Genomic DNA, 57,671 nt, shown 5'->3' on the forward strand with positions numbered 1-57,671 from the left:
TCAAATGGCGATTCAGCGTTTAATTGGTTTTGGGAAAAAAGAAGAGTTTAAGGAAATTCTGGCAATTTTAAGAAGGCAGATGCCTGATAGGATAAGAGTTCTGTGAAATTTGTCGTGTACAGAGAAATTGTTGCATACTTCTGGGTAATTTTGATTATGATGACCCTATGTTTTAACAAGGTCATAAAAATGCAACTCAAAGCAGGGATTTATCAACACTACAAAGGCAAGTTATATCAGGTTTTTCATGTAGCTACCCATAGTGAAACAGCTGATAAATTGGTGGTATATCAATGTTTGTATGGCGATTATTCAATGTGGGTACGTCCCCTGGAAATGTTTCAGGAAATGGTCATACTCGATAATGGTACAGTTGTTCCACGATTTAAATTAATTCAAGCAACTTCATGAACTAGATTAACGACATTGATAAACGCTAGACTCAACAGAATAACAAGACAGGAATAGCTGTGATGAGCATGAGTGAAACATTCCAAAAGCGAATGCAAGAGTTGCATCAAAGTTTTATTAAATTTGATGCCTTACAAAAAGACCGTATTCAGCGTTATCGAAATATAGAACCGGATTCTGCATTATTTTTAGCCATGCAAGTGCGCATCCAACAATCTAAAAATATTTTGGAGATTGGCACTTCAACAGGTTATTCGACTTTATGGCTGGCGAATGCGGCACAGACTTCACAAGGTCATGTCACTACTTTGGAAATTGATCCGGCACGTAGCCAGCAAGCTCAGCAATATGCCAATGAACTACAATTGAGTGAAGTGATTGATTTCTGGGTAGGGGATGCACAAAGTTTTCTTGAAAAGGCCGAACAGCAATATGACTTTATTTTGTTGGATGCTGAACGGGATGCCTATATGGATTACTGGCAGTATTTGCCGCATATGCTGCATCCTAAAAATGGCGTCATGTTTGTCGACAACGTCATATCACATGCAGCAGAAGTTCAGCAATTTATTGCACTGGTGAAAAGTGATGAACGTTTTATGAGTATGACTTTATCGATTGGCTCAGGTCTGTTGATGCTTTGCTATAAATAAATTTGTATGAATAAAAATATCTGTGAATCAGGGCAGAGCCCTGATCATTCAAGTCATGGAAATGCGAGTAAAATGTAAGTCATATTCTAAATATTTATGTACAAAAGCGGCCTTGTCATGACATCGGAGCATGTTGTTATAAATAAATTCCGGAACTGGATGGTACAGTTCTGCTGAACCATTGTTATAAAAAATTTTAAGATAACGTGATGAAGAACTGTAAGTATAGGAAGTTACAGTAAGTATTGATCCCATAAGCACTCCTTTTTTATATTATGTTTCACAGATTTTGTCTGTCATTTGACGTTAAGCTATAGAGGTTATGCGCTGTAGAGCAGCCTTGTAAAACATTCGTCACAAACCTGTATAAGACTTACATTACAATAAAAATTGACAAAATATAATAGAAATAAATATATTAAATTGATGAATTATAGATAGATACATTTTGTATTGAAAAATAGAGTTGTATACGCTATTCAGCTTTTTATTATTGAAGTAAAAAATATAAATTCTGTTATGTTGACAATATAGGACATACCAAAAGTTAAAGGTATTTGAAAACAGTGTTTTATTCAAAATGTAAAAAACCACGCAAAAGAGCGTGGTTTTTACATCAGTTCAATCTAAATAGAGATTAGATTTTACCTACTAGGTCGATTGAAGGAGCTAGAGTAGCGTCGCCTTCTTTCCATTTAGCTGGGCAAACTTCACCTGGGTGAGCATGAACGTATTGAGCTGCTTTAACTTTACGAAGAAGTTCTTGAGCATCACGGCCAACACCACCAGCGTTGATTTCAACGATCTGGATTTTGCCTTCAGGATCGATAACGAAAGTACCACGGTCAGCAAGACCAGCAGCTTCGATTAATACGTCAAAGTTTTTAGCTAGAGTCCAAGTTGGATCGCCAACCATTACATATTCAATTTTTTTGATTTCTTCTGAAGAATCATGCCAAGCTTTGTGCGTGAAGTGAGTGTCAGTAGAAACTGAATAGATTTCAACGCCTAATTTTTTGAATTCAGCGTAGTTGTCAGCAAGGTCACCCAATTCAGTTGGGCAAACGAAAGTAAAGTCAGCTGGGTAGAAGAATACAACAGACCATTTGCCTTTAAGATCAGCTTCAGTCACTTCAATAAATTGACCGTTTTGGAATGCAGTTGCTTTAAATGGTTTAACTTCAGTATTAATTAAGCTCATCATTGTCTCCATGATTGAGGTTTGTATTTGATTTCCAAAAGGATAGCGAATTTTTTCTTATTGCTGAAACAGTATTTTTACATTATTGAAATCGGAAAAACCGAATTAACTAATATAAAGTCTACAATTCCACCAAATCTGATTTTTTATCTATTCAATCATTTAAAGATGATTATTGAATGACAAAATATCAGTTTTTCAGCTTGCCTAACAACATGAAGGCTTGAGACCTAAAATTCAAGGGTAAATTTTTTTAAATTAAATTTATTTTTGACGCTCGAATCATTTTTAGGCTGAGTAATGGTGATCAGAAGAGGTGTGTGAACATCATTAAAGATGGTGAATAGTGTAACTCTTGTTATATGTGGCGGATTTTAGCGTGGTTGATGATCTATTTTCCATGCTTTTGAATATTCTTTACCTCAAATGCCATGAATAAATATTTGCCTGTCTTTCTCTCTGCGGCGTTACAGCGTAAAATATTCAGTTCAATTTTTTGTTTTGGGATAAATTATCTGTGTTAAGTCATTTAAATGTAGATCAATGGGTCATGGCACGTGACCGTCATCGTTTAAATCGACTACGCAAAGGTAAAGATGCCAACGAAAAACAATATCAAGAATTATTAGAAAAATCGAATCATAAAGTGCGTGAGCGCCTGTCCCGTGTTCCGAACATCAAACTCAATCAAGACCTGCCTGTTACCCAATATAAAGACAAGTTGATTGAAGCGATTCAACAACACCAGGTGATTATTGTGGCAGGGGAAACCGGTTCAGGTAAAACCACGCAATTACCACAAATTGCCATGTTGGCCGGTCGCGGTTTAACCGGAATGATTGGTCATACCCAACCGCGTCGACTGGCTGCGCGTAGCGTATCGCAGCGTATTGCCGAAGAAGTGGGTGAGAAGCTGGGTGAATCCATCGGTTTTAAAATTCGTTTTAACGAACAGGGTTCGCAAGACTCGATAGTTCGTTTGATGACGGACGGTATTTTACTGGCTGAACTGGCCAATGACCGTTACCTCACGAAATACGACACCATTATTATTGATGAAGCGCATGAACGTTCATTGAACATCGACTTCATCATGGGCTATTTAAAGCAGCTTCTACCACGCCGTAAAGATTTAAAAGTCATCATTACTTCCGCAACCTTAGATGTAAACCGTTTTAGTAACTACTTTAACGGAGCACCTGTTTTTGAAGTGGAAGGGCGCAGTTATCCGGTAGAAGTGCGTTATCGTCCAATTTCAGAAATGAGTATTGGCGGTAGTGATGACGACGAGTTTGATGACTTTGAAGAAAACTTGCCGCGTGCAGTGGTACAAGCGGTAGAAGAATGTTTTGCCGATGCACAGCAAAAAGGCCATCCTGAACATGCCGATATTCTGATTTTTGCCAGTACCGAACAGGAAATTCGTGAATTGCAGGAAACCCTGCAAAAGCATGGTCCACGGCATACCGAAATTTTGCCTTTATATGCGCGTTTAGCTATTGCAGAGCAGCAAAAGATTTTCAATCCTGGCGGTGGTGGACGACGTATTATTATCGCCACCAACGTGGCTGAAACGGCCTTAACTGTACCCAATATCCGTTATGTAATCGACAGCGGTTTTGCCCGTATTTCACGTTATAGCTACCGTTCACGGGTGCAGCGTTTACCGATTGAGGCAGTATCACAGGCGGCTGCCAACCAGCGTAAAGGCCGCTGTGGCCGTATTGCGCCTGGTGTTTGTATCCGGCTGTATAGTGAGGAAGATTTCCAAAGCCGTCCTGAATTTACCGAACCAGAGATTAAACGAACCAACCTGGCATCGGTTATTTTACAGATGCAGAGTTTAAATCTGGGTGATCTGGAAAGTTTTGACTTTATTGAGCCACCAGATCATCGCTTGGTTAATGATGGCCGTAAGTTGTTGATTGAACTGGGTGCTTTAAACGAGAAGAAATCAGAACTGACAAAAATCGGTCAGCAAATGGCAAAAATGCCAATCGACCCGCGTCTGGCACGGATGATTTTAGGCGGTGCGCATTTTGGTGTGCTCAATGAAGTCCTGGTTATTGTCGCAGCTTTGGCTGTACAGGATCCACGAGAACGTCCGGCCGATAAACAGATGCAAGCTGACCAGAAGCATGCCTTGTTTAAAGAAGGTGACTCTGACTTTTTGTTCTACATCAAGTTATGGGAAACCTTGCAAGCTAACCGTGCCTCGATGAATGAGAACAAGCGTCGTAATTTTGCACGGCAGCATTTTTTAAGCTGGTTACGTTTACGCGAATGGAAGAAAACCCATGAACAGTTGACGGAATTGGCGCAAGGCTTAAAGCTTTCCTTTAATGATAAAAAAGCCAGTTATGAAAACTTGCACCGTGCCTTATTGACCGGTTTGCTTTCGTTTATTGCCAATAAGACCGATGAACGCAATGTGTTTATGGCCGTTCGTCAGCAAAAAGCCCGTATTTTCCCGGCATCGACTTTGCATAAAACCAATACGCCGTGGGTGATGGCTTTTGAGATGGTGGAAACCTCTCAGGTGTATTTGCGGACTTTGGCCAAGATTGAACCGGAATGGATTCTGCTGGCTGCGCGTGACTTACTGAAACATCATTATTTTGAGCCGCACTGGTCGAAAAAAGCCGGTATCGTCAATGCGTATGACCAGATTTCCCTGTTTGGCCTGATTATTGAGCCAAAGCGTTTGATGAACTATGAGAAAGTCGATCAGGCTGCGGCACACGAAATCTTCCTGCGTGATGCCTTGACTACCGGTAATCTTGGTATTACACCGCCATTCTTAAAGCATAATTTACTTAAGCTGGAAGAAGTGGAACGGGTGGAAGATAAGCTACGTCGTCGTGATCTGGTGGTGGATGAAGAAACCATCTATCAGTTTTATGCCGAGAAAGTACCGCCAGAAGTGGCGAGCCGCCGTAGTTTTGAAGACTGGCGTGCGACGGTTGAGCCGCAAAATCCGCGCTATTTATTTGTCGAAGATGATGTGCTGTGGATGAATGACCGTCCGACTACCCAGCAATTTCCGGATTATTTGCATAATGGTGCTTTGCGTCTGGCAACGAGCTACCGTTTTGATCCCAGCCATGATGAAGATGGAGCGACGGTTAAAATCCCGCTACAGGCCTTGCCACAGGTCGATGAAGGTATCTGGTCATGGGGCATACCCGGCTGGCGTGAGGACTTGATTGAAGCCTTATTGAAATCCTTGCCTAAAGACAAGCGCCGCAATCTGGTGCCGATTCCGGATACTGCACGCAAACTGATGAAAGCAATAGATGCAGTCAATTTGCGTGAACATATTTTCAAGTTTTTGGCCTTTCAACTACGCGGCGAACAAATTAGCGAAAAAGACTTTTCCTTTGAACGGATCGAGCAGTATTTGCTGCCGTTGATTAAAGTGATTGATGAAAAAGGTCGGGTGATTGAAAAAGGTCGTGATCTGCCCGAACTGAAAGCACGTTGCCGTACCGAAACACATAGTCCGGTCAAGCAGCTCAAAGGCGAATTTAAAGTTTTCCCGGAAAATTTCACTTTTGAAGCTTCACAAAAGGTGACCGGTGTTGTCGTAAAGCAATATCAGGCGCTGGTACCGACCAAAGCATTTGCAGAACTAGATGCCAAAGATGAATCTGGTGTGGTGATTCAGACCTTTAATGATCAGGCTGAAGCGATTAAACAGCACCGGGAAGGGATCATTCGTCTGGTCTATATGCAGCTCGGCGATCTGGTACGCCAGCTGAAAAAACAGATTTCCAAACCGCTGGCTTTGGCTTATTCACCTTTGGGCGATAAGGCTCAGCTGGAGCAAATGTTGGTTTATGCCACCCTTCAGATGACAATAAATGAGCTTCCTGTCAATGCTGAAGAGTTTCAAAACTTGCTTTTAAATGTAAAAAAATCTTTCCTAACGCATGGTCAAGTGGCATTATCTATACTGAGCGATATTTATATTCAATGGCAGGATATTCGTCGAAAATTGTTGGTTTTAGACGATTCTATCTTTGGAAAAAATATTGATGATCTTGAGGATCAGCTTGATTTAATGAGTCTTTCCAACTGTGTGTATGTCAAATCTTTTGATATATGGCAGGAGTTTCCACGCTATTTAAAGGCTTTGGTCTTGCGTTTAGAACGCTTGCCAAATAACCTGCAAAGGGATAATTCTGCCATTGAGCAAGTTGACCCATGGATGGAAAAATTGTTTAAGTTTAAAAATGACGCTCGCCTGAAAGATTTGTACTTTATGGTCGAAGAATTTCGTATTTCCCTGTTTTCACAACCAATGAAAACAAAAATGCCGGTTTCTCCAACCCGCCTGCAAAAAGTATGGAATCAATTGGGCATTAATTAACAGAGCGCAAAATTAACGGGAGTTTTACATGGGCATTCGTATTACCGGTACCGGTCTTTATCATCCAGAAGAATCCATTAGCAATGATGAATTGGTTGCAAGTTTAAATGCTTATGTGGAACAGTTTAACCACGACAACGCGGACAAAATTGCAGCGGGTGAGATTGAAGCGCGTCGCGGTTCAGATGCAGAATTTATTGAAAAAGCATCCGGTGTTAAAAGTCGCTATGTTGCTGAAAAGTCAGGTATCCTTGATCCGAAGCGTCTATATCCGCGTTTACGTGAACGTAGCAATGATGAACTTTCCATTCAAGCCGAATGGGGTGTGATTGCTGCTAAACAGGCGATGGAAAATGCCGGGGTTACAGCTGAAGATATCGACGTTGTGATTCTTTCATGTTCAAACATCCAGCGTGCTTATCCGGCTGTTTCAATTGAAATCCAAACCGCTTTGGGCATTCAAGGCTATGCCTATGACATGAACGTTGCCTGTTCTGCTGCAACCTTTGGTTTAAAACAGGCTGCGGATGCAATCAGAAGCGGTGCACGTCGTGTATTATTGGTCAATGTAGAAATTACGTCTGGTCATACTGATTTCCGTTCACGTGACTGCCACTTTATTTTTGGTGATGTAGCGACAGCATCGATTATTGAAGATACGACTACTAAAACTGGTTTTGACATTTTAGATACGCATTTGTTTACGCAATTTTCTAACAATATCCGTAACAACTTCGGTTATTTAAATCGTAGTGAAGATGCAGTTGTAGATGACAAACTGTTCCGTCAGGACGGTCGTAAAGTGTTTAAAGAAGTGTGTCCGCTGGTTGCAAAAATCATTACCAAACAGCTGGAGAAAAATAACATTGCACCAAGCAATGTGAAACGTTTCTGGTTACACCAAGCCAATGCCAGCATGAATGACTTGATCTTGAAATATGTAGTCGGTAAAGATGCTGACCGTGCGCTAGTACCTATTATTCTGGATGAATTTGCCAATACCTCTTCTGCAGGTGTGATCATTGCATTACACCGTACTGCACATGAAGTGAATGATGGTGAATATGGTCTGCTTTGTTCATTCGGTGCGGGTTATTCTGTTGGCTCGGTTCTGGTGCAAAAACACGTTGTAGCATAAGGAATCATCTATTGCAGGTTAAGCATGATGCCAGATGGATTAAATGCCTCAGTGCGTTGTCCAAACTGTATTTCACCCCAACCTTTTTAGGGGCTGAACAGATTGATGCTGCCAAACCTGCAATGTATGTCGGGAATCACACCCTATATGGGATATTTGATTCCCCGATTCTGATTGATTATTTATATAATCATCATCAAGTGGCTGTGGTCAGTGTTGCTGATCATGGCCATTTTTATTTGCCTGGCTGGCGTACCCTGTTTAAGAAATTCGGTGCTGTCGATGGTGAAAAAGCCTATATTCGTGCAGCGATGCAGCAAGGTTATTCGATTCTGGTCTTTCCCGGAGGCGGGCGGGAAGTTTTAAAAAGAAAGGGCGAAGCTTATCAACTGATCTGGAAACAGCGTTATGGTTTTCTAAAACTCGCGCAAGAATTTAACTATGATATTGTCCCTTTTGCGGCTTTAGGCGGCGATGAAGTTTTTGAGCTGGGATTCGATGCCAATCGGATTATTGAAAGCGCGTGGTTTCAAAAATTGTTAAAGTTGCCGCAACTGGATAAATTGTTGCGTCATGGTGATGTCATTCCATCCTTGCCTAAAAGTATCATTCCGAAGCGTCTGCCTTTTTATTTTCAATTTATGCCGCGACAAAGCTTGATGCATATCAAAAATACGGAACAATTAAAAGATTTTCGTGATCAGATTCAGCAGCAAATTTATGCAGGTTTAGACGATTTAAAACGACAACGTGACCACAGAAAAGTTTGACTAGGTTTGGCCTGTATTTCATTTCCACAAGTATAAATGGATGAAGCAGTGATTGGGTTTTAGCAATTGATCAGGCAAATTTGCTTAAATTTTGAACTCAGCATACAGTATCTTTACTAGATTACTATATGATTAACATGATTAAATTCATCTTAGGATGATTATTCAATTTGAGGCGAGTATGGAACAGGATCGTTTAGTACCGCAATATCAAGGGATTGCGAAACAGTTACTCAGAATTTCTAAAAGTCTAAATGACATTCTTCAACATCAGCTCAATATTGTCGGTGGGCTGAATGCACAAAATATGTTTCGTATTGATCAGGAATGGCATACGGTACAAGTGGCCAATGGTCTGTTTCAGTTACAATTTTATGCCCCTGACTCTGCGCAGAAAAGCATTTTGCATGGTGATTTTACTTATCTTGGACAAAAAGCTGAACTACTGGAAGAGTTTATCCTTCATGATCTGTACTTTCTCACCAATGATTTAAAGCCGCAACATTCTTTGTATCTGCGTCAAAAAGCCCAGCAGCTGCGACAGCTCTTGCTTGATCAGCTGTATCTGTGGGTGCATGGTGCGGAACGGGTGCGAGCCTATCTGAAAAATCTTTCATTGCTTGAAGCTGAAATTATTGATCAGCTGATGATTAAAGCCAATATCTATTCTTTTGCTGTTTTGACAGATTATGTGATGAATAAAACCGCATTGCCTGAAACGCTCATCCAGTTTTTACAAGAGATGTGTTCTATTCAAAAGGTGTATGGAGATGAATTTTTACCCTTGCAGCCTTTAATGGAAGCGCTGGATGAGTTTTGTTTTAGCGCTGCGCAGTTTTTACCTGTGGCCATGTACCGCATTATGGCACTTTCATTTGAAGAGCGTTTTAACTTGCATGAGTTAATGGAACATCAGGATGATATCCATTTGCTCTATCGGCATGCCCAGGAACAACCTGCCTTGCTTGGCTTTGTGCGTTTAATGCGGCGTGAACTCTGGCAGCGTGATAATTTACTCTCAAAACATAATTTTCTGCATGGCTCGACTGTGGTCTGGCAAAAGAAAGTTGCAAAATTGCCGTTATTTGATTATCCGCGAGTGGTAAACTGGCTGTTTAAACAGTCTGCCGAGGTTCTGGACTGGCTGAGCCGTAATATTCAGCACAGCAGTGTCCGGGTAGCAGTCACGGCATTCAGTTTTATCGATAGCAGTCAGGTTCACCCCCAGGTCATTCTGGCAACTTTACAGTACTTTCAGCATTGTTCAGCACGCATGTTTATTCATAGCTGTCATTATTTTGCCCTGCAGGAAGCCTGGTTTGAGCATGAATATAATCAGAGTATGATGCTTAAAGGACAGAGCCAGTCTCTGGAAGACCATCGCATTGCTATCAGTCCTTCCATTTTGTATCTGGATGAATGGATGGACTTAATGCGCAATGTCACACAAGGCAATGAGCAAACAGTCAAGAAAATCTATGTGCGTTTAAGTCGAGTGATGCAGGCCTATATGTTATACCTGCACAAAATAACCTGGGGTTTCGGCAATGATTTAATGGCTTATATCCGACCTGAAACCCATCAGAATCGCGAATTTTATAGCGTATTGCAGCACTACAAAATGCGGCAGGATGAGTTCCGGCAGATTTTTTATCTGCGTGGTCGAAATATCCGGGTGTCGGTGTTCGACTCCTATGTGCGAGATTATCTGGTTGAATTTTTTAAGGATAATAAGCCTGTAGCGAAAAATACCAGCTGGATCTGGTTTTATCATCAGGCCACGGATTGGCATAATCACATCCAGAAGCGGGAAATTATCAGCCAGCTCAGGAAAAATCATGCGGTGTCGGTCTGGCAAGCTGTGATGCCGGAAAAATTCATGCACTTTTCCAGCTGGAGCTTTGAAGAATTGACAGATCTGGACCGTCTTATTGAAGAGTCGCAGAGATGTCAGAATTGTCTGGCGGCAAGCTATGCACAGCGGATTATGGAAAGAGAGTATGTGGCTTTTCATATGGTTTCGCAAACCGGCAAGCTGCATATGACCTTAGGCTGCTACCTGCGCGAAGGTCAGCTGATCTATGACCAGCTGGAATATCCGCATAATAAAAAAACCGAATATCTTTTTGTCAATATCGCGCTGCAATTTATCTCCTGGTTAAACCAGCAGTTTGCGCCGTTTAAGTGACAGTGGCTGTCGCTAAACTTTTTTCTGGGCTTAACTTTTAGGGAAAAAATCGGTAGGCTATAGCCGTTAATTTACGGTTATAGGTCTTATGAAACAAGAAACTGCACTCAAGCTTTTGAAAGCGGGCGAAAATGTCTTTTTAACAGGTTCGGCTGGTGCAGGGAAAACCTATACACTCAATCAGTACATCAATTATTTAAAAGCCCGTAAGGTACCTGTGGCGATTACGGCATCAACTGGAATTGCTGCAACGCATATGAATGGCATGACCATTCATACTTGGGCGGGAATCGGCATCAAGGATTTTTTATCCGATGCTGACCTGAAAAACATGAAAGAGCGCAAGTACCTTAAAGAGCATTTAGAAAATGCCCAGGTACTGATTATTGATGAAATTTCCATGCTGCATGCCAAGCAGCTGAATCTGGTCAATCAGGTTTTAAAATATTTTAAAGAAAGCGATGAAGCCTTTGGCGGGATTCAGGTCATCGTTGCTGGCGATTTTTTCCAGTTGCCACCGGTAGGTAAGAATGAAGAACGTAACCGGGATAAATTCTGTTTTATGTCGGATGCATGGGTGGAAGCCAAATTTCGGGTCTGTTATCTGACCGAGCAGCACCGTCAGGGTAATGACTATTTAAATGATATTTTAAATGCCATTCGCAACCAGAGTATAAGTGCCGAACATCTTCAGGCTTTGGAGCAGACCCGCCAGCAGAATGTGGGAGAAACCTTTACCCGTTTATATACCCACAATATGGATGTGGATAGCATCAACTTTAAGCATCTCAATGCTATTGATGCCGAAAGCAAGCAGTTTGACGCCATCTGTGATGGCAATGACAAGCTGATTGAAACTTTAAAATCTTCCGTTCGTGCACCGGAAAATTTGACCTTAAAGAAAAATGCCAAAGTCATGTTTGTCAAAAACAACTTTGATATGGGCTATATCAACGGTAGTCTGGGTGAGGTCATTGGCTTTGAAGAAGATGATGAATATGGCATTTTGCCAAAAGTAAAATTAACCGATGGTACGGTACTGCTGGTGGAACCTGAAACCTGGTCAGTCGATAACGATGCCGGTAAAACTATTGCCAGTTTTCAGCAGATTCCATTACGTCTGGCTTGGGCCATTACTATTCATAAGTCACAAGGCATGACGCTGGAAGCAGCCGAGATTAATCTGGCCCATACCTTTGAGAAAGGTCAGGGTTATGTGGCGTTGTCGCGTTTAAAAGCATTAAGTGGCTTAAAGCTGCTGGGTATGAATGAACAGGCTTTGGAATTGGACAGTCTGGCCATCAAGGCTGATCGCCGTTTTCAGGAGCTGTCGGAAGAAGCGGAAAATCACTTCCAACTGATTGATTTAACACCGCAGCATAAAGCGTTTATCCGTCACTGCGGTGGCACCTTGAATGAAGCTGAAATTCAGCGTAACGAGAAGAAAATTGCCAAAAGTGGCGGCAAAACCAATTATGCGACAGCCACGCTGGATGAAACTCGTGAATTGTTTGAAGAGGGTTATGAAATTCAGGATATTGCCGTTGAGCGTGGCTTGACTCCTGCGACCATTATCAATCATTTGGCGAAATTACATAAAGAGCAGGGCTTGGACATTTCCGTGGCTCATCCGGGGGATGAAGTGGTGGAACAGGTGCGTAAAATTTATAAACGCTTGATGAAACGTCAAAGTCCTGAAAACTTTAGTGAGGATGGTGCAATTAAGCTGCGTCCGATTGTAGAAGCGACCAGTCCACGTATGGGCTATGACCAAGTACGTTTAGCTTTGCTTTTTGTTGAATAAATTGAAGTAAAGTAAAATGAATGCGTGATGAGGGCTTCTTGGCTTGTCACGCATTACATCTTTTCCAACTTGGGTTAAACTACAGCCTTTAAATTACAATATGTACGGCTATGGCATTTAGCACGTGGTATACACTAAGAAGATTCGTTTATAACAACTTACATAATGAAGACTACGAAACCAGGTTTAGTCGGACGATTAACTATTTTTTAATTTTACTGATCCTGGGCAATGCGGCAGCCATATTATTGGAGTCGGTAAATTATGTGTATCAATCCTATGCGGCATTTTTCGATTTTTTCGAATATTTTTCTATCTCCATTTTTTCGCTTGAATATTTACTCCGTTTTTGGTCAGTTGCCGAAGAAAATCCATTTTACAGTGCCTGGAAGAATCGCCTGAACTGGGTCAAAAGTGGTGCAGCAATCATTGATTTATTTGCCATCTTGCCGGCTTATATTAATTTCTGGGTGCCGATTGATTTACGCTTCCTGAGAATTTTACGGCTCATGCGACTGTTAAAATTGACACGTTATTTTGTCTCCCTACAAATTCTATTGCGCGTGATTGAACGTGAAAAAGGGTCTTTTCAGGCGGTTCTCTTTATTTTAAGCATCATGATTGTGATGGCTGCCGCCTGTATTTACGTGGTCGAAAGTAAAGCTCAACCTGAGGTGTTTACTTCAATTCCAGCATCGATGTGGTGGGCGGTAGTAACGCTGACCACTGTGGGTTATGGAGATGTGACGCCGATTACTCCTTTGGGGCGTTTTTTGGGCGCAATTATTACCATTTTGGGTGTAGGGCTGGCCGCTTTACCGGCAGGTATCTTGGCAACTGGCCTGACCTATGAACTGGAGCAGCGTAAGCAGAATCTGGAATTAAAATTTAGAGAGTTATTGCAAAGTTCTGAAATTGATCTATTCAATGATCAGGAAAAAATAGAAAGTATGCGTAAAGAGGTGGGACTCACTTCAGAGCAAACGCGCAATATTATTTTCCAGTTGCTGCGTGAACAGCGGGAAGAAGCATTGAAGCAAGAACGCGAGCAATATGCCTATTGCCCACATTGCGGAAAAAAATTACCAGATTAAGCATATAACCATGCCTAAACTTTTCCATGAAATTGAAAATGAAGCTTGGGTGAATGATGAGTGATTTATTGGGGTAGGTTGCAGGTTTCAGGTGTCTATGCCAGATTTAAAGGTGGATGTTAAGCGTAGCAGTTCATGGAGTTGACTAAAAGGGAGCTTCGCAAAAAATCATCACTTTGAGTTAGAAAAATAATTTGTTATGTTATTTGTGAATAACAATAATCTGTATCAGTTTTAAAGTTGAAAAAATAGGATGATTTTTTGACTGACGAAAAAGAATAAAAATGAAAAGGGAAAATATATGCGACAGTATCAGCGAGCGGCTTTGGCTTTGGTGGTGGCCAAGCTGGAATTCGGCAATCATAAGTTAAATATTTATGACTATGAACTCAGCAGCTATCCTCAAATCAGCGGTAATGTAAATACGCATGAAGCTAAACTTTATGATTATCAGCGATCAGCCGTTTTTGAGGGGCGAAACACCGGCCGGGAATTTAACCTGTATGATTATGGACATAGTGAATTTATCAGTTTAAAAAAGAAAGGCATAAAAAAATACGAAGGTTATCATTATGGCAACTCAAGTTACTACGAAATTACCATTTCTGGCTCGACCATAACGCTGTATGATTTTAGTACAGGACAATATTATAATTTTAGTTAGTTCATCCTGAATTGGATGCTAAAAATAGCTCCGATAAAAGAGCTATTTTTATTGTGCGATCTGGATTATGCGGCTTGCAGCTCTTTACGTACTTCTTTGGCCATTTTCACTAGCGTTGCCAGTGCTATTTTCGTCTCAGCCCAACCACGTGTTTTTAAGCCGCAGTCCGGATTGACCCATAAACGTTCAGCAGGGATGGTTTTTAATGCACCATCAATCACGGTACGCATGTTGTCACTGGTAGGGGTACGTGGACTGTGAATGTCATACACACCTGGACCAACTGCATTGGGATAACCTTGCTCGTGGAACACGTCTAACAGCTGTAAACCTGAACGGGAAGTTTCAATCGTGATGACATCTGCATCCATCGCTGTGATTTGTGGCAGGCAGTCTTTAAAGTCTGAATAACACATGTGGGTATGAATTTGCGTATCCACACGTGCGCTGCTTGAACAGTGTTTGAACGATTTTACCGCCCAATCCCAGTATTCAGCCTGATCGGCTTTACGCAGGGGTAAACCTTCACGGAATGCCGCTTCATCAATCTGGATAATTTCGACACCAGCATCTTGCAGATCAGAGACTTCCTGACGGATTGCTTCAGCCAGCTGTAAACATACTTCACGACGAGTCCGATGCGCAGGAGGGAATGACCAGTTTAGAATAGTAACCGGGCCGGTCAACATGCCTTTGACAATCTTGTCAGATAAGGTATTGGCATACTCAATCCATTTCACTGTCATGGCATTTGGACGAGTGATATCCCCCACGATGATTGGCGGGCGAACACAGCGACTACCGTAAGACTGAACCCAACCAAACTTGGATAACCAGAAGCCGTCCAGCAGACCTGCAAAGTATTCAACCATGTCGGTACGTTCGGCTTCACCATGTACCAGAACATCTAGACCAAGTTCTTCTTGCTGTTGAATCGCATATGCGATTTCTTTTTTCATTGCTGCTTCATAGGCATCGTTGGTCAAATTTCCGTTATTCCAGGCTGCACGTGCTGCACGAATTTCAGCAGTTTGTGGGAATGAACCGATGGTCGTGGTCGGGATCAAAGGCAACTTCAGCTTTTCTTGTTGGGCCTTGAAACGAATTTCAAACGGTGCTTGGCGAGATTGGGCCACTAAATCAAATGGTGCATCCACAGCTTTAGAAAGTTTTTCATTTGCATAAATGTGACCGTTTGCTAAGGCGACAAGCTCCTCTAGTTTTTGGCGGGCAAAAGCAAGTTTGCCGTCTACTTCAGCAGGAATAGTTTCAGAACGCAGATCAACCGGCACGTGCAGCAATGAACAGCCCGTAGCAAGCCATAAACGCTCACCTAAAGATTTTTGTGCTGTTTGAACAATATCATTCAGGGCCACTAGGTCACTTGCCCAAACACTACGACCGTTGATTAAGCCCAAAGACAAGATTTTGTGTGTGGGTAATTGGTCAATGACTTTTTTCCAGAAAAACTCACCCACTTTTTCACGGGTAATGTCAATGTGTAAGCCTGCAACTGGAAGATTGACAGCAAGATTTAAATTGGTACCTAGAGTTTCAAAATAACTTGCCACAATCAATTTTAAACAATCATGACGTTGTAACAGATGATAAACCTGTTCAAATGCAGCTTGCCATTCTGGTGCAAGATCAAGTACTAAAGCCGGTTCATCGACCTGTACATATTCTACGCCGCGTGCTTCGAGTTCATCGAATAATGCTGCGTAAATTGGCAGCAATGCATCTACAAATTTTAAATTTGCCTGATCTGCGCTTATGTCAGCATGATCATTTCCACATTCACAGGCATGTTTTTCAGCTTCTGCTGTATTTGCATCGACAATACGGGATAAATACAGAAAGCTGACTAAACCAGGGAGTACCACTTTAAGCGGTTGATTCAATGCCTTGGCGCGATCGACTTGCGCCAGTAAATCAGAAAAATCAGCTTTAAACTGTTGTGCTGAATTTAATTCAGGTACTAAGTAGTGGTAGTTGGTGTCAAACCATTTGGTCATTTCTAGTGCAGCAACATCGGTGCAGTGGGGTGCACGACCCCGTGCCAAATAGAACTGTTGATCAACTTGATTTAGCTTTTCAGCTTCTTTAAAGCGGGCTGGAATTATCCCTAAACGCACGGCATGGGTTAAAATACTGTCATAAAATACAAAGTCACCCACAGTCACCAAAGATAAGCCGGCATCTATTTGTGCTTGCCAGTTACTTGCTTCTAGCGCTTGGGCTTTTGCTAAAAATTCTGCTTGAGTTATTTCACCTTTCCAATAGCTTTCTTCTGCAAATTTAAGTTGACGTTTTGCACCAATGCGTGGGTAGCCCAAAATATGTGTAGTTAAAGTCATGATATTTCCAGGGAGATAGATGATCTCATTTTGTTGCAAATATCATCGAACAAAAATAAAGATGAATAAAACTAATTATTTTCATGTTAAAATTATTTTTATTCATTATATGGTTTTTTGCTTTTGGGCTTCACGTACAAGGCCTCAAAAATTATGCTCTGTTGGAATGACTATTAATATGCTAGAAATTCGCCATTTAAAAACACTGACTGCTCTGCGTGAACATGGTTCACTGGTGGCTGCTGCCAATGACCTGTGTTTAACACCGTCGGCCATTTCACATCAGTTAAAAGAACTTGATCACTGGTATGGGGTAGAGGTAGTCAATCGCCGCAGCCGACCGGTCACTTTCTCTAATGTAGGGCAGCGTTTGCTCAAACTGGCAGATGATGTACTGCCACAAATCCAGATTACCCAGACAGATATTACCCGTATTGTGCATGGCCAGACTGGGCGTATTATTTTCTCCTCTGAATGTCATAGCTGTTTTGACTGGTTAATGCCACTGCTCAACCAGTATCGCCACTTATATCCAGATGTAGATCTGGATTTTGCTTCTGGCTTTGAAGCCAATCCGCATGAACTGCTGCAAAATGCCGAATTTGACCTGTTAATTACGGCAGATCCGATTGCCTTAAAAGGCATCGAATATTTTCCGATTTTTGAATATGAATCACGTCTGGTCTTGTCGAACACTCATCCACTGGTTCGTGCAGAACGTATTACCGTGCAGGAATTGGCAGAGGAAACCCTGATTACTTATCCGGTAGATAAGCACCGTCTGGATATCATGGCGAAACTGTTTATTCCTGCCAATATTCAACCCAAACAGATCCGGACCACGGATTTAACCCAAATGCTGATTCAACTGGTGGCCAGTGGACGAGGTATTGCTGCACTTCCAGACTGGGTGGTGAATGAATATGAACAAAAGGGATGGGTGACTTCGCGCCGTTTGGATTGCGTTTCTGCGAGTGGTTTGCGCCGGACCTTGTATGCGGGTTATCGAACTGAAGAAAAAGAAAAAAGCTATTTTGAAGGTTTTTTAAAGCAACTGGCTAAATTTTCGCAAAAGCGTAATCCGTATTATTCTGCTTAAAAAATCGTGCTTGAATCCTATATAGAATCAAAGCTTTATAGGGAATTTTTTCATGATCCGAGTCAATGCTAGATTGATTGTTGCAAGCTCTTAGCTTATTCAAATCAACGATAAATAATCGTTTTTATTCTTGCTAGTCTAACGCTGGAATTGCCGAAGGAGAAGGTTGTGAGTGCCGTGCGTTGGCTCAGCAGAGATTTATGGATTATTGCAGCAGGATTTGTCGCTGCCATGCATGTAGGCAAGTTGCCACCCGCGGTTCCTGTACTTCAAGCCGAGTTAGGCATCAGCTTGGTGCAAGCCGGTTTTTTATTGTCTCTGGTACAGGTTGCCGGTATGTGCATGGCACTCGTGCTGGGTAGTTATACCGCTAAAATTGGCTTAAAACGCTGTGTACTATTGGGCTTGAGTTTACTCGCATTCGCCAGTTTTACTGGTGGTTTTGTGCAGGAATTCCCGGCATTGCTGGCACTGCGTGTGGTTGAAGGTTTCGGATTTTTACTGATTACCTTAAGTGGGCCTGCTTTTATCCGCCAACTGGTTCCGCTCGAGCAGTTACAAGCCAAGATGGGGCTATGGAGCGCCTATATGGGAGGCGGAATGGGAATAGGCTTACTGTGTACGCCATTCCTGATCAATAGTATGGGCTGGCAAGGGGTTTGGATATGTTTCGGGATATTATCACTGGCTTTTGCAGCTGTGATTTACAGGGTTATTCCCGCAGTGCAGACCCATACCCAGTCGGTTGCAATATTTGATTTAATTAAACTGACTTTAAAACATCCTCCAGCCTGGATTCTGGCCGCTATTTTTGGTGTATATGCCGGACAATGGTTGAGTCTGGTGGGATTTTTGCCCAGCATTTATCAGCAATATCATATTCCTTTAGCCGTGGCAGGAGCCTTAACGGCAATCGTGGCGATTGCCAATGCTGTTGGCACCTTTGTGTGTGGCTTACTGTTACAGCGTGGTTTGCGGCCTCAAACTTTAGTCCAAACTGGTTTTGCCACCTTAATGGTCTGTGCCCTGAGTTTTTATCTGTTACGCGAATTCTTGCCCTTTATTCTGCAATTTATATTGGTTTTGAGCTTTTCATTATTTGGCGGTTTGGTCGCAGCGGTCGTGTTTTCTCAAGTATTAAATTTTTCCGCAAAGCCGATTGCCATTACCACTACAATAGGATTAGTCTTGCAATTTTCCGCCACATCACAATTTCTGTTGCCGCCTTTGATTGCCTCAATTGTACTGGCCACAGGTGGATGGTTTTGGGTGGGAATTTTAATGGCAAGCATGTCCCTGATTGGCATGCTTTTAACCAGAATTTTATTTCGAAAAGCTGCATAAATTGTGCAGATCAAGCCTGTCAAACATCCGTTGTCAGGCTTAAGAATAAAAAATCAAGAATGGCCAATAAACAGGGTTAATATCCCTGCTGCAATTAAAGGGCCGACAGGAACGCCGCGCAATACTGCCACACCTGCGACCGTACCAATCAGCAAGCCTGCAACCACGTCAGGCTGATTGCTCATCAGTTTGACTCCGCGTCCACCCAGCCATGCGACCAGTACGCCAATGGCGATGGCAAGTAATGATTTAAAGCTTAAAAAGGATTTTAAAATAGCATCGCCGGGAATTTTGCCGCTGGCAATCGGCGCAAGCACGCCAATAGTTAAAATAATGATGCCAATATTTAAACCATGTTGTTGCAGATAAGGAAAATATTCACTCAGCGGGGTAATGCGAAAAACAATCAATACACCTGCAGCAATCGTCACGGCACTATTATGGCTAAAGATACCACAGGCCAATAAAACCAGCAGGACAATCAGGTTTAAATCTAGATGGGACATTATTTAAAGGGAGAAATTTATAAATCATTGCTATTGTATAAGGTTTTGATGGAAGATTTGCCCGAAAAAGCAGGAACAATAAAAATACCCCTCATTTCAGTATAGAATGCGCATTCCGTGAGAGTAAAAGGTTAGGTCTATGTTGTTGGAAAAGATGTTGCAATCCCAGGGTTTTGGTTCGCGTAAACATTGCCAGCAGCTCATTAAAAACGGAGCAATTGCCATTCAAGGGGAAGTCCTCAGCAATCCAAAACATAAACTGGATTTGAATAATTTAACATTTACGGTCTATGGCGAAACTTTTGCTTATCGGGAAAAGGTGTATATCGCCTTAAACAAGCCGCAAGGTTATGAGTGTTCCCATCAGGCCACCCATCATTTTAGCGTATTCGATTTATTTGATGATGTATTGATGAATCGCGGTTTGCAATGTGTGGGACGTTTAGATCAGGATACCAGTGGACTGTTGTTATTGACTGATGATGGACAATTTCTACAGGCCTTAACCCATCCAAAAAAACATGTGGCCAAAGTTTACCGTATGCAAACCGCTGATGCTGTAACAGCAGAGCAAATTCAGCAGTTAGAGCAGGGGGTGGAATTACGCAATGAATCGGGTGTTTTCGCCGCGACTGATATCATTCTACTGGCTGAACATGAATTGCAGCTGACTATTCATCAGGGCGTTTATCATCAGGTCAAACGCATGCTGGCCGCAGTGGGGAATAAAGTAGAGCGATTGCATCGTCAGCAGATTGGCGCTTTGGAGTTAACAGATTTACAAGAAGGGCATTGGATCTATTTAAGCCCCGAACAGGTGGAATTAGCCAAGACAAGAATGACAGCTTAATTGTTATTTCAGGAAACAATGATAGGTTTGGAATTCATCATCTTTGACAAAACCCATTTTTTGATAAAGCTGATGGGATTGATAATTATTCTTTTGCGTCTGTAGGCTGATACGTTGAGCGTTTTCATGACGTGCAAATAAAATCGCAGTATCGATGAGCTGTTTGGCTGAACCCTGACGACGAAAAGTCGGGGTGACGTAAACATCATCCAGAATGTAATAGGTGCTACAGGCGACTGATGAAAAGCCGAGATATAACAAAATAAAACCGGTAAAAATATCATCTTTTACATGAATGAAAATGATGCTTTCCTGATTTTGAAATCGCTGCTTTAAAAATTGATAAGATACATCCAGATTAGAAGAAGCACCATAAAATTGACGGTATTCATCGAATAAAACAGCAAGGGGGTGTAAATCTTCTAAAGAGGCGCGTCGTACGATCATGCGATACTCCATGCTTTTTTATAGTCTTTGCATGAAGCATACCTAAGTTTTTATGAGAATTTTTCTAAATTTTGTTTGTAAATGCGACAGTGTTAAGTTTTGTCACTTTCACCCAAAATGGCATTCAGTTCTTCAAAAAGGTCAAGATGGTCGTCATCCAGATCGAAGTCCTGATCATGAGAAACAGCCTGTTCTGTAGAGCTGTTTGAAGGGTTTTGTTGTTGCTTTAATTTTCGGATTTTTTGCAGTTGATCAAGGTTAATATTCTGATTTTCAATAGAAAATGGAATAGATTTTGTTAAAACAACTTGTTTGAAAAATAGTCGGACTGCTTGTGCTGGCGTAATGCCCAATTGTTTAAATACTGCAAAAGCATGCTTTTTTTCTTGGGAATCCAGTCGTATTTGATAAACTTCGGTTTTTCTCATGATTTTTTAAATACGTCTAATTACTTAACTTTTCAGCATTTATTTTAATCAAATTGAATGTAATTTCAATATTCATACGTTCGATTTACCAAAATATTTTGTAATGACAAAGATATTACAACGTTAGGTCAAAATGGGATGAAAAAGTCATGTTCTGTCCACTCAGGGGATCAATAAATGCAATATGTTTGGCTAACAGTTGCAGTGGTGCAGAAAAATCATCTTCTCTTTTATGTTGTACTGTTGGATAAAAGGGATCGTTTTTAATGGCAATGCCTAAACTACTTAAGTGCAGCCGCAGTTGGTGTTGCTTGCCGGTGGTTGGTCTTAGCTCATATTTTCCCCATGCTCTATCATGTTCGATCAGATCAATCTCTGTTTCACTATTTATTTTGCCTTCAACCACTTGCATGGTATAGAAGGGTTCACCTTTTTCCATACGATAACGTGTATAACATGGAAATGTTAAAGTGGCATGAAACGGTGCAATAGCGTGATAGGTTTTTTTTACCTCACGTTTGGCGAACATCTCCTGATAGATTGCACGGCTGGCAACCTGTTTGGAGAATAAAACCACACCGGCAGTTTCGCGATCTAAACGATGAATCGGGGTTAGAAATTCATTGCCGGTCTGTTTTTTTAATCGTACCAGCAGGGTTTCCTGTACGTATTGCCCCGTCGGACTGATGGTTAAAAAATGTGGTTTATCGATGACCAGCAAATGTTTGTTTTCAAATAAAACTTTATGTTCAAAAGGAACAGGTATTTCATGGGCTAAAAAACGGTAATAGAACACATGACTATTTTCATTATAAGGTGCATCAACCGTTAAGATATCGCCTGCAGCATCATAAATTAAAGCGTCAGTAAAACGTTGTTGCCATTCAGCAGGCTTGATATGCGGAAATTGCTGACAAAGATATTGATATACACTGTTCGGTGCAGGAGAGGTTTTAGGAAGAAAAACTTTACTTGCGCTAACACCATCAATCATGGGCGGAAGAAATTCAGTACTGGTCATGTGATTTGTCGTAGATCAATCTGCTGTGCATAAAATCACTGCTATTTACAATGAAATGCAGGAAAAGTTCCATATTTGGAAGTGTGAACATGGGCAATAAAGCGGTGCGATGCTATCATAATTGTTCTTTTGAATCTTGTCGTGAGTAATATGCAGTATTCATTTAATTTGGCTTTAAACAATGAAGACGATACCCAAAATTTAGTACAGGTTTTGGCGCAGCATTTTACAACGGGTGTAATTTATTTAATTGGTGATTTAGGTGCGGGAAAAACCACACTGACCCGCTATTTTTTGCAAAGTTTAGGCCATCAAGGTGCGGTAAAAAGCCCCACTTATACCTTGGTGGAACCGTATAATATTCATGGAAAAGACATCTTCCATTTCGATTTATACCGTTTAAATGACCCTTATGAACTGGAGCTGATGGGCATTCGTGACTATTTGGAAACGCCGAATGCGCTATTTTTATTTGAATGGCCATCCAAAGGTGGCGATGAAATTCCACAGCCTGACCTGATTATCAATATTGAAAAGTCTGAAGATGAACTGACGCGTACTGCGAGTTTAAGTTTCTCGTCTGCAGCATTAAACCAAGCATTAGAGAGCCATTTTAACAATGCGTGATAATTTGAGCGAACGTCGTATTCATACCCTTAATCCTGCACTGGCGAACCAGATTGCAGCAGGTGAGGTGATTGAACGTCCAGCATCGGTGGTCAAAGAATTATTAGAAAATTCAATTGATGCGGGTGCGACGGAGCTTATTATTCGGGTTGAGCAAGGCGGCAGTACCCTGATTGAAATCATTGACAATGGTCATGGGGTTCATCCTGACGATTTGGCTTTGGCCGTCATGCGGCACGCCACCAGTAAAATCCAGACAGCAGAGGATTTACATGCCATTGTCAGCTTGGGTTTTCGTGGTGAAGCTTTGGCATCGATTGCTGCGGTGTCACGCCTGACCCTGATTAGCAGTCAAAATGATGAAGGCATCGGTTATCAGGTGGAAGTGAACGGCACAGCTTTTGATCATCAGGAAATTCAGGCGGTTGCAGCACAAAAAGGCACCCATATTCGGGTGCAGGATTTATTTTTTAATGTGCCCGCACGTCGAAAATTCTTAAAAAAACAGGCGACGGAATTTGGTCATATTGAAGAAATCGTGCGCCGTCTGGCATTGACCCATTTCGATATCCGTTTTGTATTGGAGCATAACAACACTATTCGTCTCAATTTACCGGTTGCAGATAGCGGTGAGCTGCGTTTTCAGCGTGTGCAGCAGCTCTTGGGCCGACAATTTACCGAAAATGCGTACTGGATTGATGCTGACAGTATCAATATGCGCTTGTCTGGCTGGTTAGGGCATCCCTCAGATGCGCGTGCTCAGGCCGATTTGCAATATGTGTATGTGAATGGCCGGATTGTCAAAGACAAGACCATCTCGCATGCCTTGCGTATGGCTTATGATGGCATTCTGCACGGTCATCAGCATCCTGCCTATTTGCTGTTTTTGGAAGTCGATCCTGAAAATATCGATGTCAATGTGCATCCCACCAAACATGAAATCCGCTTTTTAAATCAGCGTGAAGTACATGAGTTTGTACGTCATTTTGCTAAAGAAAAGTTGTCTCAATTTCAAACGGCCACAGCTGAACTGGCTTCGGCCATGAAGAGGGATGAGGCAGGTCAGCTTGCTGCTGTGCAGCCGCAACCACGTTATCAGGAACAGTTTCAACTGCATAAGGCGGTAGATGCGTATACGCCACAACCGGAAGCGCAAATTTCTACCGATGTGCTGAGTGATTTTAATGCCAGCAGTCCGCAAACGGTGCATTATGCCTCATCTCATGTCGCAAATAGCTATTCAGGTTCACAACAGCTGAATAATGCCTTAAAAAGCTATCTGGCACCGTTACGCGAAGAAACGGATATTCCATCTTCTCAAATCAATAGCCTAAATAGTCATCATATTGAAAAGCCGCAATCGAACTACGTGGATGAACATCCGCTGGGTATCGCCATTGCACAGTTACATGGTATTTATATTCTGGCGCAAAACAGCGAAGGCCTGATTATTGTTGATATGCATGCAGCGCATGAACGCATTGTGTTGCAGCAAATGAAAGCCGCATGGGATAAGCCTGAATTCTGGACATCACAACAACTGCTGATTCCTAAAGTGATCAGCATCAGTCGTATGCAGGCGATGCGGGTGGATGAGTTAAAAAGCCAGTTGGCACGACTGGGTCTGGAAATTGACCAATATGGCGATGAACAGGTGATTGTGCGTGGTGTTCCCGCCATTTTGCACAAGGCTGATTTTGCAGCCTTAGTCCTTGAATTGCTGAATGATCTCGATCCCAATGATGAAGCACAGGGATTGTTGCAAAAGCGTGACCAGATTCTAGCAGGTATGGCCTGTCATGGAGCAGTACGTGCGCATCGTATTTTAAGTCTTTCTGAAATGAATGCTTTACTGCGCCAGATGGAACAAACCGAATTTGTCAGTCAGTGTAACCATGGACGCCCCACCTGGCGTGCATTTCCACTTTCACAATTAGATAAACTTTTTGCTCGAGGAGAGTAGTTGTACATGTCGAATCAATTGCCGGTCATCAATTTAATGGGACCAACTGCAAGTGGTAAAACCGCTTTGGCATGTGAACTTTATGAGCAGGGTCATTTCGAGCTGATCTCCGTCGACTCTGCGCTGGTTTATCAGGACATGGACATTGGTACCGCGAAGCCGACGAAGGAGGAGCAGGCACGTTATCCGCATCATCTCATCGATATTATTACCCCTTTGGAAGTCTATTCGGCAGCCCAGTTTGTCGAAGATGCCTGCGAGTTAATTGATGATATCCATGCACGCGGTAAAACCCCGATTTTAGTTGGGGGTACCATGCTGTATTTCAAGGCTTTATTGGAAGGATTGTCGAGTAATTTGCCGAGTGCGGATTACGCCGTACGGGCTGAAATTGAGTCCAAGGCGGAGCGTGAAGGCTGGGAGTCGGTCTATCAGGAATTATGTAAGGTCGATGCTTTGGCGGGTCAGAAATTTAAGGTCAGTGATAAACAACGCATTATTCGTGCTTTGGAGGTATTTAGACTGACCGGACAGCCAATTACAAAACTACAAGCTGAACAACCCAAAAATATACCATATCGCTACACATTTCATAATCATGCTTTATTGCCTGATCGTGTAGAATTACACAAGCGTATCGAACAACGTTTAAAAACTATGTGGGATATTGGATTTTTACATGAAGTAGAAGGTTTGATTGAAAAATACGATTTAAATGATAATTTACCCTCCATGCGCTCAGTTGGTTATCGACAAGCTCTAGAATTTATACAAAAAAGTGATCTAAGTGTCGAAAAACGACGAGAAATGGAGGATAAGTCTTTATTTGCAACACGACAACTGGCAAAACGTCAATATACTTGGTTGAGATCTTTGCAAGAATCGCATAATTTTAAAACATATTTGACGGTCCAGCAGGCTCAAGAAGACTTGCGAAAGTGTTACGGATAAAGCAAAATTTAATAACTATCTTTTTTATAATTTTTATTGAGAAATAAAGATAGTTTTTTGCGCTGATTTTTAATTTTTTGGAGTTATAACATGTCTAAAGGTCAAACTTTACAAGATCCGTTCTTAAATTCTCTCCGTAAGGAACGTATTCCTGTTTCTATCTTCCTTGTGAATGGTATTAAATTACAAGGTCATATTGAATCATTTGACCAATATGTAGTTTTGTTAAAAAATACTGTAAGCCAAATGGTTTACAAACATGCGATTTCTACAGTTGTTCCTGCACGTAATCCACGTCCTGCTGGTGCTCCTGCTGGTGCTCAAGGTGCTGGCGGTTTTGGTGGTGGTCAGCCTCAAGGTGGCTTCGGTGGTCAAGGTGGCTTCGGTGGTCAAGGTGGCTTCGGTGGTCAAGGTGGCTTCGGTGGTAATCAAGGTGGTTTCGGTGGCCAAGGTGGTTTCGGTAGCCAAGGTGGTTTCGGTGGCCAAGGTGGTTTTGGTAGCCAAGGTGGTTTCGGTGGTCAAGGCGGCTTCGGTGGTCAAGCAAACCCAGGTTTTGAAGGCGAAACAAAATTTGAAGATTCTCAAGACGATGAAAATAATCGTTAATTGTTAATTCTTAAAAGCCTCTCTTTATGAGAGGCTTTTTTATTTTGAAGCAAATGAATGGACTAAAGATTGTAGACAATTTATCTATGCTTGCTCAATTTGGGCATAAATTTATATATGAAATATCAATAAACCTTAATTAGTTTTCTTGTGGGTAATAAAAAACCAGTTGCTTAAACAACTGGTTTTTGGGCTCAAATCAATTGAGGATTATTTATTTTTTTTACGGTCCAGATTTGGGTCTTTGACTTCTACAAAGGCATTACTACGAATTTCACGTAACCAGCTATCCAGTTCAGCATCGAATTGACGTTCACCCAGAATTTGACGTGCCATGCGTTGTTGATATTCACGTGTCATATCTTGTTGGCGCATATCTGTAACCTGAAGAATGTGCCAGCCAAATTGAGTCTGGAAGGGTGCACTGATCTGACCGACAGCCGTGTTTTTCATTTGCACCTCAAATTCAGGTACCATAACGCCCGGGTTCACCCAGCCTAAGCTGCCGCCATCACGTGCAGAACCCGGATCATTGGAAAAAGTTGATGCCAATACGGCAAAATCTTCACCCGCTTTTAAGCGGTTATAGATACTGTCAATTTGTTGTTTGGCATTTTCAGGACTTACTACTTCCGAAGGCTGAATGAGAATGTGACGTGTCTGGTATTGCGATACGATCGCTTTTTGCGCACCACCTTTACGTTCAATCAATTTTAACACATGAATACCGTCTCGCACTGGAATCAGGTCTGTAGTCTGACCTTCTTGCAACGTACTTACACGGGCTGCCAGTTCAGCCGGGATATCAGACAGGCTTCTAAAGCCCATATCTGCACCCTCCACTTTAACTGTCTTGGTAGTGAACTTTTGGTCAATCGCTTTAACATCATTGCTGTTATTCAGTTCAGCTTTGACAAGTTTTGCAGTTTTTTCTAAGGCTGCTTGGTCATCACCAGATACACGGATATGAATAACATGCGCTTGGTTCCCTAAAGCGGCTTGACCTTGTGGCGTCTTTAAGAAGTTTTCTACATCCTGATCGCTAATTTTAATACGGGACATCACCACTTGTTGACGCAGGCGATTAATTGCTAAATCTTCTGCAATGCGATTGCGCAAGGATTCGTAAGTCCCCGGTGCAATACCATCAAGCTTTTGCTGGAAGGCTTCTAAACTTTTGCTTCCAGATTGACCTGCAACCTTAAGCACAGCTTCATTCAGTTCTCTTTCATTCGGCTTAATATTGTAGCGTTTAACCTGTTCAAGTTGTGCTTGACGAATAATGAGCTGGTCAAGTGCCTGTTGCTGTAAATATTGTTCTGGTGGCAGCTGTTTTTTTTGTGTTTCTAATTGATGTTTGAGTTCTGCGATACCTTGTTCTAAATCACTTTTTAAAATGACACTGTTATCTACCACTGCAACCACTTCATCTGAGGATTGAGCAAATGTAGTCATTGATGAAGATAAGGCTAAAGCAAGCGCAGTCGCTTTAAAAAAATGTTTTAACTGTATTGTCTTCATTAACGTTGTGTCCAAGATTGATTAATATTATTGAAACCTAAAATACGGTTTTCTAGTAAAGATGAAAGCTTGTTGTTGAAGCCGCCTAAGCCTTTGAGGCTAATTTCCGCCATAATGGCACGTTTGGGTGAAACACCATCATCGTTCACGTTGTCCAGGTCATTATAGTAAGAGCGGCCATATACCGAAATGCCCCAGCAACAGGACTCATAATTTACACCGAGTAAATACTCACGAGCGACATTATTGTCCATATCATATTGTGCATGACCTAAAATACGCCAGTTATTTGCTACAGGTTGAATGAATGATGCGACAACCTGATCATACTGGTCTTGACGGTTCGGAATGTCTTTGCGGTAGAAATAACCCAGATTATAAAGATTTCCCTGATTACCTGTGTAATACAATTGCAGATCACGCTGTGCATTATCACCATTCGACATCCATGCAGAATTTGCACCAACGGTGAAATTTTGTGACAGTTGGCTAGAGACACTTAAAATAGGGCCGGTACGACGTTCAGTATCAAACTGATCAGCTTTATTTTCTAGCGTTACCCGGCGATCTTCAAAAAAGAAGCTTTGACCCACGCTGGTTTTTAAGCGTTCTAAACCTACTTCATCAAACAGACTATAACTTAGTCCTAAAGACAGAAAATTATTGTCTTCTAAACGGTCATGTCCATAGAAACGACGTGGACTGAATAACTGATCATAATTGATGGAGGCAGGAGCCGAGTCAAAGTTTGGATGTCCATCCTGGTTTTTATAGGGTGCATAGGCATAAAAAGCGCGAGGAGTAAGTGTTTGCAGATATTTACCTTCTTTTTCAAAGGTTAAACCGGTATCTAAAGTGAATTGGGGGACGGTGACGGTCTTTGTTTCATCTGATGAGCTAATATTCTGAGCAGCAATCGTATTTTGATCATATACGGTATTTATATTGCGCAGTGAAATCTCAGGAATCATAAATGACCAAGGAGTACGATAGTTGTAACGCACTGCAAAATCATTGTAAATACGGGTACCGCTTGGTTCGTTGTTTGGGCTATTGAAATCAGTAATATCTTTTTTAAAGTAAGCGGTGTCATTATTGAATTCATATTGCAAACCTAAGGGATTGCCAGTTTTATAATTCAATAAAAATTGTGGTAGACGTGCATAAGGGCGGTCTACAGATGAAACGGTATTATCGAGCGTTTGGAAATTTTCAACTTTGAGTTGCGCAGATAATCCTGGAATTCCATTGCCGTAATTGAGCTGCCAGGCACGGCGCAAGTTTAATTCTGTTTTTGAGTTGGGATTGTTATTTAAATCAGAGAAATAGTCTTTATCTGAAACATAGTTATATTCAATATTGGTAGAAAACTGGTTGTTGATTTGCCAGTTATGTAAGAATTGCAAGCCTTTACGGTCTTGGTCATTATATTCGTTATCTGCAGCCAAGTAGCCGCCCGATACTCTGCCAGTGCCGTAATTTTTCGTTAAATAGCGGAATTCGCCTTCAAGCATTGCGCCGCGATTACCGATATAGCGCGGTGTAAGGGTTGCATCGTAATTAGGTGCCAAGTTTAAATAAACAGGAACTGTAAGTTCTACGCCACCATCGTTGGTAAATCCAAAACCTGGGGTCAAAATACCGGTAGTGCGACGGTCATCAATCGGGAAGTTGAAATAAGGTACTGCAAGCACCGGTACTTCTTTGACATAAAGTTTGGTACCGCGCGTTTCACCGCGTCCGGTTTCTTTATTTAAGGTAATTTTATCAGCCTGAATTTTCCAGCCTGGTTTTTCATCGGGTGGACAGGTGCTGTAGGTAGCGTTATTCATCACCACCACATTTTCTGAAGTGCGGGTGATTTTTTCTGCACGGCCATGTGCATGCTGCTCTTCAGAAATATAAAAGCTGTTATTTAAATCGCCTTGCTGGGTCTTTAAGTTGTAATTGATCTGGTCACTTTGTGCCAGTAAGCCGGCTTGTGCCATTTGCACGCGACCTTGTGCATTTGCGTAGGTTTGGGTCTGGTCGATGGTGATTTTATCGGCACGAATTTTGCGGCCTTGCTGGTCAATTAATACATTGCCTTCAAGAACAGAGTCGCCATTCGGGTCAAAATGACCATAATCTGCAGTCACTGTAGATGTGGCATTGTCTGGATCTGCAGCTTTGGTCTCCGGACTGATTGGTGTAATCCAGGCGCCTTTGCAATAAGCAGAGCTCAAATACTGTCCCTGACGTTGTTGAGCTTCAGGTGCTGATTTGTCTACATAGTATTGTTCAAAAAATTGTTGTCCAGGATATGACTCCTGAATACTGTCTTTCATTTTTTGGTTGTCGACAGTCGAAGCTGGAATTGTAGATTCAGCATAGCTTGAGATCGAGCTGCCACATAAAAGGGTTAAAATAGCAGTCGCTAAAGGATTAAATTTAAACTGATGCTTCATTTGTATCATTAACCAAGTATGCTTAATCGCAATTAATTATTCTCGCATCATAGAGAAAAAGTTGATAAGTGGCTACACTTAGCACTTTAAAAACTCAGCCTGTATTAGAATTTATCGCAAATGAATACACAACGTGAACAATTGATACAAACATGGATTACATCTGTACTTGGTTCAGATCAATTTGAGACGCATTTTTTGGCAGGCGATGCAAGCTTCCGTCGTTATGCACGAATCAAATTGAATAATAAAACATTTATGCTCATGGATGCACCACCAGAAAAAGAAGATTGTGTGCCTTTTGTGACGATTGATGAATTTTTTGATCAGAATGGTATGCGTGTGCCGCATATTGTTGCCAAAGACCTGGAACTGGGTTTTTTGCTACTCGAAGATTTTGGTGATGTCTTACTTTCGACCTTGCTGAATGAGCAAACGGTAGATACTTATTATGTACAAAGTTTTAAACAGCTGATTCAATTACAAGCCATTGATGGGACAAATCATTTTCCAAATTATTCTTATGAAAAACTGATTTCTGAAATGGAACTGTTGACCGACTGGATGTTGCCGTCATTACACATTCAGCCAACAGCAGAAGAAAGTGCCTTAATCAAACGAACCTTTGCCATTTTAGCCAACGCGGCTTTGGCGCAACCGCAAGTCATTGTACATCGCGACTTTCATAGCCGTAATTTAATGAAAATTGTAGGCGAAACCGATCTGGGGGTGATTGACTTTCAGGATGCGGTTATTGGCGCAGATACCTATGACCTGATTTCAATTACCCGCGATGCCTATGTGCAATGGAACGCAGACCGTGTTTATACATGGTTTAAGACCTTCTATGATCTGTTGCCTGAATCGGCAAAGCAAGACCGTGATTTTGAACAGTTTAAAAAAGATGCCGACATGATGGCGATTCAGCGTCATATCAAAATCTTGGGTATTTTTGTGCGTCTGTTTGAACGCGATGGTAAGTCAGGTTATCTCAAGGATTTACCACGTGTGATGTGGTATTTGCTGGAAGAAAGCCAGCCTTATGCAGAACTACAACCCTTTATACGGTTTATTCACGCTAAAGTGATGCCGAAATTTGAAGCCAAATATGGTCGTTATGAGGTTGCTGCATAAATGAAAGCCATGATTCTTGCTGCAGGGCTGGGTAACCGTATGCGTCCACTGACCCTGCATACGCCAAAACCCTTGCTGGAAGTGGGTGGAAAGCCCTTGATAGTTTGGCATATTGAAAAACTGCAAAGTATTGGCGTCACTGAAATTGTCATCAATACGGCCTGGTTGGGCGAAAAACTGGCCTCAGCTTTGGGTGATGGGTCAGAGTTTGGCGTCAATATCTTGTGGTCACATGAAGGTGAAGGACTAGAAACTGCGGGGGGAATTATCAATGCTTTGCCATTGTTAGGCGAAGAACCTTTTATTCTGGTCAATGGTGATGTCTGGACCACCATGGATTTTGCGACCTTATTTGATGTGAAATTGCAGGATGACCTTGCTCATCTGGTTTTTGTCGATAATCCGGCTCAACATCCCAACGGTGACTTTATCCTTGCTCATGGCCGGGCTTATACTTTTGATCAGGCACAGCAAGGTGAAGCACTGACTTATAGTGGCGTTGCGGTGATTCATCCTGCGATGTTTGCAGGTCTGGAAAATGGTAAACGACCACTGGCACCTTTATTAAAGCAAGCGATGCTTGAACAGCAAATTACTGCATCCAAAATGCAAGGTGTCTGGGTAGATGTTGGCACTCCCGAGCGATTAAATGTACTGGATCAACAAATTAAGCAAGGCTTGTACGATTAAGTGCATATTCACTAAGCACAAGCTACTGTGACTTGTTGTATAAATCGGTATACTTCCATTAACTTTTCGAGACGTTATTTGTATATGCACCAGTTTTTCAAAGAACTTAAGCAGGGTAGTCAAGCTTTGGGTTTGGAGCTTAGCGATGAGGCTTTAAATTTATTACTCAAATACCAGGATGCTTTGGTACTGTGGAATAAAGCATATAACTTGACCGCGATTCGTGATCCGAAAGAGATGCTGGTCAAGCATCTGCTAGATAGCTTGAGTATTTTGAAAGATTTGCCTCAAGGCCGCTTGCTGGATATCGGAACCGGTGGAGGTATGCCAGGCATGATCATTGCATTATGTCAGCCTGAGCGTCAGTGTGTGTTGCTAGACTCGAACGGTAAAAAAATCCGTTTCCTGAAACAGTTTATTGCCGATTTAAAACTAAAAAATGTGGTTGCCGTACAGACGCGTGTCGAAAATGAGGAAAGTATCCAGGAGCTCGGTCAGTTCGACGTCATTACCAGTCGTGCATTTGCCTCTTTAACCGATTTTGTTGCCGCTTCTAAACCTTTTATGCATGCGCACAGTATTATTGCATCGATGAAAGGATTAATCCCTGCGGATGAAGTAGAGGCTTTAAAAAATGAATTCAGTTTTGAGATCATTGAGCTGAAAGTTCCGCGTTTAGACGAACAACGTCATTTGCTTTTATTGAAACATATTTAATTTTTTCGAAGGATTGGGGTCACCATGGCACAAATTATTGCGATTGCGAACCAAAAAGGTGGCGTAGGTAAAACCACAACCGCAGTAAATTTGGCAGCATCGTTAGCTGTTTTAAAAAAGCGCGTTTTACTTGTGGATATGGATTCACAAGGCAATGCCACGATGGGTTCCGGTATTCAGAAAAATGATCTGTTGTATTCGGTCACTGATGTATTATTGGGCGAAGTCCCAATTGAAACTGCAATTACCAAAGCGGAAGTCGGCTATAAAGTTCTCGGGGCTAACCGCGATTTGGCGGGTGTAGAACTGGCCATTGCCGAACAGGATGGCCGCGAATATATTTTGCGTGAAGCATTGCAAGAAATTGAATCTTCTTTTGATTATATTATTGTTGACTGTGCGCCCAGCTTAAGTCTGATTACGGTGAATGCTTTGGCTGCCGTGCAGGGTGTCATGATTCCGATGCAATGTGAATACTATGCTCTGGAAGGTTTGGCGGATTTAACCCAAACCATTGACCGTATTCAGCAAGCCCTAAATCCGGATCTGCAAATTGTGGGCGTTTTGCGCACTATGTACGATGCACGTAATGCTTTAACCCGTGATGTTTCAGAAGAGCTTGAACAGTATTTTGGCAAAAAACTCTATGATACGGTGATTCCGCGTAATGTCCGTTTGGCTGAAGCCCCTGCGCATGGTTTGCCGATTATCTATTTTGAAAAAAGCTCCAAGGGTGCAGTTGCTTACCTGAATCTGGCAGCTGAAATGTTAAAGAAAAGTAAAGTAAAAAAAGGAAGTAACGCATGACCACAAAAAAACGCGGATTAGCAAAAGGTCGTGGTCTGGATGCCTTGCTTGGCTCAATCCAGAAAGAAAAATTACAAATGGAAGCTCAAGCGTTAGATCATGGTCAGCTGAAACAGATTAATGTGCATTTACTCAAGCGCGGTGAATATCAACCGCGACGTTTTATTCATGAGCAAGATCTTCAGGAACTGGCAGCATCGATTGAAAAGCATGGGGTGATGCAGCCGATTGTGATTCGTCCAATTGATGATGAAAAGCATCCCTATGAAATTATTGCCGGTGAGCGTCGTTGGCGCGCAGCACAACTGGCGGGTTTGACGGAAGTTCCTGCAATTGTTCGTGATTTGAATGATCAGGTTGCCATTGCCTTGGCATTGATTGAAAACATTCAACGTCAGGATTTAAACCCGATCGATCAGGCGATGGCACTCCAGCGTTTTCATGAAGAATTCGGTTTAAGTCATCAGGAAATTGCCGATACTGTCGGTAAGGCGCGTACTACAGTCAGTAACTTGTTGCGTTTACTGACACTGGCTGAATCGGTAAAAGACTTCATGCAGCAAGGTTTGCTGGATATGGGGCATGCGCGTGCTATTCTGACTTTAAAGGCTAAAGATCAGCTTAAGGTTGCAGAGCATGTGATTGAGAAAAGTTTATCTGTACGCCAAACCGAACAACTGGTGCGCGACTTGAATACGCCAAAACAAGAAAAACCGAAAGCTGAAATTGCACCCGATATTCAGCAACTGACACAGCGTCTGGCAGAGCGTTTCAGCGCAGATGTGAAAATTGATCATAATAAACAAGGCAAGGGGAAACTTGTCATTCAATACCATTCACTTGATGAATTGGATGGGATATTAAATATCTGCTTTGCAGAATAATTTTTAAAATTTTTATTGGGGAAAACATATGTGGGAATTAGTTAAGGCGGGTGGGTGGCTCATGCTTCCCCTTGTTTTATGTTCAATTTTTACTGTAGCAATCACGATTGAACGCTTTATTCGGTTAAAAAGAACAATGATCTTGCCTAAGGTATTGCTGTTAAATCAGGTGCAAAATATTGATATGGTCATGCAGCAGTTAAAGCAGGATCAAGCCTTACAAAGCAGTACTTTGGGGCGCATTTTTATGGCGGGTTACCAAAGTAAAAATCAAAATGAACAATTTGCCCGTGCACAAATGGAAACCACTGCTTCCCAAGAAATTGGTTATCTGGAAAAAAACATCAACTTCTTGGGAACCTTAAGTGCGGTAGCACCATTATTGGGTTTGTTGGGTACCGTATTGGGTATTATCGAATCCTTCTTGGTGATTGATTTAGGCACCAATAGCAATCCTACTTTAATGATTCCCGGTATTTCTAAAGCGTTGATCACAACGGCAGCAGGGATGTTTATTGCCATTCCTGCACTGTTTGCCTATCGCTATTTTCAGCGTTTGGTACAAGAATACATTGCAGAGCTTGAGCAGCAATCGACCTTATTTCATGCAGCACTTTTCTATCAAAATTCTACAGATCAAGAACAAGATATTAGAAAAGCGGGTTAAGGTGGTGAAAAATGAAATTCAAACGCACACAAGTTGAAGATATTCATATTAATTTAACCCCCATGATTGACTGCTTGCTGTTTATTCTGGTTTTTTTACTGTTATCTACCACGTTCAACCAGTTTAGCCGCATGAATTTAACCTTGCCTGATGCGCAAGGCGTGCCCCCTAAACAGTATGATCACAAAATTGAAGTAGTAGTGGATGCTTCTGGTCACTATTCCATTAATGGACAATCAATTGCCAGCAAAGATGTTGTAGATTTAAGTACCGCAATTAAACAGATTTCCAATGATCGACGTGATTTAATGTTTGTTATTGCTGCGGATGCCAAGGCAACGCATCAGGATGTGATTCGTGTGATGGATGTAGCAGGACAGTTAGGTTTTGTTAACGTCAATATTAGTACCAAAGTTCCGTCTAGGGGTTATGAGTGAAGCAGGATTTTAAAGTCTATCTACGTCTTTTGGGCTATCTGAAGCCTTTTTGGGGTGTAGCGATACTGGTTTTTATCGGTTTTGCAATTAGTGCGGCAACGGAAGTATCTATTGCAAAATTACTGGAAAAAATTATTACCGCTATCCAGAATCGAGATCAAGGCTTTACTTCTATATTTCCTTTTCTGGTTATTTTATTGATGTTCTTTCGCGGTTTAGGTTCCTTTGTTGGGGGCTATTATACCGCAGTCATCTCTCGGAATTTGGTATTTAATATTCGTCAGGAAGTTTTCGCCAAACTGCTTAAGCTTCCATCGCAATATTATCTGGATAATACCAGCGGGCATATCACCGCTAAAATCATGTATAACGTGGAGCAATTAACGGCTGCTTCATCTGAATCTCTAAAAACCATTGTACAACAAGGCCTGATTACCGTCGGATTGTTAGGGTATCTGTTATATAGCAATTGGCGACTTACTTTTATTATTCTGATTTTTGCTCCACTGATGGGGTTGCTGGTTCGTCAAGCCTCAAAACGCATGCGTAAATTATCCCTGCAAGTTCAGGATACTATGGGTGATGTTAACCATGTGGTACAGGAAACGGTGAATGGGAATTTAATTGTTAAAGGTTTTGGCGGACAAGACTACGAACAAACGCGTTTCCGTGACAATTCGCTGGAAAATTTAAGACGCGGTTTAAAAATGGTGGTGGTACAGCAACTGAATAGCCCGATTGTACAGTTGATTATGTCGATTGCCATGGCAATTATCATCTGGATTGCATTACGACCAGAAATTTTACGTGATACCAGCGCGGGTGAATTCGTTGCTTATATTACTGCAGCAGGGATGTTGAGCAAGCCAATTAAAGCTTTAACCGATGTCAATGAAAAATTACAACGTGGCATGGCCGCAGCACATTCCGTTTTTGAGTTGCTGGATTTGTCGGAAGAGCAAAATACCGGTACGGCTACGCCAATGCTGAAAGGCAATATCCAATTTCAGCAGGCTAATTTAATTTATCCAGATGGTCATCATGCGATTCATGATTTTAACCTTGACGTCAAGGCGGGTGAAACCATTGCCTTGGTGGGGCGTTCAGGAGCAGGTAAGACTTCTCTGGTCAATTTGCTGGTACGTTTTCAGGAGTTGAGTTCAGGCAATATTTATTTAGACCAGTATGCCATCCAAGAGCTAGAAATTAATACTTTACGTACACAAATTGCCATGGTGAACCAGCAGGTGGTGTTGTTTAATCGCACTGTACGTGAAAATATTGCCTACGGGCAGCTTGAAAATGCCACTGATGCAGAAATTATTGCAGCTGCAAAAGCTGCCTATGCACATGATTTTATTATGGCTTTGCCACAAGGTTATGATACGCAACTTGGCGCACAAGGCCTGAATCTTTCAGGTGGACAGCGCCAGCGTATTGCCATTGCACGTGCCATTTTGAAAAATGCACCGATCCTGATTCTGGATGAAGCCACCAGTGCACTGGATAATGAATCAGAGTATTTTATCCAGAAAGCATTTGATGCAGCCATGCAAGACCGGACAACGATTGTGATAGCCCATCGTTTATCAACCATTGAAAATGCAGATCGTATTGTAGTGATGGACAACGGTAGAATTGTCGAGCAGGGTACGCACGTAGAATTGATAGCCCAACATGGGGCTTACTATCAGCTGCATCAGCGTAATTTCGAGGAAAATTGATCTATGTCATTTGCACAATTTATTCAAGATGCTTGGAATAGACAGGCCAAGTGGTTGATTGTGCTTAGACCTTTGTCATGGATTTATCGTGGTGGTTTTTTACTGAATAAAAAACTGTACCAATGTGGCGTTAAAGCCAGCTATCAATCTCCAGTTCCGGTGATGGTAATTGGTAATATTACGGTTGGTGGTAGCGGTAAAACACCATTGCTGATTCAACTGGTCAATTATCTACAAAGTCAAAATGTTCGTGTCGGTGTCATCAGTCGCGGTTACGGTGGAAAAGGACCTTTTCCTGCTTATGTGGATTTGGAGTCAGTTCCTGAAGTGGTAGGGGATGAACCCTGTCTGATTGTTCAGTCTACTGGTGTGCCCATGGTAGTGGGATCAAACCGGCAGCATAGTATTGAATATTTGTTGTCAAAACATGAGCTGGATTTAATTATCAGTGATGACGGTTTGCAACACTGGGCTTTAGCACGACAAATTGAGTGGATTGTGCTCGATCAGAATCGTGGCTTAGGCAATCAAAAGTTATTGCCCGAAGGATATTTACGCGAACCGCCAAGCCGCTTAACGACAGCGACGGTCATTGAGCATGCCAGTCAGCCAAATTCTGCACTGAATATGCATTTAGAAATTGCTGCGCCTTATTTGCTTAATGATACGGTAGATGAAAGATCTTTTAATCCGGCTGATAATTTTTATGCCGTGGTCGGTATCGGTTTTCCACAGCGTTTTTATAGCACTTTAGATTCCATGGGGATTCATCAGTTTCAGTGTCATGAATTTCCTGATCACTATGATTATGAAATTACCGATCTGCAGTTTGAAGATAACAATCCCATTATTACTACCGAAAAAGATGCGGTAAAACTGCTGCCTTTATTAAAGCAAAATCCAGATTTTAAACGGGAAATCTGGGTGGTTCCTGTTGAAGCAGTGCTTTCACCACAGTGCTATGATGTTTTGCATCAACAGTTACGGCAACTTGGTATTCAAATTTCTTAAGGTTCATTGTTTATGAAACATATTGTTATTCCTGCACGTTTTGCAAGTTCCCGTTTGCCGGGCAAGCCGCTATTGGAAATTCATGGTCGTCCAATGATTCTACGTGTGGCGGATCAGGCAAAAAAAGTGGCTGGTTTTGATGATTTATGTGTGGCAACCGATGATGAGCGTATTGCTGAAGTTTGCCGTGCAGAAGGGGTGGATGTGGTTATCACCAGTGCAGATCATCCCTCAGGCACCGACCGTTTAAGTGAAGTTGCCCGCATTAAAGGCTGGGACAGCGAAGACATTATTGTCAATGTGCAAGGTGATGAACCTCTGCTTCCGGCTCAATTGGTACAGCAGGTCGCGCAATTGTTGGAATCGCAACCTGAATCTTCCATGTCGACACTCTGTGAGCCAATTCATAGTCTGGAAGAGTTTCAGCGCGACAGTATTGTGAAAGTGGTGATGTCCAAATATAACCAGGCTTTGTATTTTAGCCGTGCCACGATTCCTTATGACCGTGATGGTGCAAAACAAGAAATTCAGCAATTACATCAGCAGGCATACCGTCATTTGGGCTTGTATGCCTACCGTGTGAATTTGCTGCAAGAATATGTGTCTTGGGATATGGGTGCGCTGGAAAAACTGGAAAGTCTGGAACAATTACGTGTACTGGAAAATGGTCATCGTATTGCAATTGCTGTTGCAGAAGCCAACTTGCCACCGGGTGTAGATACCCAGGCAGATCTGGATCGTTTGAATCAGATGGATGTTTCTTGCTTCGAATAAGGTGAACAGCTCCATGCAAAATAATGTTGTGGCACAAGTTTATCCATGGCAGCAAACGGTTTGGGAGACCTTGACCGGACGCTTTCCTAAACTGGGGCATGGCCTGCTTTTTTATGGTAAAAAAGGCTGTGGCAAGGAAGCTTTTGCACAATATTTTTTGGCTTGGGTGTTATGTGCCAATCGTCATGAAAATAATGCCCCTTGTGGTGAATGTGGCAGTTGTTTGTGGTTAAAGTCTGATACCCATCCCAACTATGTTCATATCAGCACAGATGAAGACAATAAAAAGCAGAATGCCAAAATCAAGATTGAGAAAATCCGTGATTTATTGCCCTTTGTGCAGCAAACCGTAGATGGCTGGCGTGTGATTGTGATTGAACCGGCAGAGGCTTTAAATATCGCCTCTGCCAATGCATTACTCAAAACCTTGGAAGAGCCGGGTGATCGGGTAGTCATTATTTTACTGGCCGATCATTACTTAAAACTTCCAGCCACGATTCGCAGCCGTTTGCAGCATTTTGCGCTGGATCGTATTTCTTCTTCGCAAGCAGATGCGTATTTAACCGAGCATTTACCCAATTTAGATCAAATGCAAAAACAACTGTTGATGAATTTATCTAATCAGATGCCATTACAGGCCATGCAGCTGGCTGAAATGGAATGGTTAAATAAGCGACAAGAATTTTTAATGGACTGGCAAAAACTGGTCACGCAAAAAAATATGCCGATGGCGATTGCGACCAAGTGGAATAAAGTCTTAAATTTTAGTGACTTTTCACAAATGTTTGAATACTTGTTGTCAGATTTAATTTGTGTCAAGCTCAGTCAGCAAGTTAAAAATTCCGATCTTGATTTGAGTGCATTATCCGAACAATATACCTTGGAATTTTTATTTGCGGTTTATTCTGATTTGCAGCAAGCTAAACAATATATTGAGCAAAATGTACAAAGCAATTTAGTGCTTGATCAATTGTGTATAAAACTAATGAACATTTAAATATTTTTAAGGGGAATAAAAATGCAACCACGTATGGGCGGTATTATTCATGCCAATATCCCGGATATAGAAACTCTGTATGCCAGCTATATGCCTTATGTTGTCGGTGGAGGATTGTTTATTCCGACCAAACAGCCGGTTAAGCTTGGTGAAGAAGTGTTTGTGCTGGCAACCTTACCCGAACAATCACAAAAAATTCCTTTAACAGGCAAGGTCATCTGGGTCTCCCAAAAACAAAATGGCATCAAATTACAAGGTTTTGGTATGCAATTGACCGGAGAAAAAGGCGTTTATTACAAATCAGAAGCTGAAAAGTTGCTTACAGGCCTTAAGTCTGAAGGTCGAACTAGTTACACTATGTAGATATTTAAAAGATTTAGGAAATCACTGTGTTTGTAGATACTCACTGCCATTTAACCATGCTGGATCTAACGCCTTATGATGGCAATCTGGACTTGGCATTAGCTCAGGCGCGTGAAGCAGGGGTATCCAAATTCATGACTATCTCTGTTGATCTGGATGACCATATCGAGCTGGCTAAAATTGCCTCACGCCATGCTGATGTGGGCTACAGTGTGGGTGTTCATCCCTGTGAAGACCCTGCGGTCATGGCACGTGCCACTACAGATTATCTGATTGAACTGGCACAGCCTGAAAAGGTCTGGGCGATTGGTGAAACCGGCCTGGATTATTTTCATAGCACCGATTTTATTGCTGAACAAAAAGAATGTTTTGCCCGCCATATTCATGCCTCACAGGCAGTAAAAAAACCGGTGGTGGTGCATACCCGTGCAGCGAAACACGATACAGTCGATATCATTCGGGCTGAAAAATCCACGCATGGTATTTTGCACTGTTTTACTGAAGACTGGGAAACCGCGAAAGCTGTGCTGGATTGTGGTTATTATGTGTCATTTTCCGGAATTGTCTCTTTTAAAAATGCGCAGGATTTACGTGATGTGGCCAAGCAGGTTCCACTAGATCGGGTGCTGATTGAAACCGATAGTCCTTATCTGGCACCGATGCCATATAGAGGAAAATCTAATGAACCAAAATACGTGCCTTATGTAGCCAAAGCCCTAAGTGATGTATATGATAAGTCTGTTGAGGAAATTGCTTTCATTACAATGCAAAACTTTGAAAACCTCCTTAATTTAAAGTAAATAAATTAAATTGATATAAGCGCAGAAGAGAATTACAGAGTGAAGATGGATCGTCAGGCTCAGTTTCGAGCAAGAGAAGCGTTAATTTTTCAGGTTGCAGAGCAGTTGCTGTTAGAAAATGGCGAATCAGGGATGACACTAGATGCGTTGGCAGCAGAACTCGATTTGGCGAAGGGAACTCTATATAAGCATTTCCAGAGTAAAGATGAACTGTACATGCTTCTGATTATTCGTAATGAGAACATGTTACTCGAGATGATTAAGGATGCAGAGAAGGCTTTTCCCGAGCATCTGGCATTCTTTATGTTGCATCATTTACATCATCCTGAGCGCACGGTACTCTTCCATCAAATTGAAGAACGTTTGTCTACGACCGGTATTGGGATCAATCTACTATTTAGTGAACTGTATCAAGTGAGAAAACAGCGTTTACGGATTATTATCCGTATGACTGAAAGCTATCTGGAAAGTATTCAAAGCAGCATGTCGACACGCGATTATCTGGCCTCCATTTGGGCCCTAACTCATGGTGCTGCGGCTATTCTAAATTCCAGTTTTTACCAGCGTTATTTGGGTTCACGTGACACATTGCGCGTAGCCTATATTGATCAGGCACTGGCAATGCCAAAACAGGTCAGTTCTGCGGAACAGTTTGCTTAAAGGTATGCTATGAAGCCAATCCGACCATTATCAGTTCGTGGTTTTACCTTAATCGAGTTGATGGTGGTCATTGTGATTATGGCAATCATGGCTTCTTTAATTTTGACCAATATTAACGTGGTAGACCAGCGTAAAGCGATGCAGGCACGGGAAGTGTTTATTATGGATTTACGCAGGATTAACCGTGAAGCCAATGATCAGGCGCGCATTTTCGCCCTGGATGTGCACAGCGCGACAGATGTATCACCATTCCGTTACGGGGTGGTTGAATACATCATTCCTTCCATTCAAACCGTAGCCCCGCAAATTGTTGAAGAAAACAAAAAATGGCAACCATATGCGGAATTTGCTCAAAGGGCTTTACCCGAGCATGTTTCTTTTAGCATCACTTCACTCGATCATGCTTATGAAAATGCCAATAATGAGGATTTATTGAATTCGAATGCACCGCAGCTGTTGTGGCTGGGCAATGGTGAGACCAAGCCGGTACGAATTCAATTTTATTTTGAACAGCGTCCGATTGGCGAAGAAATCGAGATTGATCATCTGGGTAAAATCAATGCAAGCTAGATACTCTAGGCATCACGGCTCTCCAAATAAAGCTTTCGGACTTTCTTGCGAGGCGACACCGTTCAGGTCGAGTGTTACTCGACTTAATCATGTGCATGCCGAGCATAGCTCTTTGTCTTGCGCAGCGGTGAAACAGCGTTTCACTCATCGCTGCTCAGGTTTTACGCTACTGGAAGTCATGGTTGCTTTGGCGATTTTTGCCACTGCTGCAATTGCTTTTACCAAAGTGGCGATGCAATACACCCAGGCAACATCCAATGCCATTTTAAGAACCAAGGCGCAATTCGTGGCCTTGAATGAAGTCGCCGTGATGGAAATCAATCAGGAATGGTTGCAGGGAACCCAATCCAAACAGGTCACCCAGCAAGGTGAAACTTGGCAAATTGACAAATCTGCGCAATTGACCATTAGTCCAAATGTACAACGCATAGAAGTACAGGTCAGTTTGTTTAATGTGAAAAGTGGCAAGGTTGAATCGGGAGTGACGCATTTGGTTTTCTTCAACCCGAAGGCCAAAGCATGAAAAAGCAGACTACGAAAAATAAAAAAGGTTTCACTTTGGTTGAACTTTTGGTGGCAATTGCCATCTTTAGTGTGCTTTCCGCATTGGGCTGGAAAGTCTTTGATTATTTAATTAAAGTCAAAGACCGTAATGCTGAACATGAGATCAATTTGGGTCAGCTGCAGGAAGCCTACCAGCAAATTCTGCGTGACACCGTTCAGGTTGTGCCACTGAATGCCAATATCAATGGCGATATTCAGCCTGCTTTGGTTTTGCAAAATGGTCGATTTAATTTTAGTAAAACCGGGGTCACTGATCCTTTACAGCAAGGTATTTCTCCGGACGAGCGTGTGGAATATCAATATCGTGCCGATGAAAAGAAACTGTACCGACTGAAATACCGTAATTTAAACAGTACAGGGCGGGATCAGCCTGAATCCAGTGTGCTGTTAAATGATGTTGACCAGTTTCAAATTGTGGTGTTGAATCCGAATGAACTCAATGCATGGCCAGAGGGTCAGGTAGATTTAAACGATGTCACACAAAAACAGATCTTGCCGAGGGGCATTAAAATTAAACTGACCGTCAAAGATGTGTCCTATGAGTGGATTTTCAGTTTATTAAATACCGATTATTTAAAACAGCAAACTGGCACTTCAAATAACAATGCAAATAGCGATACAAATAACTCTACATTATAAGGTTTGGTCCAATTGAACATAAAGTCGCAACAGGGTGTTGCCTTAATTACGATTTTGGTCATGGTGGCATTAGCCACCATCCTGGCTGCGACCATTGCCAAAAGACAGGCCAATACAGCTGAAAATACGGCATATTTAATGCGCCAAAATCAATCCTTGCTATATGCCAAAAGTGCTGAAGCCTTTTTTTCAGAGCTTTTGGTCGATGATGCTGAAAATGCTGGTGCTATTGATCATTTACAGGAAAACTGGGCCAAACCGATGCCGGCTTTTCCTGTAGAGGACGGTTTTATTGCGGGCACTTTAGAGGATCAATCAGGCAAATTTAATTTAAACAGCTTGGTGAATATGGATGGTACGCCCAATCCTCAGGCAAAAGCATGGTTTGAAAAACTGCTGCTACGTGTGGGATTACCTGAAAAGTTAACTGAGGCAGTGATTGACTGGCAAGATGCCGATAATGAAACCATTGGCTCGATGGGTGCAGAAGCCAGTTATTATCAGGGATTGGCACAAGGTTATTTACCGGCAAACAGTAAATTCCATAATGTGGAAGAACTGAAACTGGTACGTGGCTTTGAGGGAAAAAAATATCAGCAAATTGCTGATTATGTCAGTGCTGTTCCAACCATGGATAGCAAGATAAACATTAATACAGCTCCGGCAATGCTGTTGGCCAGTCTTGATCCCAAGCTGGATATCAAGGCGGTACAACAGGCATTGCAACAGCATCAAGCCAAGTTGGAGCATTTTTCCAGTGTGAATGAGTTATGGGGTATTGAGCCGTTTAGTCAGGTCGGTGCTGATGTGAGAAGTGAGACAAGCAATTTGCTAGATGTAAAATCTGCGTATTTTAAAGCCAAAATTGAAGTGCAGCTCAGCGGACGTAAACGCCAGTTCAGTAGTGATCTGGTACGAAAAGATAAGTCGGTGTATATCGCATCTCGTAGTATGGCTCCATTCTAATTAGATCCCGAGATATGATGAAAAATGAGAAACACATCCATTCAACGGCATGTGTTTCTCCAATGCTATTGAACAGTAAAATTAATGTTCAGAATTTCACTTTTGCTTTATAACTTTCACTTTTGCTTTATAATCAAATTTAATTCACAGATTTTTGATTGCATCACGGCACATGTTAATTCGTAAGTTATTTAAGTTTGAAAATGCTCATATTGTGCGAAACTGCACATCGGATCGCTGTAAGCGTTCGATTCATGGTCATAGCTATAAAGTTGAATTGTTGCTTAAAGCGTCCAAGCTTGATCATGGTCAAATGGTCTATGATTTCGGATTATTAAAAGGCGTAATCAAAGATATTTTTGACAGTTTTGATCATGCGATCTGCTTCTGGCAATATGATGATGCTGAATATATTGCCGCTTGCAAAAAATTTAGTGCCCGCTGGGTATCTTTACCTGTTTCACCTTCTGCAGAACAGTTCTCACGCATTTTCTTCTATCTGGCACAACAGGTGCTTGCATCGACCATTACCCAAAATGGGGAAGGCGACGTAGAGGTTTATTCGGTGATTGTGCATGAAACCGATACCGGTTATGCGCAAAGCTTTATTGAAGATATTGAAAATGAACAAATGGGTGTGCTCAGTCTTGACCAGATTGTATTTTCTGAACAGGTCCAAGCGGAATGGGCAGATCCTGGAATGTATGAAAAATTACAACAAGGCATTAAATTCCAGAATCCAGCGGTCGATCTTCAAGTACAAATTTGAAGAAAATGAAAAAAGTTTGGGCTGGTCAAAAAAAAATAGGAAGCAAGTATGTCTTTAACGGAACAACAGCAAGCTAAACTCGATAAAATCCAGTTAGATGCAAGTTGGAAAAATGCATTGAGCGATTTTTTGCTCAGTGCCAAAATGGATGATCTAAAACAGTTCTTGCTGACTGAAAAACATGCCGATAAAATTATATATCCCCCTAATTCACTCATTTTTAATGCCTTAAATACAACACCTTTCAACCGTGTTAAAGTCGTTATTCTGGGTCAGGATCCTTATCATGGGCCCAATCAGGCACATGGATTAAGTTTTTCAGTACAAAGAGGGGTTGCATTACCGCCATCTTTACGTAATATTTTCCATGAATTAAATACTGATCTGGGTATTCCTGTTCCCAAGCATGGCGATTTAACCCGTTGGGCTGAACAAGGTGTGTTATTGCTCAATGCGGTATTGACTGTTGAAGCAGGACAACCGACATCACACCAGAAACGTGGATGGGAGGATTTTACTGATCATGTGATTGATGCTTTAAATGAGCAGTGTGAACATATCGTGTTTATCCTTTGGGGAGCCTATGCACAACGTAAAGGACAACGTATCGATCAAAATAAACACCTAGTATTGAAAGCTGCACATCCTTCTCCTTTGTCAGCAAATCGTGGTGGTTTTTTTGGTTGTAAAGTATTTTCAAAAGCAAATAATTATCTGAAACAAAATGGCATTGAGCCGATCAATTGGCAGCTGGACGCATGACACAATCTCCTGAACTAAAAAGTTATCATCCTGATCTGATTGTAGAGGAAGCAATCAACGGCTGGCGCATTGTTCGCCTGAATCGGCCGAAATCTCTACATGCTCTGGATGAATCTATCGTTACTGCACTCTTAGAAGTGTTCCAAGATTTTCACCATGATGATGCGGTAAAAGCGATCTGGCTGGATTCGACCACCCCGAAGGCTTTCTGTGCTGGTGGTGATGTCCGTAAACTTCGTCAGTTGGTCATTAATGATGAAGTTGCAACCGCAAACAAATTCTTTGAACAAGAATATGCGCTAGATTTATTGCTGCATAACTATGCCAAGCCAGTACTGGTTTGGGGTGAAGGTTATGTAATGGGTGGTGGTCTGGGCCTGTTTATGGCTGCACCATTCCGCCTGGTGACGCCTTATTCGCGTTTGGCAATGCCTGAAATTAATATCGGCCTGTATCCGGATGTCGGTGCGACACGCTTCTTGGCCGATCGAGGCGCGATTGGTCTGTTTACTGGTTTAACTGGTTCCATTATGACCTCTGCCGGTGCATATGGGATTGGCTGGGCAACCCATATTTGTGATGCACAGCGTGATAATGTGCTGGACAAAGTGCTGAATATTGATTGGGGGCATTATCCGGCAGGAGATTTTCGTGCCATTGATGATACTTTAAACAGTATGCACCGTCCGGTAGGTCCCGGACCTTTACAAAATTCACTGGATGTCATTCATAGCGTTTGCCGTGGGGTGAACTTTGAACATGACTATGAATCTATTATTGGGCTGAGTGATGCACGCAGTGATTGGCTTCGTCAAGCGAGTGAAAATCTGCAAAAAGGTTCGCCTACTACAGCAGCATTAACCTGGTTATTATGGCAGTGGGGCAAGCGTGTTCATTCTTGGAATGAAGTTTTTGAGCTTGAAACGCAAATCTCCAACTGGAAGATTCGTCACCCTGATTTCGTCGAAGGTGTACGGGCGCGTCTGGTTGATAAAGACCTGTCTCCGGAATGGATAAAAGGCAGTGATTTCTCTTTAAAAACCATCTTGTCTGACTGTCCGCCTGTGACCAATATTCAAAGCTGGAATGATCTGTTGAAGCATTACGGTATCATCAGTTAAGCAGATGACTGATGCTACACAATTGACTGACGAATACTGGATGCAGTTTGCGTATAAGCAGGCTGCTATTGCCGCTTCAAAACAGGAGATTCCTGTGGGTGCAGTCATCGTCAGTCAAAATCAGATTATTGGCGCAGGACATAATGCACCCATTTCTTTAAATGATCCCACGGCTCATGCTGAGGTTCAGGCTTTACGCCAAGCCTGTACAAATCTGAATAACTACCGATTACCTGAAGATGCGGTACTTTATGTGACTTTAGAGCCGTGTACCATGTGTGTTGGGGCTTTGATTCATGCACGGGTCTCCAAGGTCGTGTTTGGTGCAACTGAACCGAAAGCAGGTTCCTTAATTAGCATGCGTCGATTATTTGAAACCGGTTACTACAATCATGTTTTCGAGTATGAGGCAGGGTGTATGCAAGAACAGTGTTCCCAGCAGCTCAGCAATTTTTTCAAGATGCGCCGTGAGCAAAAAAAATTGCAGAAGTTACAAGAAAAATCTCTAAATAATCAAAATCATTAATTAAAATCATATAAACTATAATGACAATGAGTATTGTCAATAAAAATCAGGATAAGTCATGAATTCTATTCAAGTAAAAAAAGAATTTAACGCACCCATCGATCAGGTTTTTGATTTGCTATCAAAGCATGCCACCTACAATGTGGCTTTTGCACCGATTCAGGTTGAACGGATTAAAGACTCCAATGATCCTGAGCGTCCGGATGGTGTGGGCTCGGTACGCCGTATGGGTTTTGGTCCCGTCAAGCCTTTACGGGAACAGATTACCTTGCTGGAACCGAATCAGCGTATCGAATACCAGATTGTGAAAAACCCTTTGGTAAAACACCATTTGGGCATTATCGAGTTTGAGGCTAAAGATGATGACAAAACCTTGGTCACCTATACCATTGAATTGCAGGCACGTGCACCTTTTATCAGTAAATTAATCCTTGCACAGCTTAAATCTGCGATTAAACTAGGTTTTTCGAAATTAGCTAAAACTGTATAGGGTAAAGTGGAAAATTAATGACAGTTCAAATTATTACCATAGATGGGCCGAGTGGTTCCGGGAAAGGCACACTTGCGGCTAAACTGGCAGCACATTATCAATTTCATCTGCTTGATTCGGGTGCTCTATATCGTCTGCTCGGGCTGTCATTACATCAACAGGATTTACTCGATTGCCTGGATTCTGAACTGGAGCAATGCGTAAAAATTGCAACAAATTTAGACATAAAGTTTGTTACAACTGAGTCAGGTACGGTGGTCCAGCTTGATGGTGAAGACGTTACTCAAACCATTCGTACTGAACGAGTAGGAGAGTTTGCTTCAAAAGTTGCGGTAGTTCCTGAACTTAGAGCGGCGCTATTGGAGCGTCAACGTGCATTTGCACAAGCCCCGGGGCTGGTTGCAGATGGTAGAGATATGGCAACGTCCATTTTCCCTGAAGCGCAAGCCAAGATTTATCTGACTGCATCGGCTGAATCCCGAGCGGAGCGACGAGTAAAGCAGTTGCAGGGGATGGGGCTAGATGTTAAAATGAACGACATTTTAGCTAATATACAAGCTCGAGACAAAAGAGATATGGAGCGCACGGTCGCCCCACTCAAACCGGCAGCAGATGCATATATTATTGATAGTTCAGAATTGAATATCGATGAAGTATTCAAATTGATGACCCATTTTGTCGACAAGCAGTTAGCCAATTAACGAATTTTCAGCAAAAGCATAGCTAGATCAGTTTATTACGGACTATGTGGAAGCTTAATTAAACCGGCCTTGTCTGATCCAAGACCGCTGACTTATCAGGTATATCATGACCGAATCTTTTGCAGCCCTCTTTGAAGAAAGCGAATTAAACCTCAACGTTGAAAAGGGTGCAGTCATCCAAGGCGTTGTAGTAAATATCGACTCTGACTGGGTAACAGTTGACACTGGCCTTAAATCAGAAGGTATTGTTGACCGCGCTGAATTCTTAAACGACCAACGTGAACTTGAAGTTCAAGTTGGCGATACTGTTGATGTTGTTGTTGAAGCTCTTGACAACGGTATGGGTCAAACAGTTTTATCACGTGAAAAAGCGAAACGTGCTGAAACTTGGACTAAACTTGAAAAAATCTTTGAAGACGGCGAAATCGTTACTGGTGTTATCTCTGGTAAAGTTAAAGGTGGTTTCACTGTTGACATCGGTCCAGTTCGTGCGTTCTTGCCAGGTTCTTTGGTAGACACTCGTCCTATCCGTGATACAACTCACCTTGAAGGCAAAGAGTTAGAATTCAAAGTAATCAAACTTGATGCTAAACGTAACAACGTTGTTGTATCTCGTCGTGCTGTTATGGAAGCTGAATCTTCAGCTGACCGTGAAGCTCTTCTTGCTCAGCTTGAAGAAGGTCAAACAGTTACTGGTACTATCAAGAACCTTACTGATTACGGCGCGTTCGTTGACCTTGGCGGTATCGATGGTCTTCTTCACATCACTGACATGGCTTGGAAACGTATCAAGCACCCTTCAGAAGTTGTTGAAGTTGGACAAGAAGTTACTGTTAAAGTACTTAAATTCGACCGCGAACGTAACCGCGTATCTTTAGGCCTTAAACAATTAGGCGAAGATCCATGGTTAGCGATCATGAACCGTTATCCTAAAGGTTCTATCGTTAAAGCGCGCGTAACTAACCTGACTGACTACGGTTGTTTCGCTGAAATCGCTGAAGGCGTTGAAGGTTTAGTACACGTTTCAGAAATGGACCACACTAACAAAAACATCCACCCATCTAAAGTTGTTCAGATCGGTGACGAAGTTGATGTTATGGTTCTTGAAGTGGACGAAGAACGTCGTCGTATTTCTTTGGGTATCAAACAAACTCGTGCTAACCCATGGGAAGAGTTTGCTAAAGACCACGACAAAGGCGAAAAAGTTTCAGGTACGATCAAATCAATCACTGATTTCGGTATCTTCATCGGTTTACCAGGCGGTATCGATGGTCTAGTTCACTTGTCTGACATCTCTTGGAACGAACAAGGCGAAGAAGCGATTCGTCGTTACAAGAAAGGTGACACTGTTGAAGCAGTTATCCTGTCTGTAGATGCTGAAGGTAACCGTATCAGCCTTGGTATCAAACAAATGAACAGCGATCCGTTCAACGATTTCTTGGCTGCTAACGAACGCGGTGCGCTTGTTAAAGGTACTGTAACTGCAGTTGACGCTCGTGGCGCTACTGTTAAGTTAGCTGACGAAGTTGAAGCGACTCTTAAAGCATCTGAAATCAACCGCGACCGCGTTGAAGATGCAACTAAGTTCCTTGAAGTTGGTCAAGAAGTTGAAGCTAAGATTATCAATGTAGACCGTAAATCTCGCTCTATCAACTTGTCTATCAAAGCGAAAGACGAAGCTGAAGAGAAAGAAGCGGTTGCTAACTTGAAAACAGCTGCAGCTGGTCAAGACAATGGTCCTAAGACTATTGGTGATTTGATCAAAGCTCAAATGGGTAACTAAGTAGATGTTAAAATGTATTGTTAATGTAAATTAACTAATACTTTTTACACAAATACTGTAAACGGTAGCGTAGTATTAACTTATTACGCTACCGTTTTGTATTTAAACAGGTTATTATCGTTTCATCTACAAAGTAGCTTGATAATTAAAGAGGTCGCAGATGACTACTGAAGCACTGAATAAGTCTGACTTAATAGAGCGAATTTCCCTAAAAAATCCACACTTGGCAGAACCTTTGGTTGAAGAAGCTGTTAAGATTATGATTGATCAAATGATAGCCGCATTATCATCTGATAATCGTATTGAAATCCGGGGTTTTGGCAGTTTTGCTTTGCATCACCGTGATCCACGTTTGGGGCGTAATCCTAAAACAGGTCGATCTGTTGAAGTAGCTGCGAAAGCAGTTCCGCATTTTAAACCTGGCAAAGCATTGCGTGATGCAGTAAACGAATCGGTACAGTAATAAAAAATTTATGGGGTGTTTATGCGTTACATTTTAGTCGCATTGCTCATTGTACTTTTTGGCTATTCATTGGCTCTTGTGCTGCAAAATGGTACTGAACTTTCAGTTGACCTATTGTTTACACAGGTACCGGCAATGCGTTTAGGTTTATTGCTGTTATTAACCTTGGCATTAGGTGTGGCATTGGGTTTGTTGTTAGGGGTACAAATTTTCCGGGTATTTCAAAATAATTGGGAAATTAAGCGACTACGTAAAGACATCGAACATCTTCGAAAAGAACAAATACAGGCGGCACAACTGGCAGCAGCTGAGGCAGCAGCTCATAGCAGACATGAAAAAACAGTTTTAGACATTCATTCGAATGATCGTTCGTCTAATCCCTTGTAGTGCTGTGTGTTAGTGATAATGTTTGGGTTTTAGCCAGCCAGCTTGAAACCGAAACATTGAATAAATTTTGGGACACCCTAAAGTAAATGCTTCAGGGTGTTTTTTATTTTTACAAGCTAACCTTATAAGGAAAATTTAAAGCAATAACGTCAATGAACTAATTTTTTATCACTTTGTTAAACCTTGGAATACCTTTTATAATAAGCTTTCTTTTTTGTCTGAGCGAAGGTAAGTCTCTTGAGTATCATTGTTGCACTGGATGCTAAAAGCCAATATGACGCATTAACGATTGCAGAGCAGTTAGACCCTGCATTATGTCGGGTGAAAGTTGGTAAAGAGCTATTTACTCATGAAGGCCCAAATGTGGTAAAGGCATTACATGACAAGGGTTTTGAAGTTTTCCTGGACTTGAAGTTTCATGATATTCCCAATACTACGGCTCAAGCCGTATGTGCAGCAGCAGACCTAGGTGTTTGGATGGTGAATGTGCATGCATCAGGTGGCCGTAAGATGATGGAAACCTGTGTAGAGCGATTAAAAGCCGGTAACTATAATACGCAGCTGATTGCAGTGACTGTACTGACTTCAATGGGGCGTGAAGATTTAAAAGATATTGGTTTAGATGTTGAACCATTTGAACAAGTGCAACGTCTTGCAAAACTCACTCAGGAAAGTGGTCTGGATGGGGTGGTTTGTTCTGCTCAGGAAGCCAAAATGCTGCGTGAAATTTTAGGCCAGGGCTTTGCTTTAGTCACTCCTGGTATTCGTCCGGCAGGTTCAGCTGCGGATGATCAGAAACGTATTGTCACCCCTAAGCAAGCCATGCTGGATGGTTCTACACATTTGGTGATTGGCCGTCCAATTACCAAGTCGGACAATCCGCGTCAAATGCTAAAAGATATTTTGGCGACCTTGTAACTTTACACCCTCTCCCTTGCGGAGCAGTACTCCTCATCTCCCAAAGGGAGAGAGAACGTCTCATTATTGTAAAAATGGACAAGTTCTCCTTCTGGGAGATGAGGTAGGTGAGGGATAAATATAAAAATTAAACTGCTGCCAGCACACTCACCAATATGGGCGCTAGTATAGAAAGAATAAAGCCGCTGACCATGGCGTGTGGAATAAAATCATTGCCACAGGCCTGTTTTACCATCGGCAAAGTGACATCCATTGCTGTTGCTCCTGCTGAAGAAATTGCAGAGCGTGGATAACGCCAACCGATAATATACATAAACACAATTGCCAATATTTCTCGAAACAGGTCATTCATCAGTGTAATACTACCAAGATGGGCATTTTTGAGTTCTGTGACCACAATACCAGTCATGGAATAAAAGCCATAACCTTGGGACAGCATGATGAGATCTTTTAAACTGATGTCTTGAATCAGTGTAGCTGTAACGAAAGCACCCAGTAGTGAACCGGCTATACAGCCCAATGGCACCAGTAAAATTTTCCAGTTCAGCCAGGATCGGTCTAAGGGTGAATAGGCAAGATCCAAGCCAATCATGAACATGAACGCCAGTAATAGGTTCCAGGTACTTATATGCAATGTGTAGCCCATGTAGGCTGTAGATTCAGAAAGTACATAACCTAATAGTAAGGCAATAAAAGCATAACTGATATTGATCAGGGATTTGCTCACAAGGCTCATAGACACTTTGCCGTGACTCGGTTGATAACCCAAAAGCCTGAATAACACATAACAGCAGAGGAATGCGCCGAGGCTGGTGAGTATGGCTAAAACAGCGGCCTGATTCAGGATTTGCCAAGGCTGAGCAATCGTATGTAATGTTTGCCTAAATTCAATGGCAATAGCAATCAGCAGAATATAGGTAAAATAGGGCAGAATCTTAAAAGCAAGATGCACAAGCCAGTGAGGTAAGCGTCTTGCCAAAACAAATCCGAGCACTAAACAAAGCAGTAACTGGAAAATCAACCAAAAGGATTGCATAAAGAATTAAGCAGCTAATAAATACCTGTTTATTATGACCGTTAAATATTTAGGCTGCACGACTTCCAGCTGTTTTATTTAGCAGACGGAAGTCAGCAGGATTAAGCTTTTTTGTCTGTAGCCAGTATTTCCAGGTATAAGTAGGCCACAGGGCAAAGTTCTTGCCGCTATCTTGCTGGTACCAGCTCACACAGCCAGATTGCCAGACTGTGCCATCAAGCAATTTTTGTACACGCTGGTTGAATCGGTCTTGTACCTGATCTTTAACCACAATGGCATGACTTTGCGTGTTTTTAACCAGTTCAATCATTTGTAGAATATAGTTCACCTGAGATTCAATCATAAAAATCACGGAGTTGTGTGCCAAAACCGTATTAGGTCCCAGCAACTGAAATAAATTGGGAAAGCCTTTGGTACACATCCCATAGAAGCTTTCTGCACCCTCCTGCCAGGCACCGCGCAAATCTTGTCCGTGTTCACCACTACATTGAAATGATTTTAGATAGATGCGTGGATCGGTAATAAAACCGGTTCCATAAATTAAGCAATCAATCTTACGTTCTTTGCCATCTTTGGTAATGATGCTGTTTTCAGTAAATTCCTGAATAGCCTCGGTCACCAGTTCAACATTGCTTCGGTTAAAAGTGGGATAGTACTTATTGGATACCAAAATACGTTTGCATCCCATGATGTAATCAGGTGTCAGTTTTTGCACCAGATTTTTGTCTTTGACCTGAAACTTGATAAAAGCTTCTGCCAGTTTTTGGGTGTATTTCATCACTGCAGGTTGAACAATGGGAACCACGCGAGATTCATTGGACCAATATAAGCGTGCCCGGTGCAGTTTCCTAAACCAGTCTAGTTTTTTAAATAATTTCTTTTCAACATTCCAATAGCGGCGTTCATCTCTAGGAATGACCCAAGCCGCAGTACGCTGGAACACATAGAGTTGCTTAACTTTAGCTGCAATTTCTGGAATGTATTGAATTGCACTCCCACCTGTCCCAATTGAAGCAACATTTTTGTCTGTCAAGTCATATTGGTGATCCCATTGTGAGGAATGAAAAACTTTACCCTGAAACTTTTCAATGCCCTTGATATGAGGGATATGGGGTACATGTAAAGGGCCGGATGCAAAAACCACAAATTGAGCAATTAAAGTTTGTTCATTATTGAGGATGAGTTTCCAGTCACAACTTTGTTCATTGTATTGGGCAGCCAGAACTTCACGATTAAATTGGCAATATTTTTCCAGGTTAAAGCCAGTGACTAAATCTTGTATATATTTAAAGATTTCGGGTGCTTCAGCATAGCGTTTTGACCAGTCGCTTTTGGGGGCAAAAGAAAGGGAATACATATGGGACTGGACATCGCAGGTTGCACCGGGATATTGGTTTTCGCGCCAGGTTCCCCCTACATCACTGGCTTTTTCCAGGATCACAAAATCATGCATATTGCTTTGTAGTAGACGTATAGCCATCGCCAAACCGCCAAAGCCTGCACCAATGATAGCGATTTTTGTTTGTGTTGGCATAGATTGCTGCAGTGTTTGATTGTGCATTTTTTATTGGCCTTATTGCTTCTATTATTTTTGTATCTTATAGCAAGGGTGAGATAACCGACATGATAGCCATGACAGAAAAATTGATAGTTTCGGCAATTTGCAAGCATGAAAAATTATAGTAAAAATTAAGAAGTTATTTTGATGTGATCCTGCTATGAAACGTTCCATTCTCGGCTTGATGTATTTAATTCAAGGCATGCGTAAAGCTGGGATTGCTGTTGATCCAAAACTTCAAAGTATTGGACTGCGTGCGGATGCATTGGATCCTAGCTCAATTATTCATCCAGGTCTGGAATGGGATGTGCTTAAAGTTATTGGGCAGGATGTGGCACCAGAAAAAGGTCTGTTTATTGGGCAGCATTATGCACTTGCGGGTTATGGTCCTTTACTGATGTTATTGGTTACCAGTGAAAATATCCGTACTGCTTTAGAGCAGGGGATTCGCTATCAGGCATTAACTCATTTAACAGGTGTGTTGAGTTTAAAATATAAAGCTCAAAAGATGGCTTTGTGCTATGTACCTGAAGATTTAAACAGTGATCTCGGACTGTTGCGAGCACAATGTGAAATATCGGGAACTTATAAATTTATTCAAGATCTGTATAACATGATGGGCTTAAGTATTCCCCGAATGCAGATTGAACTGCCGTTTGTGCTGCCTGAAAATCAGCAGGATCTAGATGTCTATCAGGATTACTATGGTGCTGAATTACAGTTTACTGCCGAGTCTGCAGAATTCTGGTTTGATGATGCTGTGTTAAATGTACAAATTCCTTCAGCAGATAAAATGACCTTTAATCTTTATGAGAGCAAATGTATTGCTGAGTTGGAGCGTTTAAAGATGAATAAATCTGTACCCTCCCTGGTGCAGCGTGTGCAAGATTATCTGGAGCTGCAAGCAGGTGTAATGCCTAGCATGGCAGAGACGGCACAAGCGCTGCAAATTCCAGAACGTACGTTGCGGCATCAACTGCAACAGTTACAAAGCAGTTATAAACAGATACGTGAACAATTGATTAAAGACAAGGCATTAAGATTGATGGAATATAAAGAATATTCCATTGAAATGATTGCAGAATTGCTGGGTTATTCAGAGCCTGCAGCTTTCAATCATGCCTTTAAACGCTGGTTTGGACAAAGTCCACGCCAGTACTTTAAGTAGTTTTGTAAATAGCCTAAGTATATTAATGCCAAAGTGTTATATATTTCACCTCAACCTTCGCTATACTTTCAATAGCCTAAAATAGTATTCAATCCTATGTCAGATTTAAATTCTAAGCACAGTACAGCCTTTATTCCCTTATCACCTGCGGAGCGCTATGCACAGGCCATCGCGTCTGGTCAGTTCATGCCGGATGAGGCGCAGGCGCAAGCTGTACATGAGTTGGATCGCGTTTGGCAAGAGTTGATTCAGCGTTTCAAAGCTTCAAAAAAAGCGTTTCGCCGTTTTCGTCGTCAAACCTCACCACGAGGTGTATATATGTGGGGTGGTGTAGGGCGAGGTAAAACCTGGTTAATGGACCAGTTTTTTGAGTCGATTCCGTTTCGCCGTAAAACGCGCATGCATTTTCATCATTTCATGCAACATGTACATCGTGAGCTGAATAAATTATCAGGGCAGCGAAATCCGTTGGATCAGGTTGCAGACCAGATTTACCAGCAGGCAGTGGTCATCTGTTTTGATGAATTTTTTGTTTCCAATGTCACAGATGCCATGATTCTGAGCGAGTTATTCCAGAAACTCTTTACCCGTGGCATTACCTTGGTGGCGACTTCAAATATTGCACCCGATGGTTTATATAAAAATGGAATCCATCGTGACCGTTTTATACCTACCATTGAAATGGTGAAAAAACATTGTGTAGTTCTCAATGTGGATGCCGGCGTGGATTATCGTTTACGTGTGCTGAAACAGGCACAACTGTTTAAACATCCATTAACACATGAGCATAAACTCTGGATTGCGCAGCGCTTTACTGCTTTAACCCAGACTCAAACCCAATCTCAAGAACCGATTATCATCAATAACCGTATTGTTGAAACCATTGGTCATACTGAAGATGTGTTATGGTGTGAATATTCAGAGCTGTGTTTAAAACCGCGCAGTCCGGCTGACTTTATTGAAATCGCCAATATCTATAATACTGTACTGGTCAGTAATGTGCCGCATTTGACCGATTATCTATCGGAAGGTACACGCCGTTTTATCTATCTGGTCGATGAGTTTTACGATCGTGGGGTCAAACTATTGCTGACTTCGGAAGACAGTATTATTGACATTTATC

57 protein-coding genes (1 of these 57 running past the window's edge) are annotated in these 57,671 nt (G+C 41.9%); 46 read left to right on the forward strand and 11 right to left on the reverse strand.

Annotated elements, in window-relative coordinates; all coding sequences use genetic code 11:
* Positions 1-189: 189 nt before the first annotated feature.
* Together FTT87_RS08145 and FTT87_RS08150 are read left to right on the forward strand one after the other, a co-directional pair.
* Complete coding sequence (locus FTT87_RS08145; RefSeq protein ID WP_180174666.1) at positions 190-411, forward strand: DUF1653 domain-containing protein; 222 nt, start codon at positions 190-192, stop codon at positions 409-411.
* Between the two features lie 62 nt (positions 412-473).
* The gene (locus FTT87_RS08150; RefSeq protein ID WP_086195512.1) at positions 474-1,064 is read left to right on the forward strand and encodes an O-methyltransferase; all 591 of its coding nucleotides are present in this window, start codon (positions 474-476) and stop codon (positions 1,062-1,064) included.
* 48 nt (positions 1,065-1,112) lie between these two features.
* Here FTT87_RS08150 and FTT87_RS08155 read toward each other — a convergent pair whose 3' ends face one another.
* Both FTT87_RS08155 and ahpC read right to left on the reverse strand, forming a co-directional pair.
* On the reverse strand, positions 1,113-1,319 hold the full coding sequence (locus FTT87_RS08155) for a KTSC domain-containing protein (RefSeq protein WP_180174667.1): 207 nt from the start codon (positions 1,317-1,319) through the stop codon (positions 1,113-1,115).
* A gap of 382 nt (positions 1,320-1,701) precedes the next feature.
* A complete protein-coding gene (ahpC, locus tag FTT87_RS08160) occupies positions 1,702-2,265 on the reverse strand; it encodes an alkyl hydroperoxide reductase subunit C (protein ID WP_166168833.1) in 564 nt (187 codons plus the stop codon).
* 550 nt (positions 2,266-2,815) lie between these two features.
* On the opposite strand from ahpC, the gene hrpA reads away from it, so the two are divergent.
* The 7 genes from hrpA (at position 2,816) to FTT87_RS08195 (ending at position 14,295) form a co-directional block, all read left to right on the forward strand.
* Entirely contained in the window at positions 2,816-6,637 is a 3,822-nt protein-coding gene (gene hrpA, locus FTT87_RS08165; protein WP_218954200.1) for an ATP-dependent RNA helicase HrpA, read from the forward strand.
* A 28-nt stretch (positions 6,638-6,665) separates the two neighbouring features.
* Positions 6,666-7,775, forward strand: coding sequence for a beta-ketoacyl-ACP synthase III (locus FTT87_RS08170; protein WP_086195508.1), 1,110 nt, complete (start codon positions 6,666-6,668; stop codon positions 7,773-7,775).
* 11 nt (positions 7,776-7,786) lie between these two features.
* On the forward strand, positions 7,787-8,545 hold the full coding sequence (locus tag FTT87_RS08175; RefSeq protein ID WP_180174669.1) for a lysophospholipid acyltransferase family protein: 759 nt from the start codon (positions 7,787-7,789) through the stop codon (positions 8,543-8,545).
* 181 nt (positions 8,546-8,726) lie between these two features.
* Positions 8,727-10,733, forward strand: coding sequence for a hypothetical protein (locus FTT87_RS08180; protein WP_180174670.1), 2,007 nt, complete (start codon positions 8,727-8,729; stop codon positions 10,731-10,733).
* Positions 10,734-10,821: 88 nt separating this feature from the next.
* Positions 10,822-12,537, forward strand: coding sequence for an AAA family ATPase (locus FTT87_RS08185; protein WP_180174671.1), 1,716 nt, complete (start codon positions 10,822-10,824; stop codon positions 12,535-12,537).
* Between the two features lie 110 nt (positions 12,538-12,647).
* The gene (locus FTT87_RS08190) at positions 12,648-13,631 is read left to right on the forward strand and encodes an ion transporter (protein WP_180174672.1); all 984 of its coding nucleotides are present in this window, start codon (positions 12,648-12,650) and stop codon (positions 13,629-13,631) included.
* Positions 13,632-13,932: 301 nt separating this feature from the next.
* Positions 13,933-14,295, forward strand: coding sequence for a hypothetical protein (locus tag FTT87_RS08195; protein WP_180174673.1), 363 nt, complete (start codon positions 13,933-13,935; stop codon positions 14,293-14,295).
* A 65-nt stretch (positions 14,296-14,360) separates the two neighbouring features.
* On the opposite strand, the gene metE is transcribed toward FTT87_RS08195, so the two are convergent.
* Positions 14,361-16,652, reverse strand: a complete 2,292-nt coding sequence (gene metE / locus FTT87_RS08200; RefSeq protein WP_180174674.1) for a 5-methyltetrahydropteroyltriglutamate--homocysteine S-methyltransferase — start codon at positions 16,650-16,652, stop codon at positions 14,361-14,363.
* A gap of 178 nt (positions 16,653-16,830) precedes the next feature.
* Here metE and FTT87_RS08205 point away from each other — a divergent pair, with 178 nt between their 5' ends.
* Together FTT87_RS08205 and FTT87_RS08210 are read left to right on the forward strand one after the other, a co-directional pair.
* Positions 16,831-17,751, forward strand: a complete 921-nt coding sequence (locus tag FTT87_RS08205) for a LysR family transcriptional regulator (RefSeq protein WP_180174675.1) — start codon at positions 16,831-16,833, stop codon at positions 17,749-17,751.
* A 168-nt stretch (positions 17,752-17,919) separates the two neighbouring features.
* Positions 17,920-19,095 (forward strand): MFS transporter, encoded by a 1,176-nt coding sequence (locus FTT87_RS08210; protein WP_180174676.1) that lies wholly within the window; start codon positions 17,920-17,922, stop codon positions 19,093-19,095.
* Positions 19,096-19,148: 53 nt separating this feature from the next.
* Here the strand turns inward: FTT87_RS08210 and FTT87_RS08215 are convergent, their stop codons facing one another.
* Positions 19,149-19,601, reverse strand: coding sequence for a DUF441 domain-containing protein (locus FTT87_RS08215; RefSeq protein ID WP_218954199.1), 453 nt, complete (start codon positions 19,599-19,601; stop codon positions 19,149-19,151).
* A gap of 139 nt (positions 19,602-19,740) precedes the next feature.
* Between FTT87_RS08215 and FTT87_RS08220 the strand changes: the two genes are divergently transcribed.
* Positions 19,741-20,451: a pseudouridine synthase gene (locus tag FTT87_RS08220; protein WP_180174677.1), complete on the forward strand. Its 711-nt coding sequence runs from the start codon at positions 19,741-19,743 to the stop codon at positions 20,449-20,451.
* A 3-nt stretch (positions 20,452-20,454) separates the two neighbouring features.
* Here FTT87_RS08220 and FTT87_RS08225 read toward each other — a convergent pair whose 3' ends face one another.
* The 3 genes from FTT87_RS08225 to FTT87_RS08235 form a co-directional block, all read right to left on the reverse strand.
* Positions 20,455-20,898: an N-acetyltransferase gene (locus FTT87_RS08225; RefSeq protein WP_086195499.1), complete on the reverse strand. Its 444-nt coding sequence runs from the start codon at positions 20,896-20,898 to the stop codon at positions 20,455-20,457.
* A 92-nt stretch (positions 20,899-20,990) separates the two neighbouring features.
* Positions 20,991-21,326 (reverse strand): type II toxin-antitoxin system RelB/DinJ family antitoxin, encoded by a 336-nt coding sequence (locus FTT87_RS08230; protein ID WP_180041695.1) that lies wholly within the window; start codon positions 21,324-21,326, stop codon positions 20,991-20,993.
* A 115-nt stretch (positions 21,327-21,441) separates the two neighbouring features.
* Positions 21,442-22,347: a pseudouridine synthase gene (locus tag FTT87_RS08235; RefSeq protein ID WP_180041693.1), complete on the reverse strand. Its 906-nt coding sequence runs from the start codon at positions 22,345-22,347 to the stop codon at positions 21,442-21,444.
* Positions 22,348-22,497: 150 nt separating this feature from the next.
* Between FTT87_RS08235 and tsaE the strand changes: the two genes are divergently transcribed.
* The 4 genes from tsaE to hfq all read left to right on the forward strand — a co-directional run bounded on the left by tsaE (position 22,498) and on the right by hfq (position 26,494).
* A complete protein-coding gene (gene tsaE / locus FTT87_RS08240) occupies positions 22,498-22,974 on the forward strand; it encodes a tRNA (adenosine(37)-N6)-threonylcarbamoyltransferase complex ATPase subunit type 1 TsaE (protein WP_180041857.1) in 477 nt (158 codons plus the stop codon).
* Entirely contained in the window at positions 22,967-24,937 is a 1,971-nt protein-coding gene (gene mutL, locus FTT87_RS08245; protein ID WP_180174678.1) for a DNA mismatch repair endonuclease MutL, read from the forward strand. The genes tsaE and mutL overlap by 8 nt, the downstream gene beginning before the upstream one ends.
* Before the next feature lie 6 nt (positions 24,938-24,943).
* Complete coding sequence (gene miaA / locus FTT87_RS08250) at positions 24,944-25,888, forward strand: tRNA (adenosine(37)-N6)-dimethylallyltransferase MiaA (RefSeq protein WP_180041689.1); 945 nt, start codon at positions 24,944-24,946, stop codon at positions 25,886-25,888.
* A 90-nt stretch (positions 25,889-25,978) separates the two neighbouring features.
* Positions 25,979-26,494 (forward strand): RNA chaperone Hfq, encoded by a 516-nt coding sequence (gene hfq / locus FTT87_RS08255; RefSeq protein ID WP_086195493.1) that lies wholly within the window; start codon positions 25,979-25,981, stop codon positions 26,492-26,494.
* A gap of 210 nt (positions 26,495-26,704) precedes the next feature.
* Here the strand turns inward: hfq and FTT87_RS08260 are convergent, their stop codons facing one another.
* Positions 26,705-28,015, reverse strand: coding sequence for a peptidylprolyl isomerase (locus tag FTT87_RS08260; RefSeq protein WP_180041687.1), 1,311 nt, complete (start codon positions 28,013-28,015; stop codon positions 26,705-26,707).
* Positions 28,015-30,462, reverse strand: coding sequence for an LPS-assembly protein LptD (locus FTT87_RS08265; RefSeq protein ID WP_180174679.1), 2,448 nt, complete (start codon positions 30,460-30,462; stop codon positions 28,015-28,017). The genes FTT87_RS08260 and FTT87_RS08265 overlap by 1 nt, the downstream gene beginning before the upstream one ends.
* A gap of 120 nt (positions 30,463-30,582) precedes the next feature.
* On the opposite strand from FTT87_RS08265, the gene FTT87_RS08270 reads away from it, so the two are divergent.
* From FTT87_RS08270 to pyrF, 28 genes are all read left to right on the forward strand, one after another.
* Positions 30,583-31,596 carry an aminoglycoside phosphotransferase family protein gene (locus FTT87_RS08270; protein ID WP_180174680.1) on the forward strand — a complete coding sequence of 338 codons (1,014 nt, stop codon included), beginning with the start codon at positions 30,583-30,585 and terminating at the stop codon, positions 31,594-31,596.
* Positions 31,597-32,286 (forward strand): N-acetylmuramate alpha-1-phosphate uridylyltransferase MurU, encoded by a 690-nt coding sequence (gene murU, locus FTT87_RS08275; protein ID WP_180080362.1) that lies wholly within the window; start codon positions 31,597-31,599, stop codon positions 32,284-32,286.
* An 84-nt stretch (positions 32,287-32,370) separates the two neighbouring features.
* Complete coding sequence (gene rsmG, locus FTT87_RS08280; protein WP_180080359.1) at positions 32,371-33,003, forward strand: 16S rRNA (guanine(527)-N(7))-methyltransferase RsmG; 633 nt, start codon at positions 32,371-32,373, stop codon at positions 33,001-33,003.
* A gap of 24 nt (positions 33,004-33,027) precedes the next feature.
* Positions 33,028-33,810 carry a ParA family protein gene (locus FTT87_RS08285; protein ID WP_086195487.1) on the forward strand — a complete coding sequence of 261 codons (783 nt, stop codon included), beginning with the start codon at positions 33,028-33,030 and terminating at the stop codon, positions 33,808-33,810.
* The gene (locus tag FTT87_RS08290) at positions 33,807-34,694 is read left to right on the forward strand and encodes a ParB/RepB/Spo0J family partition protein (RefSeq protein ID WP_086195486.1); all 888 of its coding nucleotides are present in this window, start codon (positions 33,807-33,809) and stop codon (positions 34,692-34,694) included. Before FTT87_RS08285 ends, FTT87_RS08290 begins: the two co-directional genes overlap by 4 nt.
* A 28-nt stretch (positions 34,695-34,722) precedes the next feature.
* The gene (locus FTT87_RS08295; protein WP_180174681.1) at positions 34,723-35,361 is read left to right on the forward strand and encodes a MotA/TolQ/ExbB proton channel family protein; all 639 of its coding nucleotides are present in this window, start codon (positions 34,723-34,725) and stop codon (positions 35,359-35,361) included.
* 11 nt (positions 35,362-35,372) lie between these two features.
* Positions 35,373-35,798, forward strand: coding sequence for a biopolymer transporter ExbD (locus tag FTT87_RS08300; RefSeq protein WP_166168875.1), 426 nt, complete (start codon positions 35,373-35,375; stop codon positions 35,796-35,798).
* Positions 35,795-37,522, forward strand: coding sequence for a lipid A export permease/ATP-binding protein MsbA (gene msbA / locus FTT87_RS08305; protein ID WP_180041674.1), 1,728 nt, complete (start codon positions 35,795-35,797; stop codon positions 37,520-37,522). Before FTT87_RS08300 ends, msbA begins: the two co-directional genes overlap by 4 nt.
* 3 nt (positions 37,523-37,525) lie before the next feature.
* Positions 37,526-38,533 (forward strand): tetraacyldisaccharide 4'-kinase, encoded by a 1,008-nt coding sequence (gene lpxK, locus FTT87_RS08310; RefSeq protein ID WP_180174682.1) that lies wholly within the window; start codon positions 37,526-37,528, stop codon positions 38,531-38,533.
* Positions 38,534-38,545: 12 nt separating this feature from the next.
* Complete coding sequence (gene kdsB / locus FTT87_RS08315; RefSeq protein WP_180174683.1) at positions 38,546-39,307, forward strand: 3-deoxy-manno-octulosonate cytidylyltransferase; 762 nt, start codon at positions 38,546-38,548, stop codon at positions 39,305-39,307.
* Between the two features lie 13 nt (positions 39,308-39,320).
* Positions 39,321-40,304, forward strand: coding sequence for a DNA polymerase III subunit delta' (locus FTT87_RS08320; RefSeq protein ID WP_180174684.1), 984 nt, complete (start codon positions 39,321-39,323; stop codon positions 40,302-40,304).
* A gap of 21 nt (positions 40,305-40,325) precedes the next feature.
* Positions 40,326-40,667: a PilZ domain-containing protein gene (locus FTT87_RS08325; protein WP_092818360.1), complete on the forward strand. Its 342-nt coding sequence runs from the start codon at positions 40,326-40,328 to the stop codon at positions 40,665-40,667.
* Between the two features lie 26 nt (positions 40,668-40,693).
* Positions 40,694-41,467 carry a TatD family hydrolase gene (locus tag FTT87_RS08330; protein WP_180041655.1) on the forward strand — a complete coding sequence of 258 codons (774 nt, stop codon included), beginning with the start codon at positions 40,694-40,696 and terminating at the stop codon, positions 41,465-41,467.
* 45 nt (positions 41,468-41,512) lie between these two features.
* Complete coding sequence (locus FTT87_RS08335; protein WP_086195477.1) at positions 41,513-42,127, forward strand: TetR/AcrR family transcriptional regulator; 615 nt, start codon at positions 41,513-41,515, stop codon at positions 42,125-42,127.
* A gap of 9 nt (positions 42,128-42,136) precedes the next feature.
* On the forward strand, positions 42,137-42,697 hold the full coding sequence (locus FTT87_RS08340; RefSeq protein WP_180041653.1) for a type II secretion system protein: 561 nt from the start codon (positions 42,137-42,139) through the stop codon (positions 42,695-42,697).
* A gap of 127 nt (positions 42,698-42,824) precedes the next feature.
* Positions 42,825-43,220, forward strand: coding sequence for a type II secretion system minor pseudopilin GspI (gspI, locus tag FTT87_RS08345; protein WP_368737324.1), 396 nt, complete (start codon positions 42,825-42,827; stop codon positions 43,218-43,220).
* On the forward strand, positions 43,217-43,900 hold the full coding sequence (gene gspJ, locus FTT87_RS08350) for a type II secretion system minor pseudopilin GspJ (RefSeq protein WP_180041649.1): 684 nt from the start codon (positions 43,217-43,219) through the stop codon (positions 43,898-43,900). The genes gspI and gspJ overlap by 4 nt, the downstream gene beginning before the upstream one ends.
* 18 nt (positions 43,901-43,918) lie before the next feature.
* Positions 43,919-44,866 carry a type II secretion system minor pseudopilin GspK gene (gspK, locus tag FTT87_RS08355; RefSeq protein ID WP_180041855.1) on the forward strand — a complete coding sequence of 316 codons (948 nt, stop codon included), beginning with the start codon at positions 43,919-43,921 and terminating at the stop codon, positions 44,864-44,866.
* Between the two features lie 172 nt (positions 44,867-45,038).
* A complete protein-coding gene (locus tag FTT87_RS08360) occupies positions 45,039-45,635 on the forward strand; it encodes a 6-carboxytetrahydropterin synthase (RefSeq protein ID WP_180041646.1) in 597 nt (198 codons plus the stop codon).
* Positions 45,636-45,683: 48 nt separating this feature from the next.
* Positions 45,684-46,397, forward strand: a complete 714-nt coding sequence (ung, locus tag FTT87_RS08365; RefSeq protein WP_086195473.1) for a uracil-DNA glycosylase — start codon at positions 45,684-45,686, stop codon at positions 46,395-46,397.
* A complete protein-coding gene (locus FTT87_RS08370) occupies positions 46,394-47,518 on the forward strand; it encodes an enoyl-CoA hydratase/isomerase family protein (protein ID WP_086195472.1) in 1,125 nt (374 codons plus the stop codon). The genes ung and FTT87_RS08370 overlap by 4 nt, the downstream gene beginning before the upstream one ends.
* Positions 47,519-47,522: 4 nt before the next feature.
* Positions 47,523-48,044: a tRNA adenosine(34) deaminase TadA gene (gene tadA / locus FTT87_RS08375; protein WP_180041644.1), complete on the forward strand. Its 522-nt coding sequence runs from the start codon at positions 47,523-47,525 to the stop codon at positions 48,042-48,044.
* A 58-nt stretch (positions 48,045-48,102) separates the two neighbouring features.
* On the forward strand, positions 48,103-48,534 hold the full coding sequence (locus FTT87_RS08380; protein ID WP_086195470.1) for an SRPBCC family protein: 432 nt from the start codon (positions 48,103-48,105) through the stop codon (positions 48,532-48,534).
* A gap of 17 nt (positions 48,535-48,551) precedes the next feature.
* The gene (cmk, locus tag FTT87_RS08385; RefSeq protein ID WP_086195469.1) at positions 48,552-49,235 is read left to right on the forward strand and encodes a (d)CMP kinase; all 684 of its coding nucleotides are present in this window, start codon (positions 48,552-48,554) and stop codon (positions 49,233-49,235) included.
* Positions 49,236-49,341: 106 nt separating this feature from the next.
* Entirely contained in the window at positions 49,342-51,018 is a 1,677-nt protein-coding gene (gene rpsA / locus FTT87_RS08390) for a 30S ribosomal protein S1 (protein WP_086195468.1), read from the forward strand.
* Between the two features lie 160 nt (positions 51,019-51,178).
* The gene (locus FTT87_RS08395) at positions 51,179-51,481 is read left to right on the forward strand and encodes an integration host factor subunit beta (RefSeq protein WP_180041642.1); all 303 of its coding nucleotides are present in this window, start codon (positions 51,179-51,181) and stop codon (positions 51,479-51,481) included.
* Between the two features lie 21 nt (positions 51,482-51,502).
* Positions 51,503-51,868, forward strand: coding sequence for a lipopolysaccharide assembly protein LapA domain-containing protein (locus FTT87_RS08400; protein ID WP_086195466.1), 366 nt, complete (start codon positions 51,503-51,505; stop codon positions 51,866-51,868).
* 237 nt (positions 51,869-52,105) lie between these two features.
* Positions 52,106-52,786: an orotidine-5'-phosphate decarboxylase gene (pyrF, locus tag FTT87_RS08405; protein ID WP_180041640.1), complete on the forward strand. Its 681-nt coding sequence runs from the start codon at positions 52,106-52,108 to the stop codon at positions 52,784-52,786.
* Positions 52,787-52,913: 127 nt separating this feature from the next.
* On the opposite strand, the gene FTT87_RS08410 is transcribed toward pyrF, so the two are convergent.
* On the reverse strand, positions 52,914-53,822 hold the full coding sequence (locus FTT87_RS08410) for a lysine exporter LysO family protein (protein WP_180174685.1): 909 nt from the start codon (positions 53,820-53,822) through the stop codon (positions 52,914-52,916).
* Between the two features lie 49 nt (positions 53,823-53,871).
* On the reverse strand, positions 53,872-55,356 hold the full coding sequence (locus tag FTT87_RS08415) for an NAD(P)/FAD-dependent oxidoreductase (RefSeq protein WP_257221630.1): 1,485 nt from the start codon (positions 55,354-55,356) through the stop codon (positions 53,872-53,874).
* 184 nt (positions 55,357-55,540) lie between these two features.
* Between FTT87_RS08415 and FTT87_RS08420 the strand changes: the two genes are divergently transcribed.
* On the forward strand, positions 55,541-56,548 hold the full coding sequence (locus FTT87_RS08420; RefSeq protein WP_180044571.1) for an AraC family transcriptional regulator: 1,008 nt from the start codon (positions 55,541-55,543) through the stop codon (positions 56,546-56,548).
* A gap of 96 nt (positions 56,549-56,644) precedes the next feature.
* A protein-coding gene (zapE, locus tag FTT87_RS08425; protein ID WP_086195462.1) for a cell division protein ZapE crosses the window boundary here: on the forward strand, positions 56,645-57,671 show its 5' portion. It continues 122 nt past the right edge of the window; only the first 1,027 of its 1,149 coding nucleotides appear in the window; its start codon is at positions 56,645-56,647; its stop codon lies beyond the right edge, outside the window.

Source organism: Acinetobacter sp. YH01022, assembly GCF_013420235.1.
GTDB lineage: Bacteria > Pseudomonadota > Gammaproteobacteria > Pseudomonadales > Moraxellaceae > Acinetobacter.

Bases quoted from the DNA above. Each gene is read 5' to 3' on its own strand.
- FTT87_RS08145 (WP_180174666.1), top strand. From the start codon at position 190: ATGCAACTCAAAGCAGGGATTTATCAACACTACAAAGGCAAGTTATAT.
- FTT87_RS08150 (WP_086195512.1), top strand. From the start codon at position 474: ATGAGCATGAGTGAAACATTCCAAAAGCGAATGCAAGAGTTGCATCAA.
- FTT87_RS08155 (WP_180174667.1), bottom strand. From the start codon at position 1,319: ATGGGATCAATACTTACTGTAACTTCCTATACTTACAGTTCTTCATCA.
- ahpC (WP_166168833.1), bottom strand. From the start codon at position 2,265: ATGAGCTTAATTAATACTGAAGTTAAACCATTTAAAGCAACTGCATTC.
- hrpA (WP_218954200.1), top strand. From the start codon at position 2,816: ATGGCACGTGACCGTCATCGTTTAAATCGACTACGCAAAGGTAAAGAT.
- FTT87_RS08170 (WP_086195508.1), top strand. From the start codon at position 6,666: ATGGGCATTCGTATTACCGGTACCGGTCTTTATCATCCAGAAGAATCC.
- FTT87_RS08180 (WP_180174670.1), top strand. From the start codon at position 8,727: ATGGAACAGGATCGTTTAGTACCGCAATATCAAGGGATTGCGAAACAG.
- FTT87_RS08185 (WP_180174671.1), top strand. From the start codon at position 10,822: ATGAAACAAGAAACTGCACTCAAGCTTTTGAAAGCGGGCGAAAATGTC.
- FTT87_RS08190 (WP_180174672.1), top strand. From the start codon at position 12,648: ATGGCATTTAGCACGTGGTATACACTAAGAAGATTCGTTTATAACAAC.
- FTT87_RS08195 (WP_180174673.1), top strand. From the start codon at position 13,933: ATGCGACAGTATCAGCGAGCGGCTTTGGCTTTGGTGGTGGCCAAGCTG.
- metE (WP_180174674.1), bottom strand. From the start codon at position 16,652: ATGACTTTAACTACACATATTTTGGGCTACCCACGCATTGGTGCAAAA.
- FTT87_RS08205 (WP_180174675.1), top strand. From the start codon at position 16,831: ATGCTAGAAATTCGCCATTTAAAAACACTGACTGCTCTGCGTGAACAT.
- FTT87_RS08215 (WP_218954199.1), bottom strand. From the start codon at position 19,601: ATGTCCCATCTAGATTTAAACCTGATTGTCCTGCTGGTTTTATTGGCC.
- FTT87_RS08220 (WP_180174677.1), top strand. From the start codon at position 19,741: ATGTTGTTGGAAAAGATGTTGCAATCCCAGGGTTTTGGTTCGCGTAAA.
- FTT87_RS08225 (WP_086195499.1), bottom strand. From the start codon at position 20,898: ATGATCGTACGACGCGCCTCTTTAGAAGATTTACACCCCCTTGCTGTT.
- FTT87_RS08230 (WP_180041695.1), bottom strand. From the start codon at position 21,326: ATGAGAAAAACCGAAGTTTATCAAATACGACTGGATTCCCAAGAAAAA.
- FTT87_RS08235 (WP_180041693.1), bottom strand. From the start codon at position 22,347: ATGACCAGTACTGAATTTCTTCCGCCCATGATTGATGGTGTTAGCGCA.
- tsaE (WP_180041857.1), top strand. From the start codon at position 22,498: ATGCAGTATTCATTTAATTTGGCTTTAAACAATGAAGACGATACCCAA.
- mutL (WP_180174678.1), top strand. From the start codon at position 22,967: ATGCGTGATAATTTGAGCGAACGTCGTATTCATACCCTTAATCCTGCA.
- miaA (WP_180041689.1), top strand. From the start codon at position 24,944: ATGTCGAATCAATTGCCGGTCATCAATTTAATGGGACCAACTGCAAGT.
- hfq (WP_086195493.1), top strand. From the start codon at position 25,979: ATGTCTAAAGGTCAAACTTTACAAGATCCGTTCTTAAATTCTCTCCGT.
- FTT87_RS08260 (WP_180041687.1), bottom strand. From the start codon at position 28,015: ATGAAGACAATACAGTTAAAACATTTTTTTAAAGCGACTGCGCTTGCT.
- FTT87_RS08265 (WP_180174679.1), bottom strand. From the start codon at position 30,462: ATGAAGCATCAGTTTAAATTTAATCCTTTAGCGACTGCTATTTTAACC.
- FTT87_RS08270 (WP_180174680.1), top strand. From the start codon at position 30,583: ATGAATACACAACGTGAACAATTGATACAAACATGGATTACATCTGTA.
- murU (WP_180080362.1), top strand. From the start codon at position 31,597: ATGAAAGCCATGATTCTTGCTGCAGGGCTGGGTAACCGTATGCGTCCA.
- rsmG (WP_180080359.1), top strand. From the start codon at position 32,371: ATGCACCAGTTTTTCAAAGAACTTAAGCAGGGTAGTCAAGCTTTGGGT.
- FTT87_RS08285 (WP_086195487.1), top strand. From the start codon at position 33,028: ATGGCACAAATTATTGCGATTGCGAACCAAAAAGGTGGCGTAGGTAAA.
- FTT87_RS08290 (WP_086195486.1), top strand. From the start codon at position 33,807: ATGACCACAAAAAAACGCGGATTAGCAAAAGGTCGTGGTCTGGATGCC.
- FTT87_RS08295 (WP_180174681.1), top strand. From the start codon at position 34,723: ATGTGGGAATTAGTTAAGGCGGGTGGGTGGCTCATGCTTCCCCTTGTT.
- FTT87_RS08300 (WP_166168875.1), top strand. From the start codon at position 35,373: ATGAAATTCAAACGCACACAAGTTGAAGATATTCATATTAATTTAACC.
- lpxK (WP_180174682.1), top strand. From the start codon at position 37,526: ATGTCATTTGCACAATTTATTCAAGATGCTTGGAATAGACAGGCCAAG.
- kdsB (WP_180174683.1), top strand. From the start codon at position 38,546: ATGAAACATATTGTTATTCCTGCACGTTTTGCAAGTTCCCGTTTGCCG.
- FTT87_RS08320 (WP_180174684.1), top strand. From the start codon at position 39,321: ATGCAAAATAATGTTGTGGCACAAGTTTATCCATGGCAGCAAACGGTT.
- FTT87_RS08325 (WP_092818360.1), top strand. From the start codon at position 40,326: ATGCAACCACGTATGGGCGGTATTATTCATGCCAATATCCCGGATATA.
- FTT87_RS08335 (WP_086195477.1), top strand. From the start codon at position 41,513: ATGGATCGTCAGGCTCAGTTTCGAGCAAGAGAAGCGTTAATTTTTCAG.
- FTT87_RS08340 (WP_180041653.1), top strand. From the start codon at position 42,137: ATGAAGCCAATCCGACCATTATCAGTTCGTGGTTTTACCTTAATCGAG.
- gspJ (WP_180041649.1), top strand. From the start codon at position 43,217: ATGAAAAAGCAGACTACGAAAAATAAAAAAGGTTTCACTTTGGTTGAA.
- FTT87_RS08360 (WP_180041646.1), top strand. From the start codon at position 45,039: ATGTTAATTCGTAAGTTATTTAAGTTTGAAAATGCTCATATTGTGCGA.
- ung (WP_086195473.1), top strand. From the start codon at position 45,684: ATGTCTTTAACGGAACAACAGCAAGCTAAACTCGATAAAATCCAGTTA.
- FTT87_RS08370 (WP_086195472.1), top strand. From the start codon at position 46,394: ATGACACAATCTCCTGAACTAAAAAGTTATCATCCTGATCTGATTGTA.
- tadA (WP_180041644.1), top strand. From the start codon at position 47,523: ATGACTGATGCTACACAATTGACTGACGAATACTGGATGCAGTTTGCG.
- FTT87_RS08380 (WP_086195470.1), top strand. From the start codon at position 48,103: ATGAATTCTATTCAAGTAAAAAAAGAATTTAACGCACCCATCGATCAG.
- cmk (WP_086195469.1), top strand. From the start codon at position 48,552: ATGACAGTTCAAATTATTACCATAGATGGGCCGAGTGGTTCCGGGAAA.
- rpsA (WP_086195468.1), top strand. From the start codon at position 49,342: ATGACCGAATCTTTTGCAGCCCTCTTTGAAGAAAGCGAATTAAACCTC.
- FTT87_RS08395 (WP_180041642.1), top strand. From the start codon at position 51,179: ATGACTACTGAAGCACTGAATAAGTCTGACTTAATAGAGCGAATTTCC.
- FTT87_RS08400 (WP_086195466.1), top strand. From the start codon at position 51,503: ATGCGTTACATTTTAGTCGCATTGCTCATTGTACTTTTTGGCTATTCA.
- FTT87_RS08410 (WP_180174685.1), bottom strand. From the start codon at position 53,822: ATGCAATCCTTTTGGTTGATTTTCCAGTTACTGCTTTGTTTAGTGCTC.
- FTT87_RS08415 (WP_257221630.1), bottom strand. From the start codon at position 55,356: ATGCCAACACAAACAAAAATCGCTATCATTGGTGCAGGCTTTGGCGGT.
- FTT87_RS08420 (WP_180044571.1), top strand. From the start codon at position 55,541: ATGAAACGTTCCATTCTCGGCTTGATGTATTTAATTCAAGGCATGCGT.